At 43.8% G+C, this 57671-nt stretch carries 53 protein-coding genes (1 of these 53 running past the window's edge); 32 read left to right on the forward strand and 21 right to left on the reverse strand.

Going from position 1 to position 57671, the window contains the following annotated elements:
• Positions 1-207: 207 nt before the first annotated feature.
• The 3 genes from FD12_RS03490 to FD12_RS03500 all read right to left on the reverse strand — a co-directional run bounded on the left by FD12_RS03490 (position 208) and on the right by FD12_RS03500 (position 2116).
• Positions 208-642, reverse strand: coding sequence for an Hsp20/alpha crystallin family protein (locus FD12_RS03490; RefSeq protein WP_054747881.1), 435 nt, complete (start codon positions 640-642; stop codon positions 208-210).
• Between the two features lie 156 nt (positions 643-798).
• Complete coding sequence (locus FD12_RS03495) at positions 799-1233, reverse strand: Hsp20/alpha crystallin family protein (protein WP_054747879.1); 435 nt, start codon at positions 1231-1233, stop codon at positions 799-801.
• 184 nt (positions 1234-1417) lie between these two features.
• Positions 1418-2116 carry a hypothetical protein gene (locus FD12_RS03500; protein WP_054747877.1) on the reverse strand — a complete coding sequence of 233 codons (699 nt, stop codon included), beginning with the start codon at positions 2114-2116 and terminating at the stop codon, positions 1418-1420.
• Between the two features lie 183 nt (positions 2117-2299).
• On the opposite strand from FD12_RS03500, the gene FD12_RS03505 reads away from it, so the two are divergent.
• Positions 2300-2974, forward strand: a complete 675-nt coding sequence (locus FD12_RS03505; RefSeq protein ID WP_054747875.1) for a matrixin family metalloprotease — start codon at positions 2300-2302, stop codon at positions 2972-2974.
• Between the two features lie 3 nt (positions 2975-2977).
• Here FD12_RS03505 and FD12_RS03510 read toward each other — a convergent pair whose 3' ends face one another.
• Together FD12_RS03510 and FD12_RS03515 are read right to left on the reverse strand one after the other, a co-directional pair.
• Positions 2978-3682, reverse strand: a complete 705-nt coding sequence (locus tag FD12_RS03510) for a VIT1/CCC1 transporter family protein (RefSeq protein WP_056981690.1) — start codon at positions 3680-3682, stop codon at positions 2978-2980.
• Between the two features lie 141 nt (positions 3683-3823).
• Entirely contained in the window at positions 3824-4504 is a 681-nt protein-coding gene (locus FD12_RS03515; protein ID WP_056981692.1) for a VIT1/CCC1 transporter family protein, read from the reverse strand.
• A 99-nt stretch (positions 4505-4603) separates the two neighbouring features.
• Between FD12_RS03515 and FD12_RS03520 the strand changes: the two genes are divergently transcribed.
• From FD12_RS03520 to FD12_RS03590, 15 genes are all read left to right on the forward strand, one after another.
• Positions 4604-5362, forward strand: coding sequence for an NADPH-dependent oxidoreductase (locus FD12_RS03520; protein ID WP_056981694.1), 759 nt, complete (start codon positions 4604-4606; stop codon positions 5360-5362).
• A gap of 372 nt (positions 5363-5734) precedes the next feature.
• Positions 5735-6397, forward strand: a complete 663-nt coding sequence (locus FD12_RS03525; protein ID WP_054747873.1) for an amino acid ABC transporter permease — start codon at positions 5735-5737, stop codon at positions 6395-6397.
• Positions 6378-7067 (forward strand): amino acid ABC transporter permease, encoded by a 690-nt coding sequence (locus FD12_RS03530; protein WP_054747872.1) that lies wholly within the window; start codon positions 6378-6380, stop codon positions 7065-7067. The genes FD12_RS03525 and FD12_RS03530 overlap by 20 nt, the downstream gene beginning before the upstream one ends.
• Positions 7060-7800 (forward strand): amino acid ABC transporter ATP-binding protein, encoded by a 741-nt coding sequence (locus tag FD12_RS03535; RefSeq protein WP_054747870.1) that lies wholly within the window; start codon positions 7060-7062, stop codon positions 7798-7800. Before FD12_RS03530 ends, FD12_RS03535 begins: the two co-directional genes overlap by 8 nt.
• 24 nt (positions 7801-7824) lie before the next feature.
• Positions 7825-8685, forward strand: coding sequence for a transporter substrate-binding domain-containing protein (locus tag FD12_RS03540; protein WP_054747868.1), 861 nt, complete (start codon positions 7825-7827; stop codon positions 8683-8685).
• Positions 8686-9021: 336 nt separating this feature from the next.
• On the forward strand, positions 9022-10863 hold the full coding sequence (locus FD12_RS03545; protein WP_225427318.1) for a TerB N-terminal domain-containing protein: 1842 nt from the start codon (positions 9022-9024) through the stop codon (positions 10861-10863).
• Between the two features lie 15 nt (positions 10864-10878).
• A complete protein-coding gene (locus tag FD12_RS03550) occupies positions 10879-12213 on the forward strand; it encodes an ATP-binding protein (protein WP_054747865.1) in 1335 nt (444 codons plus the stop codon).
• A gap of 15 nt (positions 12214-12228) precedes the next feature.
• Positions 12229-14478: a DEAD/DEAH box helicase gene (locus FD12_RS03555; protein ID WP_056981696.1), complete on the forward strand. Its 2250-nt coding sequence runs from the start codon at positions 12229-12231 to the stop codon at positions 14476-14478.
• A 517-nt stretch (positions 14479-14995) separates the two neighbouring features.
• Positions 14996-16192, forward strand: coding sequence for a serine hydrolase domain-containing protein (locus FD12_RS03560; RefSeq protein ID WP_056981698.1), 1197 nt, complete (start codon positions 14996-14998; stop codon positions 16190-16192).
• 20 nt (positions 16193-16212) lie between these two features.
• Positions 16213-16356, forward strand: coding sequence for a teichoic acid D-Ala incorporation-associated protein DltX (locus FD12_RS03565; RefSeq protein ID WP_056981700.1), 144 nt, complete (start codon positions 16213-16215; stop codon positions 16354-16356).
• 14 nt (positions 16357-16370) lie between these two features.
• Positions 16371-17897, forward strand: coding sequence for a D-alanine--poly(phosphoribitol) ligase subunit DltA (gene dltA / locus FD12_RS03570; RefSeq protein WP_056981702.1), 1527 nt, complete (start codon positions 16371-16373; stop codon positions 17895-17897).
• Positions 17894-19111 carry a D-alanyl-lipoteichoic acid biosynthesis protein DltB gene (gene dltB, locus FD12_RS03575; protein WP_056981704.1) on the forward strand — a complete coding sequence of 406 codons (1218 nt, stop codon included), beginning with the start codon at positions 17894-17896 and terminating at the stop codon, positions 19109-19111. The genes dltA and dltB overlap by 4 nt, the downstream gene beginning before the upstream one ends.
• Positions 19112-19129: 18 nt before the next feature.
• Entirely contained in the window at positions 19130-19369 is a 240-nt protein-coding gene (dltC, locus tag FD12_RS03580; protein WP_056981706.1) for a D-alanine--poly(phosphoribitol) ligase subunit DltC, read from the forward strand.
• Positions 19366-20622 carry a D-alanyl-lipoteichoic acid biosynthesis protein DltD gene (gene dltD / locus FD12_RS03585; protein ID WP_056981708.1) on the forward strand — a complete coding sequence of 419 codons (1257 nt, stop codon included), beginning with the start codon at positions 19366-19368 and terminating at the stop codon, positions 20620-20622. The genes dltC and dltD overlap by 4 nt, the downstream gene beginning before the upstream one ends.
• A gap of 57 nt (positions 20623-20679) precedes the next feature.
• Entirely contained in the window at positions 20680-21987 is a 1308-nt protein-coding gene (locus tag FD12_RS03590) for a serine hydrolase domain-containing protein (protein WP_054747884.1), read from the forward strand.
• A 416-nt stretch (positions 21988-22403) separates the two neighbouring features.
• Here the strand turns inward: FD12_RS03590 and aroD are convergent, their stop codons facing one another.
• On the reverse strand, positions 22404-23168 hold the full coding sequence (aroD, locus tag FD12_RS03595; protein WP_056981710.1) for a type I 3-dehydroquinate dehydratase: 765 nt from the start codon (positions 23166-23168) through the stop codon (positions 22404-22406).
• Positions 23169-23269: 101 nt separating this feature from the next.
• A complete protein-coding gene (locus tag FD12_RS03600; RefSeq protein WP_082622156.1) occupies positions 23270-24295 on the reverse strand; it encodes a polysaccharide deacetylase family protein in 1026 nt (341 codons plus the stop codon).
• A 414-nt stretch (positions 24296-24709) separates the two neighbouring features.
• Here FD12_RS03600 and FD12_RS03605 point away from each other — a divergent pair, with 414 nt between their 5' ends.
• The 7 genes from FD12_RS03605 to FD12_RS03635 all read left to right on the forward strand — a co-directional run bounded on the left by FD12_RS03605 (position 24710) and on the right by FD12_RS03635 (position 31429).
• A complete protein-coding gene (locus FD12_RS03605) occupies positions 24710-25021 on the forward strand; it encodes a chorismate mutase (protein ID WP_054747859.1) in 312 nt (103 codons plus the stop codon).
• A gap of 26 nt (positions 25022-25047) precedes the next feature.
• Complete coding sequence (gene aroC, locus FD12_RS03610; protein WP_056981715.1) at positions 25048-26214, forward strand: chorismate synthase; 1167 nt, start codon at positions 25048-25050, stop codon at positions 26212-26214.
• Between the two features lie 10 nt (positions 26215-26224).
• A complete protein-coding gene (aroA, locus tag FD12_RS03615; RefSeq protein ID WP_056981717.1) occupies positions 26225-27511 on the forward strand; it encodes a 3-phosphoshikimate 1-carboxyvinyltransferase in 1287 nt (428 codons plus the stop codon).
• Positions 27512-27529: 18 nt separating this feature from the next.
• Positions 27530-28381 (forward strand): prephenate dehydrogenase, encoded by an 852-nt coding sequence (locus FD12_RS03620; RefSeq protein ID WP_054747857.1) that lies wholly within the window; start codon positions 27530-27532, stop codon positions 28379-28381.
• 11 nt (positions 28382-28392) lie between these two features.
• Complete coding sequence (locus FD12_RS03625) at positions 28393-28899, forward strand: shikimate kinase (protein ID WP_056981719.1); 507 nt, start codon at positions 28393-28395, stop codon at positions 28897-28899.
• A gap of 14 nt (positions 28900-28913) precedes the next feature.
• On the forward strand, positions 28914-29786 hold the full coding sequence (aroE, locus tag FD12_RS03630; RefSeq protein WP_054747856.1) for a shikimate dehydrogenase: 873 nt from the start codon (positions 28914-28916) through the stop codon (positions 29784-29786).
• Between the two features lie 155 nt (positions 29787-29941).
• Positions 29942-31429, forward strand: coding sequence for an MFS transporter (locus tag FD12_RS03635; RefSeq protein WP_186825960.1), 1488 nt, complete (start codon positions 29942-29944; stop codon positions 31427-31429).
• A 139-nt stretch (positions 31430-31568) separates the two neighbouring features.
• Here FD12_RS03635 and FD12_RS03640 read toward each other — a convergent pair whose 3' ends face one another.
• Both FD12_RS03640 and FD12_RS03645 read right to left on the reverse strand, forming a co-directional pair.
• Positions 31569-33413: a hypothetical protein gene (locus FD12_RS03640; RefSeq protein WP_056981721.1), complete on the reverse strand. Its 1845-nt coding sequence runs from the start codon at positions 33411-33413 to the stop codon at positions 31569-31571.
• Positions 33414-33490: 77 nt separating this feature from the next.
• Positions 33491-34363, reverse strand: coding sequence for a DegV family protein (locus FD12_RS03645; protein ID WP_056981723.1), 873 nt, complete (start codon positions 34361-34363; stop codon positions 33491-33493).
• Between the two features lie 265 nt (positions 34364-34628).
• Between FD12_RS03645 and FD12_RS03650 the strand changes: the two genes are divergently transcribed.
• A complete protein-coding gene (locus tag FD12_RS03650) occupies positions 34629-35717 on the forward strand; it encodes a PTS sugar transporter subunit IIC (RefSeq protein ID WP_056981725.1) in 1089 nt (362 codons plus the stop codon).
• Positions 35718-35852: 135 nt separating this feature from the next.
• On the opposite strand, the gene FD12_RS03655 is transcribed toward FD12_RS03650, so the two are convergent.
• Complete coding sequence (locus tag FD12_RS03655) at positions 35853-36206, reverse strand: hypothetical protein (RefSeq protein WP_054747855.1); 354 nt, start codon at positions 36204-36206, stop codon at positions 35853-35855.
• A gap of 359 nt (positions 36207-36565) precedes the next feature.
• On the opposite strand from FD12_RS03655, the gene FD12_RS03660 reads away from it, so the two are divergent.
• Together FD12_RS03660 and FD12_RS03665 are read left to right on the forward strand one after the other, a co-directional pair.
• Positions 36566-37339: a (S)-acetoin forming diacetyl reductase gene (locus FD12_RS03660; RefSeq protein ID WP_056981727.1), complete on the forward strand. Its 774-nt coding sequence runs from the start codon at positions 36566-36568 to the stop codon at positions 37337-37339.
• 216 nt (positions 37340-37555) lie between these two features.
• Positions 37556-38329 carry an acetoin reductase gene (locus FD12_RS03665; RefSeq protein WP_054747854.1) on the forward strand — a complete coding sequence of 258 codons (774 nt, stop codon included), beginning with the start codon at positions 37556-37558 and terminating at the stop codon, positions 38327-38329.
• A 382-nt stretch (positions 38330-38711) separates the two neighbouring features.
• Here FD12_RS03665 and carB read toward each other — a convergent pair whose 3' ends face one another.
• Positions 38712-41780, reverse strand: a complete 3069-nt coding sequence (gene carB / locus FD12_RS03670) for a carbamoyl-phosphate synthase large subunit (protein WP_056981728.1) — start codon at positions 41778-41780, stop codon at positions 38712-38714.
• Complete coding sequence (locus tag FD12_RS03675; RefSeq protein WP_054747853.1) at positions 41780-42841, reverse strand: carbamoyl phosphate synthase small subunit; 1062 nt, start codon at positions 42839-42841, stop codon at positions 41780-41782. Before FD12_RS03675 ends, carB begins: the two co-directional genes overlap by 1 nt.
• A gap of 689 nt (positions 42842-43530) precedes the next feature.
• Here FD12_RS03675 and FD12_RS03680 point away from each other — a divergent pair.
• The 3 genes from FD12_RS03680 to FD12_RS03690 all read left to right on the forward strand — a co-directional run bounded on the left by FD12_RS03680 (position 43531) and on the right by FD12_RS03690 (position 46617).
• Complete coding sequence (locus FD12_RS03680; RefSeq protein WP_056981731.1) at positions 43531-44478, forward strand: aspartate carbamoyltransferase catalytic subunit; 948 nt, start codon at positions 43531-43533, stop codon at positions 44476-44478.
• 24 nt (positions 44479-44502) lie between these two features.
• Positions 44503-45774, forward strand: coding sequence for a dihydroorotase (locus FD12_RS03685; protein WP_056981733.1), 1272 nt, complete (start codon positions 44503-44505; stop codon positions 45772-45774).
• Positions 45775-46038: 264 nt separating this feature from the next.
• Positions 46039-46617 carry a DNA-3-methyladenine glycosylase I gene (locus FD12_RS03690; protein ID WP_054747852.1) on the forward strand — a complete coding sequence of 193 codons (579 nt, stop codon included), beginning with the start codon at positions 46039-46041 and terminating at the stop codon, positions 46615-46617.
• A 104-nt stretch (positions 46618-46721) separates the two neighbouring features.
• On the opposite strand, the gene FD12_RS03695 is transcribed toward FD12_RS03690, so the two are convergent.
• The 8 genes from FD12_RS03695 to serC all read right to left on the reverse strand — a co-directional run bounded on the left by FD12_RS03695 (position 46722) and on the right by serC (position 53196).
• On the reverse strand, positions 46722-47273 hold the full coding sequence (locus FD12_RS03695; RefSeq protein ID WP_054747851.1) for an NUDIX hydrolase: 552 nt from the start codon (positions 47271-47273) through the stop codon (positions 46722-46724).
• A 642-nt stretch (positions 47274-47915) separates the two neighbouring features.
• Positions 47916-48020 (reverse strand): putative holin-like toxin, encoded by a 105-nt coding sequence (locus FD12_RS14140; RefSeq protein WP_056981735.1) that lies wholly within the window; start codon positions 48018-48020, stop codon positions 47916-47918.
• A 167-nt stretch (positions 48021-48187) separates the two neighbouring features.
• Entirely contained in the window at positions 48188-48502 is a 315-nt protein-coding gene (locus FD12_RS03705) for a DMT family transporter (RefSeq protein ID WP_056981737.1), read from the reverse strand.
• A gap of 306 nt (positions 48503-48808) precedes the next feature.
• Complete coding sequence (locus FD12_RS03710) at positions 48809-49264, reverse strand: DUF3021 domain-containing protein (RefSeq protein WP_225427369.1); 456 nt, start codon at positions 49262-49264, stop codon at positions 48809-48811.
• Positions 49261-49698 carry a LytTR family DNA-binding domain-containing protein gene (locus tag FD12_RS03715; protein ID WP_054748932.1) on the reverse strand — a complete coding sequence of 146 codons (438 nt, stop codon included), beginning with the start codon at positions 49696-49698 and terminating at the stop codon, positions 49261-49263. Before FD12_RS03715 ends, FD12_RS03710 begins: the two co-directional genes overlap by 4 nt.
• A gap of 324 nt (positions 49699-50022) precedes the next feature.
• A complete protein-coding gene (locus FD12_RS03720; protein ID WP_056981739.1) occupies positions 50023-50775 on the reverse strand; it encodes a CPBP family intramembrane glutamic endopeptidase in 753 nt (250 codons plus the stop codon).
• A 166-nt stretch (positions 50776-50941) separates the two neighbouring features.
• A complete protein-coding gene (locus FD12_RS03725; RefSeq protein ID WP_054748935.1) occupies positions 50942-52108 on the reverse strand; it encodes a phosphoglycerate dehydrogenase in 1167 nt (388 codons plus the stop codon).
• A gap of 11 nt (positions 52109-52119) precedes the next feature.
• The gene (gene serC, locus FD12_RS03730; protein ID WP_056981741.1) at positions 52120-53196 is read right to left on the reverse strand and encodes a 3-phosphoserine/phosphohydroxythreonine transaminase; all 1077 of its coding nucleotides are present in this window, start codon (positions 53194-53196) and stop codon (positions 52120-52122) included.
• A gap of 399 nt (positions 53197-53595) precedes the next feature.
• On the opposite strand from serC, the gene FD12_RS03735 reads away from it, so the two are divergent.
• The 3 genes from FD12_RS03735 (at position 53596) to FD12_RS03745 (ending at position 57442) form a co-directional block, all read left to right on the forward strand.
• Positions 53596-54231 carry a histidine phosphatase family protein gene (locus FD12_RS03735; RefSeq protein ID WP_054748936.1) on the forward strand — a complete coding sequence of 212 codons (636 nt, stop codon included), beginning with the start codon at positions 53596-53598 and terminating at the stop codon, positions 54229-54231.
• 335 nt (positions 54232-54566) lie between these two features.
• Positions 54567-56213, forward strand: coding sequence for a peptide ABC transporter substrate-binding protein (locus FD12_RS03740; RefSeq protein WP_056981743.1), 1647 nt, complete (start codon positions 54567-54569; stop codon positions 56211-56213).
• A gap of 302 nt (positions 56214-56515) precedes the next feature.
• On the forward strand, positions 56516-57442 hold the full coding sequence (locus tag FD12_RS03745; RefSeq protein WP_054748937.1) for an L-lactate dehydrogenase: 927 nt from the start codon (positions 56516-56518) through the stop codon (positions 57440-57442).
• A 145-nt stretch (positions 57443-57587) separates the two neighbouring features.
• On the opposite strand, the gene FD12_RS03750 is transcribed toward FD12_RS03745, so the two are convergent.
• Positions 57588-57671 carry the 3' portion of a hypothetical protein gene (locus FD12_RS03750; RefSeq protein WP_054748938.1) on the reverse strand. The gene runs 456 nt beyond the window's last position, so 84 of the gene's 540 nt are visible here — the last part of the coding sequence; its start codon lies off the right edge, out of view; the stop codon is at positions 57588-57590.

Below are 57671 nucleotides of genomic sequence, written 5' to 3' on the forward strand. Positions count from 1 at the left end.
GGAAAACCAACAGTTCTAACCTGCCGTTTTCCTACATTTTACGGGTGCCTTTTACACTTATATGCAAGCTTCTGCTTTGGGGAGTCATTCAACTATGAAGCCAAGTCGAGCCCCAAAAGCCACAATCCCATAACAAAAAAGCAAACCAATTCAGAAACGTCTCCGAATTGGTTTGCTTTTTTAGGCCTAATAGTTATGGTCAATTAATTATTGAATCTCAATTTGGTTATTGCTATCCTCGCTTTCAGCAGCCTTTGGCAATGTGACTGTCAAGACACCATCGTTAACTTGGGCTGAAATGTTATCACGATCAACACCAGGTAACTCATATGTTCTTGACATGACGCCATGACTACGTTCGCTGGCAATTACGCGGCCTTGTTCATCCTTCTTTTCGGATTCTTGGGCTTGGTCGATGCTCAATGCCAAATTGTCGTTTTGATATACCAAGTGGATATTCTTCTTATCAATGCCTGGTACATCAACCTTCAAAGTGTAATCCTTGTCATTTTCGGTGATATCGGTCTTCAGGTTACCTTGAACCATGTAATCATTGTCTACATCAGAAGGACTGAAGAAACGACGTGCCATTTGATCAAAGAACGGATCCACATTGAAACGATTCATTAATTCATTTGCCATAATACCAATCTCCTTTGTTGCATGAATTAACAAGCGTCAAAGGTGGTGAAGCGAGAATCGCTCTCGTTCCCCCAAAACACAAAGCTTTTTAAAAAGTTTCAAAAACGATGACCCAAATAAACAACCACCCACACCTAATTAACAGCTGTTTAGTAATTATTGAATCTCGATATTACCATTATCTTGATCACTATTGGTTAACTTTGGCAAAGTAACATTCAAGACACCATCGCTAACTTGGGCTGAAATGTTATCCTTGTCAACGCCAGGCAATTGATAGCTCCGTGACATAACGCCATGACTACGTTCACTTGCAATTACCCGGCCACTCTCATCTTTTTGTTCGGTTGAGTGCTCTTGATTAATGTTGAGTGATAAAACACCATCTTGATAAGCCAAACGAATGTTATTCTTATCAATTCCTGGGACATCAACCTTCAACGAATAATCCTTGTCGGTTTCTTTAATATCAGTCTTGAGGTTACCGAAATCACTGTAATCCTTGTCAAAATCACTTGGGCTGAAGAAACGATGTGCCATACGATCAAAGAACGGATCCAAATCAAAACGATTCATTAATTCATTTGCCATAATACCAATCTCCTTATTATCGGAATTAATATTCAAGGTACTGGGAAACGATCTTTTTGAATCACGCTTTTTCGTTCCTCTTTACCTTTCATCTTCTATAGTAATCACCTGACAAAAAAATGCCAGCATTTAGCACTCGAAAGTTAAGAGTGCTAAAACTGACATTTTTTGCTGGCAATTGTGACTATCTAAAGGCCTTTACCAACTGCTTGATATACTTATCAGTATTGGTTTGAATGGCTTCTTGTTCCTGTTTTTGAACTGCAGGATCTGTTGCAGGGTCCTTAACGTTTTTACCTTCAGCTTTTGCTTTTTGGTAAGCTTGTTGCAGATTTTGATCATATTGCTGCTTGAATTCTTTTTCCAGTGCTGGTCGAGAAAACTTGTTGGCAAGTGAATTGGCAGGGCTCTTTTTTGTTTGGTAGAAGGTATACTTCTTTCCTTTATTGCTTGGCAATTGCCCATTACCTGACTTAGAAATCTTAACCTGATATTTGTTGGTACTTAATTTGTAGAGATTAAAACTGTAAGTCGTCTTGGTTAGTTTACTTTTGCTGGTGATTTGACGATAGTTGGCAGTGAAGGTTCGTTTGTTTTTGCTGATCTTGTTGCCAACTGGGATCCCCGTTGTAAATTTGGGTGTCTTGAAGTCGCCAATAATCATCATTGTTTGCACCCCGTTGCTGGTTTTGATATTCTTCCAGTGGAAGGCAACCCCGATTTTTGAATTGTAGAAATAACCGCTGGGACCGCTAATTTCAGAACTGGCAAATGTATTGGCTGCGTGTGCGGTTGTGGCGGGGGTTGAACCGGCCAATGCCAATCCAAACGATACGGCTGCCGTGGCGACTGTTGCGGTAATCAATTTAAAAGCTTTATTCATGAACTATTCCTCTTTCCCTGAAGTGAGCTGATCCAAGCGATGATGTTGGATGAGCCAAAATGTTACTAAATTCGCTAATTCGATCTAACATAACTATACAATAGTTTAATCAATAGCCGCAAATAGATAATCTGAAAGTTTGGCTATTATCATGCAATGATAACTGAGGGGGGGAGAAAAACGTTGACCCATTTAAAAAGATTCTGGATTCAAATTGTTAAAGGACTGCTTGTCATTCTTTCCGTTATCGGCGTGATTTGGGCGTTTAATGTGAGTCTGGCGCCTGGAACCATCCACCAATCCACGACGCCGATCGAAAATCCGGATACCGATCCAAAGCCGTCGTACAGCCCCCAAAAGGATTATCACTGGCCCACTACTCAGATCCCTTATTATATTAAAACGACAACTTCCCGTCACTACGCTAAAGTGTGGCGAAAAGCTGTCGCTGCTTGGAACGATGTGAAAGTTGTTCAGCTAATTCCAACGCATCATGAAAGTGACGCCGAAATTATCCTTGGTACCAAAGTAAATTACAAGGGAGAAACGGACGGTTGGGCTGCTTCTGAGGGAGTGGTGATGGGCTACACCACTCAACGGTTTAGCGATTCTGGGGCGCCGTTATTTGCCGGTTATAATGAAAGTTACCTGATAACTGAGGCAATGACCCGGATGAATTATACGACCGTTAACCAGCAAGCCAGCGTTGCCATGCATGAACTTGGCCATGACTTGGGATTGGGTCATAGTCAAAATAACCATTCGATCATGCAGGAAGCTGCCCCAACATTGTATAATCAAATTCCGCAAGTTGATGCCAATCATTTGGCTCAGCTCTACGCGGGCGTTCCGAAATAGGCACTACGCTTGAAGTAACATTCCTAATGAATAGTGAATGATCATCGTGATAATGCCGACGATGACATTTCGAATAATGGCAGTTTTAACAAGACCGTTACCCAGTCGGGCACTTAGATAACCAGTTAAGGCGACTGAAAGGCAGACCGCTAGAATGGTTGCGGGCCATTGATAAGCGACCGGCGAAAGGGTCATGGCAACCAATGGGAAAATCCCACCAGCTGAGGCTGAAAAGAGTGATGAAAAAGCAGCGTTCCAGGGATTCATGTAGTGGCCGAGCTGCAGCCCATATTTAATATTCACGATGGTTTCAAGGGGCTTTTTGGCCATCAGGTCGTTGGCAATTTTGGTTGCGGTCTCTTTAGTGACGCCTTCATCGATGTAATAATCTGAAACAACGCGGAGTTCCTGTTCATAATTGGTCTTTAATAATTTCTTCTCAGTTTCGACAACCGACTCTTCAGTATCTTTTTGCGTACTAACGGAAGCATATTCTCCTGATGCCATTGAGAAGGCGCAGGCAAGCAAATCCGAAAGTCCGGCTATGAAGATAGTAAATTGATTGGTGGTTGCAACGGCAACACTAAACAGAACCCCGACAACCGTCAGAATTCCGTCATTTGATCCCAAAACACCGGCTCGCAATGTGTTGAGCTTTTCATCCATTGTTTGGGTGTCTTTTTTCTTTTTAGAGTGAATAATTGTCATGGAAAATGCCTCCACGGATTTATAGTGAATAAAGTAAAACGCTTAGAAACTAATGCATGAGTGTCGTCAATTGATTCCTGTTCTGGGGATTGAGGAGCTAACGTGTAGGTTCCTAGCATCCGGAGCTGTCTTCATACGAAGTTAGCTACCAATTAAGGTTCCGATGATGAACGTGACCAACATGGTTAGCGTTCCAGAAATCACGTTTCGCACCACGCCGTGAAATTTATTTGAATTTCCCAACTTAGCCGCTGTATACCCGGTGATCGCCAGGGCAATCAAAACGGCCACAAAGGTTGCTTCAATTCTAATTGAACTTGGAAACATCGTAATGGCGACAAGTGGTAAAATTGATCCGGTTGGAAATGAAATCATTGATGCGATGGCAGCTGAAAGTGGGTTGGTATACTCGCCAACGTTAAAGCCATACTTTTGGCGGACCGTTGTTTTGATTGGATCACGATCCATCATTTCTTTTGTTGCTTGATGGGCTAGCTCATCGGAGATCCCATCCGTGACCAATTTCTGCTTGACTGTGTTAAACTCAGTATCGTATGAATCAGCTAATGCCTGTTTTTGGATACTGATGGCATTTTTTTCGGAGTCCTTCTGAGTATTGACAGATACAAATTCCCCCATTGCCATCGAAACAGTTCCGGCAAGCATCCCAGAAATACCTGAAATAAAAATTGCAAAGTTATTACTTGTCGCTGCGGCAACCCCTAAAACGATTCCCGCGACGGATACGATACCATCGTTGGCGCCCATGACAGACGCTCGCATCACGTTAATTTTTTGAGCAAGCGATTGTTTCTTTTCCATATTCAATGCACCACTTCTATAGTTTGTAATCATTATTACTTGATACCAATTATTGTAAACCTAAACTCAGTAAATGTAAATTCAAAATGCGGATCGGAGATGGCTTTATTGACCAACGTTATTTTAGACCAGTTATTGAATCACACCAGCATTCGTCACTTTCAAGACAAGCCTTTAACCAAGGAACAAGTCCAAACACTGATTGAGGCCGCCCAGCATGCTTCAACCAGCACATTTTCCCAGCAATATTCGATTGTGAGCATCACGGATCCGGATGTTAAAGCCCAGTTGGCTGACATTACCGGCCACCACTGGCTGGTGAACAGCGGTCATTTTTTCGTGATGGTGGCCGATCAATATCGTAACTTGCAAATTGCGAAGGCTCATGACACGGATCCCTACATTTTACATACGACTGACAAATTCTTAGCGAGCGTATTTGACGCCGCAATTGCCACTCAAAATATAATGGTAGCAGCTGAAAGCATGGGGCTTGGTGGCACGATTATGGGCAGTATCCTAAACGATTCTAAGCGGGTGATCGATTTGCTTGATCTGCCGGAGTTGACCTTTCCGTTATTGGGCCTGGCAATTGGTTATCCAGCCGATCAACCAGAAACCAAGCCGCGGCTGCCCCAAGCTGAAATGCACTTTGATGACAGCTATAAGCTTCCAACAGACTTCGACGAGCAATTAGCTGAATATGACGCTGATGTTGCCAAATATTATGGCAGTCGCAGTTCTAATGGCCGGATCGAATCATTTAGCCATCACATTGTGGCGGAACTTGGCAGAAGTCATGAGGTTCGAAAAGAATTGCTGGCAACCATCAAGCGTCAGGGGTTCCTACTTGATTAGTGAGAAGAACTATCATTTAATTAGTAAAAATGGTTGACATTTTCCTTTAGAAACCTTACATTTATTAATAATCGATTGACAGTCTTTTGTTTAAATTTGACATTGATGAGAAGAGTAGATTATTGCTGAATTGATTAGCGACCATCGTGGGTGAAAGGGTGGATCAGCGTGATTGAAAGTGCGCTCGGAGTCAAATCAAGCTTGATGAAGCAATATAAACATCTAATGAGGTATTCGAATGCGTTTCGAATATGAACAAGGGTGGAACCACGGTAAAACGTCCCTGTAATTTGGCTACGGTCAGATTTACAGGGACGTTTTTATCGCTGTCAATTCGACAAAAACAAAATTTTACAAGGGAGATGATTGCAGATGACGAGCTGGGGTATTATCCAGCAAAGTTTGCCAATGTTTGAAAAAGGCTTTGTGTTGACGTTGTGGTTATCATTTATTGGAATAATTGGATCAATTTTGGTTGGCTTGATCTGTAGTCTGCTGCAATATTTCAAAGTTCCCATATTTCACCAGATTGCCACGGTGTACGTCGAAATCTCCCGGAACACGCCATTACTAATTCAGCTATTTTTCCTGTATTATGCATTTCCGGTCATCGGCATTAAATTCAGTGCCCAACTTTGTGGGATCATCGGCTTGATCTTTCTTGGTGGCAGTTACATGGCCGAAGGATTTACTGGTGGCTTTAATGGTGTTTCTAAGGGGCAGCTTGAATCCGGCAAAGCGATTGGACTGAGCCGCTGGCAGTTAGCCAGATACGTTGTTTTTCCCCAGGGCTTCTCATTAAGTGTGCCGGCCATGGCAGCTAATGTGATCTTCCTGATTAAGGAAACGTCGATTTTTACTGTGATTGCCATTCCGGAACTCACCAACACCGCGCTTGATTTGATCGGGATGTACTATCGTTCAAATGAGTATTTGTTTGTTCTGGTTGTCGCTTATGCCATCATCTTGATTCCGCTGTCTGCTATTTTGACGTTATTAGAAAAGAGGGTTCGCTATGGATCATTCGGGAATTAGTGTGTTATTTGAAGGAACCAATTTCACTCGATTGCTTGGCGGACTTTGGGTAACGGTTAAAATTGCAGGAGTTGCCCTCATCTTGGGACTCATATTGGGCATTGTCCTGGGTGTATTGAGAACCTTCAAAAATCGGCTGCTCAGGTTGATTTTGCGGCTTTATCTGGAGTTCTTCCGGATTGTGCCAACCGTTGTGTTACTCTTTCTTTTCTATTATATATTGCCAAAACAGTTGAACTTTAATCTTCCGGCCGATCAGATCGCCACGTTAGTGTTTGCCCTCTGGGTCGGCGCTGAAATGAGTGACATTGTCCGTGGGGCACTCATTTCGGTTCCAAAACATCAACGTGAGTCTGGCTTGGCGATTGGGTTGAATCGCTATCAGTTGTACCGTTACGTGCTGATTCCCCAAGCGATCACCCTTGAAATTCCCGCTACCATCAATTTGGCAACCCGAGTAATCAAGACAACCTCTCTTCTGATGTTGATTTCTGTGATGGACGTGATTAACATTGGCCAACAGATCATTGAAGCCAATAATCACACGCATCCGACGGGCGTCTTCTGGGTATACGGATTGATCTTTCTATTTTATTTCTTGATCGATTATCCATTGTCTTGGTGGGCTAAACGACTAGAAAAAAGGAGATTGGAGCGAACAAATGGCTGATCAGATTTTACAAGTTGAACATTTGGAGAAGTATTATCAGAAGCGACATGTTTTGTATGATATTAATTTTTCGGTTGCCAAGGGCGAAGTGGTCACGTTGCTTGGACCTTCAGGATCCGGGAAAAGCACGTTGATTCGCTGCTTGAACGGATTGGAGCCCTATCAAAAGGGGACGATCACGTTTGAGGACCAACAGGTTGATCCCACCGAAAAGAACTGGCAACAGATCCGTCAAAAGATTGGCATGGTGTTTCAAAGTTATGACCTATTCCCTAATTTGACGGTGATTGACAACATTATGCTGGGACCCACGAAGGTGCAAAAGCAAAGCGCGGATGCGGCCAGAGCAGAGGCCATTCAACTCTTACAACGAGTTGGGTTGGAGGATTACGCTGACGCATATCCACGGATGCTGTCCGGTGGTCAGAAACAACGAATTGCGATTGTGCGGGCATTGGCCTTGCACCCTGACTTTATGTTGTTTGATGAAGTCACCGCATCACTTGATCCAGAAATGGTTCGCGGGGTTTTGAACATTATTAAGGATTTGGCAGAAACGGATAACATGACAATGATTGTGGTGACTCATGAGATGAACTTTGCTCAAGAAATCGCCGATCGGGTCTTATTCTTGGAAAATGGTAAGATTCTAGAGCAAACGCCATCTAAACAGTTTTTCGCCAAACCGCAAACTGATCGCGCCCAAGAATTTTTAGACAGTATGGATTTTTAAGGAAAATTGAGGAGGATTAAATTTATGAAGAAGAAATCATTCGCAAGATTAATTGCTATCGTGAGTGTGTTTGCAGCCCTATTATTGGTGCTTACCGGGTGTGGCAACAGCTCAAAGAAGTCTAGCTCGAGCAGTAGTAACAATCCAAGTTCTGTTAAACAGATTAAAAAGAACGGGACAATTCGAATCGCCGTCTTTGGCGATCTGCCACCATACGGCTGGGTTAACCAAGATGGCAAGCGGGTTGGTTACGATGTGACCTTGGCTCACCAAGTTGCCAAAGACTTGGGTGTGAAGGTGAAGTTTGTTCAAGTGAACGCCAACAACCGGGTTGATGCATTGAACTCCAACAAGGTTGATTTGGTCCTTGCGAACTTTACGGTTACCCCAGAACGGAAACAAGTGATCGATTTTGCCAAACCATACATGAAGGTTTCCGTTGGGGTGGTTTCTCCTAAGAGTAAGCCAATCACCAGCGCCAGCCAGTTGAAAGGCAAGAACGTGATTGTGACTAAGGGAACCACAGCGGAAACTTACTTCACAACTAAGCAACCAAATACAAAGTTGTTGAAATTTGATTCCAAGACCCAACAATTTAATGCACTGAAGAATGGCCGGGGGGCTGCCTTAGCTGATGACAATTCATATCTGTACGCATGGTCGAAGGATAATCCTAAGTACACGGTTGGAATCAAGAGTATTGGACCTAAATCTTATATTTCACCAGCAGTCAAAAAGGGTAACAAATCTTTACTCAATTGGACCAACAAAGAAATTAACAAATTAACGAAACAAGGATTCTTTGTTAAAGATTACAACCAACAATTGAAGCCTTACTTCGGTAAAGAAGTTAAACCATCTGATATTGTCCTGCCAACTAAGTAGTTGAAAGTGGGCTGGCAATGGCGGTTGGAAACCATCATTTAAGTGAAACAAGCAGTGCATCTGGTTTTTGGATGCACTGCTTGTTTTGCTTAAATCTCCGTAATTAGGCGTTTGGCGCAAGTTTTATCAAAATAAAAATGGTTAAAATACAATTTGCTGACTCATCTTAGATTGCATCAGACACTATTTGCACTGTCAATCAATGTTTCCCGTGAGTACAACAAGTGAGTTGAGCTCACCATTTTTAATGGGAGCAGACTATTTCTTGACCATTGCGTCCCGTGATAGGATAGAATTTAGTTAGAATGACGTTTGGAAAAAAATGGGGTGTTATAGTTGAACTGGCAAGAAATGAATGATTTGGTTGCTAACTATTATGGCTTGAAATTTGTTTCAGCCGCCGAATCATCTCCAAATATTAAAGTCCTTATCCACCCAACTTCAAAGCGTCCCTTTGTGATTGCCAGTCAGGCTGACCCGGCAAATATAGACGTCTATTGCGGCAACCTCAGGGTTATCGTGCAACACTTACCTCACTTTTCGGCGCCTAAATTCACAAAGAACCAGAGATGGGTCGGGGTTTCTCTAAAGGCGATTAATGAACTAATGCTCCAAAAAGTGTTGAACTATTCGCTTAAACATTTCCCACCAAATCCAAACCTTCCATCCCAAGAACAGTCAATTTACCTGCCTCCTGATGACAAGGGCAACCCCCAGTATCGTGCCCAGCAAATCCAGTTACCAGTTGGTGCTGCTAAACAGACACGAGAGCAGAGAAACAGTCATGTACCGGATGCACCGGCTCCGATTCAAAAGATGATTCAATCATATGATTATAGCGTCCCATCATCTCAAATTGTTGCTTATAATTTTTACAAGCAAGGCCAGATGATGGCGGATTACGATGACCAGTACAATGCAACCTATGAATTGAAACGCTACTTTCCAGTCTACCATGACCTGACAATCCATCAACTACGAACGTATTTTACGTGGCGGACGCAACTTCGCCAAGGCAACTTCACTGTCAGCAGCACCTCATACGCTTATCTCTACATTTATGAGCTTTTAAACAATATTGGGGTGGCTTCACCCACGGAAAGCTACACGAAACTCATGGCTTTTCGTGATCAGTGTGCGCCAAGTTATCATAGCCGAATGCGTGATTTGCTCGATCAATGGCTATGCGACTATGTGCTATATTATGGGCTGGATCAGCAAAAGGCCCAGATTGTCTTTGCAAAAAGATTGGGGATTGATAGGGATTACCATATCCTACTGCATCCAGCCGACTTTTCGCCCGAGCAACTCCTAGAAGTTTTTAAGGCCCATTCGACGTATCTTAAGTCGTGTCTATTGCTGAAAAAATCACCGAAACAATTCGCTGAACTGTTAAAAATCGTTTGGCAGCAAATTCTCGCCCTCAAGCAGACCAACCAGTTTGATTACTTTGCCGAGACAATTGCGAGTCGAGTGCCAACATCTCATACGTATTTCACAAGTGCCGTGTTTTACTTTAGAAAAGCCCCACGGCTCAAAGTGTATCAGGTTGATGCCGAGCATATTTATCACTTGGGGTCCCAAACGTGTAGCTCCCTGCGTTACTATCCAGTCAAGCGTCAGGAAAAAGAGCTCAACACCCTGCTCCATGAAGTGGATCGCTTAGTCCGACAGGCATTTCACTTGGGCCACCCACTTAAGCCCCGGCAACTGAGTTCGCTTTTGCAACGAGCAATCATGGATGGCATTAGGTCCTATCAGCGAATTCAAGCAGAGAAACGCCGTCCGAAGGTGAACATCAATCTGGCCAATCTCGACCAAATTCGAAAGGATGCCTCACAAACTCGTGAAAGCTTGTTAACCGAAGATGAGAAGGAACCAGTGTCAGCACCATCTCCGAAAGAACCAGTTTCGCAAGATCCAACAGATAAGCCGGTTGATTCCGATCAGTCATTGTTAAACGCTGATGAAACAATGCTGGTCGTTGCGCTGTTAAAAGGGCAACCTTGGCAGCAGTACCTACACGATCATCATCTGATGACTTCTGTTTTGGTCGATCAAATTAATGAAAAGCTTTTAGATGAAATTGGCGATACAGTCATTGAATTTAATGCTGATAATCAGCCGGTTATCGTTGAAGATTATCGTCAGGATTTGGAACAATTATTTTTATCGTAAAGGAGTGGATGTATCGTGGCAGATATCAAGAAGAGACGGGTCCCAAAGCGGATTGCTCAAACAGTCTTAAATTCCCTCAAAGGTGGCGTGGTTCCAAGAATTGGCTTGCCATACGTGACTGTCGGCCGAAAAGCAGAAATTGAAGCCCTGCTCCACGATGTTGATGTCGTTTCTGAAGGTGGCGCTTCCTTTCATTTTATCGTCGGCCGCTACGGCTCAGGTAAAAGCTTTCTGCTGCAAACCATGCGCAACTACGTCATGGATAAGAACTTTGTCGTCGTTGATGGTGATTTATCACCAGAACGGCGCTTGCAGGGAACAAAGGGACAAGGGCTGGCATTGTATCGGGAATTGATTCAAAATTTGGCAACCAAGACCCGGCCAGAAGGCGGCGCCCTCACTCTGGTCTTAGACCGCTGGATTAGTTCAGTCCAAAGTAATGTTGCCAGTGAAAGCGGACTGGCAGTTGACGACCCAAAGTTTGCCGCTGCGGTTGACAAGAAAATTTATTCGATTATTTCGTCTTTGAGTGAACTGGTTCACGGCTTTGACTTTGCTAAACTATTAAACATGTACTATCACGCTTATCTTGAAGGCGATGACGAGACGAAGGCAAAGGTCATCAAGTGGTTCCGAGGCGAATATACCCACAAGACTGAAGCTAAACAGGAACTGGGTGTGAGCGTCATTATTTCCGATGATGACTGGTACGAATATTTAAAATTATTTGCATCGTTTTTCAGACAGGCTGGGTATGCCGGCTTGATCATCATGATTGACGAATTGGTTAATATTTATAAGATTCCCAACAGCATTAGCCGCCAATATAATTACGAAAAGATTTTGACGATGTACAATGACACGCTGCAAGGTAAGGCCAAGTATTTAGGAATCCTCATGGGCGGGACCCCGCAAGCAGTTGAGGATCGCCGTCGGGGTGTCTATAGTTATGAAGCGCTCCATTCCCGGTTAACCGAAGGCAAATTTGCAACGGCTGGTGCTCGTGATATGTACGCGCCGGTGATCAAGTTGGAACCGTTAACGGCTGAAGAAATGCTCGTGCTCGTTGAAAAACTGGCAAATATGCATGCGGGATTGTATGGCTATCAGCGCACCATTACCGAGGCGGATTTGGCTAAATTCATCAAGATTGAATATGCCAGAATTGGGGCCGACACGAATATCACCCCTCGGGAAGTCATCCGAGACTTTATCGAACTCTTAGATATTGTTTGGCAGAATCCCGATACCACGGTGGAAAAGTTGCTGTCATCAAGTGATTTTGACTATCACAAATCTGACGCGGTTTCTGATAAAAAGGATAAGGATTACACCGAATTCACTATTTAATTAAGGAGGACCGCTATGGACGTCTTTTCAAGATATGCGCCTTTCATTCAGGATTATATCTACAATCATGGCTGGCAGAATTTGCGGGCCATCCAGGTAGCCGCAGCAGAGGAATTGTTCAACACCGATCATAATGTTTTGCTGTCTTCTGCCACCGCTTCAGGGAAAACCGAGGCCGCCTTTTTTCCGATTCTAACTGACTTGCAGGAGCACCCCGCAAACTCAATTCAGTGTTTATACATTGCGCCGCTTAAAGCCCTCATTAATGATCAGTACGATCGCCTAACGGATCTTTGTCAGGATACTGGTATCAATGTTTGGCGCTGGCATGGGGACGTTTCCCAATCCAGTAAGCGGCGGTTGTTAAAGCATCCATCAGGAATCTTACAGATTACCCCAGAATCACTGGAATCTTTCATGATTAACAAACACATGGATATTCCCCACCTTTTTCACGGCTTACGATATATTGTGATTGACGAGCTCCATTCCTTTTTACGGAGTGATCGGGGTGGCCAGACGTTTTGCTTGATTGAACGGCTTTCAAAACTGGCCGATGTTCACCCCCGGCGAATTGGGCTGTCGGCCACGATCGGTAACATTTCTGCCGCCAGCAAATTCTTGGGTGCGGGCAGTGATTACCAGACGGTGGCGCCAAAGGTCAATAGCACCGGCCAAATCTGGCGGCTATCAATGGAACATTTTTATAAAACCGATCCCCAAGCCTCAGCTGACAATTTTGATCCGGCTGAGTTGGTTGGCCCTAAAACCGATCAGGCTCCTGAGTTGGCTGATCCAGGAATTGGGTATATTTTTGAACATACCCGGGGCAAAAAATGTTTGGTGTTCACTAATAGTCGTGAGGAATGTGAAGCGGTCTGCCAGGAATTGCGCTCATACGCAGAATATAACCATGAACCCGATCGATTCCTGATTCATCACGGCAACCTGTCACCAGCCCTTCGGCAAACGGCAGAAGATGCCATGAAAGATGAAGACGCGAACATGACAACTTGTGCTACGGCAACCCTTGAGTTAGGCATTGATATTGGCAAATTGGAAAGTGCTTTTCAGCTTGATGCGCCCTTCACCGTTTCGGGATTCTTGCAACGGATGGGCCGAACCGGCCGGCGGGGGAATCCGCCTGAAATGCATTTTGTGATGCGCGAGGAACACCCAGAGTCACGAGCCATGCTGCCGGACTTGATTCCCTGGCCATTACTTCAAGGAATCGCGCTGATCCAGTTATATCTCGAAGAAAAGTGGGTCGAACCACCACGTACCAACCGCCTACCATATAGTTTGCTGTATCATCAAACCATGAGTACCCTTGCCTCAAGCGGCGAAATGACCCCGGCAGAATTAGCCTCACGGGTGTTACAGTTGGCCTATTTTCATAATGTGAGTCAAGCTGATTACCGGATACTGCTGCAGCATCTTCTCAAGACAAATCAAATTGAGCGTACCCCAGCTGGTGGCCTGATTGTTGGGATGGCCGGCGAACGGGTCGTTAATAACTATAAGTTCTATGCCGTTTTCCAAGACAATGAAGAATATAGCGTGCACTCCAAATCGGAAGAATTGGGGACAATTGTGATGCCGCCTCCAGTTGGCGACAAAATTGCCATTGCTGGTCGGGTCTGGGTCGTTGAAGATGTGGACCGGCAAAGGCATCAGGTGTATTGTCATGAGGTTAAAGGGCGGATTCCCGCTTATTTCGGGGATGTTGCCGGCGACATTCATCCTAAGATTCTCCAGCGAATGAGAAAAGTCCTCAATGAGACCCAAATATACAGCTACCTGCAAGGAAACGCCCGGGCGCGCTTAACCCAAATGCGAGACACGGCTAATATTGCCGGACTACCTGACAACCAGCTAATTAATCTTGGCGGTAAGATGTGGGCATTTTTCCCGTGGACGGGCAGTTATCAATTCTTAGCCCTGGAACGACTCTTGCGAATCAAGTGTGCTGATCGGCTCAACCTCCGCGGATTTAATTCATCACGACCCTATTTTATGGAGTTTGCAATGGATTGTGATGAGGCTGAATTCTTCCAAATTATTCAGGAAGAAGCTGGTAAGGACTTTCCGTCACTTGACTTACTATTTCTGAATGAAGTGCCAACCTTTGACAAGTATGATGAATACCTGCCAGATGAACTGGTTCGGAAGGAATTTGCGGACAGCGTCTTAGATATTGCTGGAATGAAAAAGTTAGTGATGCAGATGGCTGCGGATTATCAGCGGGTGCATGGTCAAAAATAAAAATGAAATAAAAGCTTTAAACGATAATGATTTCACCTGGTTAATCAGGTGAAGTTGGGACGAAAAGTAATTTGATCCGACAATTTAAGTGAAAAAAGTAATGCATTCTGGTTTTGGAATGCGTTATTTTTTTTGCTTAAATGGCAGAGATCAGCCGTTTGCCGCAGTTTTAAGTCATGATCATTGATTGGATTTAGCGGAGGTCTCAACTAGTCATTTGCGATTTCTGAGACCTGATCCATGCAATTCTATGTTTGAAAATGCTGCCGATATCGAACCTGACAGAATTAATTTCCAGTATTACGATTCATTCCCAATTGATTAACAGGCTGATAGCCGAATTAGCAAGATGAAGTAAAGAAAATCAAAAGAAATTAAAGCTTTCCGTAAGCGAAGAATAAAAGCGTCAAATTTCTTGTGATTTACAACCTATCAGTCATAATAAAACCGATCAATTGTTACTGAAATGTGACAATGACATTCAAATGTAATGATTTAGTTATAAGGGGGTGATGAAATGAAAAAACGGGGGTATTTGTACATATTGTTAGCAGTTATCGTCGTTGGAATGGCGGGAGGCTTCACATACTGGCGTTACCAAAATCATGAGAATCAAGCGCAACGGAGTGAAAAGAAATTCAGGCCCAGGTCGACCAAGGTTCAAAAAAGCCCAAAGGTCACGAGCAGCACTGCGTCAGCTAAACAACCAAAAACGAAGAAGACGCGGCAGTCAACTCAATCCCAGCGATTAACAAATTACTTACGGCGGGATCACTTTGTAGGTTCGGCGTTACTGGTCCGAAATGGCCAAATCATTTACCGAAAAGGATTTGGCTATGCCGATTATGAAACGCGAAAACCTAATCGAGCCAATTCACAATTCCAAATCTTGTCAATTCAAAAATCGCTTACCGCAGTTTGTGTGATGAAGTTGATCGCGGCCAAGCAACTTTCCCTGAATACGAAGCTGGCAAAATTTTATCCCACAATTCCAAATGCCAACAGGATCACGATTAGAAGCATGCTCAACATGAATTCAGGGTTATCCATGATTAGCGATGGGTCAACGGCATTGCTCAGCGAAAAGAATGTTCTGAAGTACGCGATCCGCCACGTTTTGAGCAAAGCGCAGTCGTTAGGGCAGTGGAGTTATCAACCGATTAACTTTGTGTTATTAGCCGGGATCGTTTCCAAGCTGACCCATCAAACGTATCGGCATAACTTCTACCAGACGTTTGTCTATCCACTCAACTTGCGGGGAACCGGATTTGTTCAAAAATGGCCAGCCAGCCGATATAAGACCTTAGGCTACCGCTACCAGAAGGCTTCCCAGGTTGTCCAAACTTATGACGAGCGCTTTATCGAACCCCGGGCTGCGATGCAAAATGAGCTGGGAACCGGGCAAGTCTATATGAGTCCAATTGATTTGTTCAAAACTGAGCGCGATATCTTGAAAGGAAGACTGATCTCCAAGCAAGCCGTCAATGTCTTGCATGCGCCGGGAAGCGCTTCGACGTACGGCGGCGGTGTCTACAACCAATCAAATGGGATCCGTTCTCACGGGGTTGGCTATGGTTATGAAGCTTCCATCCTGATTACGAGAAATGGTCACACTGGGGTGGTCTTGATGACCAATAATTATCGGCCGGCTCGACCTGTTCAAGATCCGGCGGTTCATTTATTTAACGATTTAGTCGATGGCAAAATAGCCTAGTGATAAAGGGGGATGATTACGTGGCATTTAAAAAATGGCTGGAAAAGCCCGTGGTGAGATTCTTGTTAAATACCCTGATCTACTTTGCAATTATGCTGGTTTTGTTTTATTTATACGATTACAGCGGAATCAACCAGGCTAAATTTATTTACAACGATTTCTGAGAGGATGACAACTGATGACTGAAAGTTTAATTGACAAAATTGATTCATATGCCAAGAATGATGGGGATAAAGTTGCTTATCACTACATGGGTCAGGAAAATACCTACAAGCAGCTAAAAGATTACTCAGATGCACTCGCTGAACACATCGATGCAATGGGCTTACCGATCAATCAGCCAATCATTGTATTTGGTGGGAAGTCATTTGACATGATCGCGGCATTCATTGGGGTGATCAAATCGGGACATTCTTACATTCCGGTTGATGTTAATTCTCCAAAGCAACGTCTGATAATGATTAATTCGATTGCCAAGCCGGTTGCGGTGATTGCCGTTTCCGACTTACCAACTAAGATGACGGGAGTTCCCGTCATTTCCCAATCTGAGTTGGAACAGATCTTCTTAGAACGGGTCACTTATAAGATGACGCACAAAATTCATGATGATCAGATCTTCTATATCATCTTCACGTCGGGGACGACTGGGGTACCCAAGGGGGTGCAGATTAGTTACAACAATTTGCAAAGCTTTGTGGATTGGATGGTCGGGGATGAATTCAAGTTACCAGCCAATTTACAAATGCTTCAACAGCCGGCTTACTCATTTGATTTGTCGGTGATGAGCCTCTATCCCACCCTCTATCAAGGGGGCACACTCCACGTTCTTTCTAAAAAGACAACGGATAACTTTATTGTTTTGTTCACGGCACTACGAAGCCTGCCAATGAATGTCTGGGTTTCCACGCCGTCATTTGTGGACATTTGCTTATTAGAATCAACCTTTGATCAGCAGCACTATCCTCAATTGACTCACTTCCTATTCTGTGGCGAAGAATTGACCCACCAGACGGCTGCCTCACTCAAAAAACGGTTCCCAGCTGCCCATATCTTCAACACGTATGGGCCAACTGAATCAACGGTGGCGATTACCCAAATTGAAATTACGCAAGCAGTCCTGGACCACTATGATCGCCTGCCGATTGGGTATATGAAGCCGGAAATGCATGCCAAAGTTGTTGACGATGAGGGCAAAACAGTTATCGATGGGGCTAAGGGCGAGTTGGTCATATATGGGACCAGTGTTTCTCAGGGCTACATTAACAATCCTGAAAAAAACGCTCAGGCTTTCTATAAAATTAATGGTCAGAACGCTTATCGAACCGGAGACATTACCAGCATGGACGCCAATGGTCTGTTGAAATATTTTGGCCGAAAGGATTTCCAAATCAAGTTAAACGGTTTCCGAATCGAATTAGAGGATGTTTCTGGCATCATCAGTAAGGAAGAACATATCAAACAAGCCGTCGTCGTACCAAAGTACAATTCCCAGCATACCGTTTCGATGCTGATTGCTTATATTGTCCCTGAAGCCAATGACTTTAAGACAGATTTGGAATTGACGGCAGCGATCAAGAAGAATTTAAGCAAGATGATGATGAAGTACATGATTCCGCAGAAATTGGTTTATCGCAAAAATTTGCCGCTCAGTACAAATGGGAAGATTGACATTAAAGCGGTCATTAATGAGGTCAACTCCCAATGAGATGGTACATTCCGTATGGCAATCCAACCTACTTTATTTGGTTGGCGCTTGCTATTGTGCCACTCATGATTGGCTTACTTTATGGACGTCGATTTCGAGGGTATCAAACGATTATTTCCCTCTTCTTCCTAATACTGACGTTCGGTGGGCCAAATTGGCGGACGGGAATTGCACTCATTGGATATTTAGCTTATCAGGTCATTTTGGTAGCAGTTTATTCAAAGTACCGGCAAAGAAAAGCGTCGCCTAATAAGGGCTGGCCGTTTGTCCTGGCGGTCATCTTGGCCATTGTTCCACTAGTGATTGTCAAGGTAACGCCGGCAATTGAAAGCGGCCGCCAATCAATTATCGGGTTCCTGGGAATTTCCTACATTACCTTCAAAGTTGTTCAAACCATCATGGAGACGCGTGATGGGATCATTAAGGAGTTTCACCCGGTCTTATTTGGTCAGTTCTTGTTATTTTTTCCAACGATTTCCTCGGGCCCAATTGATCGCTATCGCCGTTTTCTTGCCGACTATGACAGTGTTCCTAAGCGAGCCGATTATTTGAATTTGATTCAAACTGGAGTTCGTTATGTTTTCACTGGGTTTGTCTATAAGTTCATTTTGGCCTACATTTTTGGCACCGTCTTAATGCCGGGAATTGAGCAGCGGGCAATCTTGGCTCACGGATTTTCATGGAACATTGTTGCTTATATGTATGTGTATAGCTTGGATCTCTTCTTTGATTTTGCCGGCTACAGTCTGTTTGCCGTTGGGATTAGCTACTTAATGGGCATTAAGACGCCGATGAACTTTAATCAGCCGTTCAAGTCAAAAAACATTAAAGATTTTTGGAACCGCTGGCATATGACCTTGTCATTCTGGTTCCGGGATTACATTTTCATGCGGTTGGTATTCTTCTTCATGAAGCACAAGGTGTTTAAGAGCCGGGTGACAACCGCTAACGTGTGTTACGTGATCAACATGTTAATCATGGGTTTCTGGCACGGTGAAACGTGGTTCTATATCACTTATGGCCTGTTCCATGGTTGCGCACTAGTCATCAATGATACCTGGCTGCGATACAAGAAAAAGCACCAAGATGTCATTCCACACAATCGATTCACGGAGTGGTTCGCGATCTTCTTAACGTTTAACGTTGTTTGCTTCAGCTTTTTGATTTTCTCCGGATTTTTGAATACGTTGTTTTTTGGACCAAGTAAATTTTAGACATAGGAGTGGATAATCATGGATGATGTTAAAGATAAGGTAATTGCAATTTTAAATGATTTAACAGGTGAAGACTTTTCTGACAACCTTGATGAAAATCTTTATGACAGTGCATTGCTTGACTCAATGGGGACGGTTCAATTATTGCTGGAGCTTCAAGACGAATTGGGGATTAGTGCCCCAGTTTCGGAATTTGACCGTAACGAATGGGACACCCCGGCAAAAATCATTGCGAAAGTTGAAGAAATGAAACAATGAGCCTTAAAAAACGGCTTTTGATGATCTTTGGGCCCATTTTTGCCGCGGCGGCATTGATGCTTGTCGTATTTCTGTCCCCACTTTGGAGCGGTCTAAACTATGTCAATCCAACAGTTCAAAGAAATGCGGCTTCGTCGTTGTCACCGCAGGTATTGAAGGGGCAATTAATTAAACAGCGCGCCCTAGAGAACCATTACGTCCCATTTTTTGGATCGTCAGAGTGGTCGCGGTTCGATCCGTTTCATCCATCTGTGTTGGCAGATAAGTATCAAAGATCCTACCGCCCATTTCTTATCGGTGCCCGGGGGAGTCAATCACTGACCAATTTCTTTGTGATGCAATCGATTAATCACCAGCTAAAGGGCAAAAAGGCGGTCTTCTTTATTTCTCCCCAGTGGTATACCCCAATGGGCGAAGACCCCAACGCCTTTTCGTTCTATTATTCCCCCCTTCAGACAACCACTTGGATTGAGGCTGAAACGGGGACCAAGATGGATCGGTATGCGGCTTATCGATTATTACAGATGCCTTCGGGTAATTCTGACAAAATTATTTCCGCAACTTTGGCTAGAATTGCGGCAGGTTTGAAGCCCACTTCTTTTCAGTATTTCTATGTCGGCGTTCGACATCGAATCCTTTTGAATGAAGATCAGATTTATTCCCGGTACCGGATTCCGTTTAACAATGCCCAAACGATCGACAAAAATATGAAGCAGCTGCCAAGCCATTATAATTACCAACAGCTTAATCAGTTGGCTGGGAAAATTGGCAAGCAGCAAACCACCTCAAATAATTTTGGCATTAGTAATCGTTTCTGGAATCGGCGCCTAAAGCGGCATGTTAACCAGCTGAAAGATTTTCAAGCAGGTCAAAGTTATGTCAAATCACCAGAGTACGGCGATTTTGAACTGGTTTTAAGTCAATTTGCCAAGGATCATACCAATGTCCTGTTTATTATTCCGCCGGTTAATAAAAAATGGCAGCAATATACTGGCTTGTCGCAAACCATGCTCAAACAATTCGATCAAAAAATTCGGTATCAATTACAATCACAAGGATTTAACCATATCGCTGATCTTTCAAAAGATGGCGATGTGCCTTACTTTATGACCGATACCATTCATCCTGGCTGGCGGGGCTGGTTAAAGATTGATCGGGCAGTTGACCCATTCTTAACCAAGCAAGTGAACCCACCGCATTATCACATTGATAATCGGTTTTACTCAAAAAATTGGGAACAGTATTATGATTAAATAATTAGAAATAGGAATAGACGGTGACAAAAGTTGAGAACCAAGATTAAGTATGTGATGCTTTTTTTAGCTGGACTGCTACTGGCTGGCAGCTTTATGACTGACAAAGCAAAGGCTAGTTATAATCCAATTCTAAGCAGCAGCAGCAAACGATACGACGCTCAAATTGTGAATCAGGCAACGAGGGCTAAGGGCTTTCCACTATACGATTATGGCCCATACTATACCAGCTCGAATACGCGAACGGCCGACGATAATGGGAGTAAGTATAACAACGACTATGTCCGGGTGATGCAGACCAAAACAACTAAGACCGGTTCATATGTCCAACTCCGTTATTTCAATAAGATGATTGGTTGGATGAATGTCCATGGCATCAAGCCGGCTAGTCTGACACAAATTGCGACTGATACGATGAAGCAATATGATGCCATCGGAACCGTGCTGCTTGCCCCTTCTGGCAGCAAGAATATGGTCACCGTCAGCAATGGGTTTGCCGATATGGCTCATAATACGGCCAATAGTGGGGATGGTTCAGTCATCTATCCGTTGGCCTCACTGCAAAAAGCCATGACGGGGGCAATCATCCAGCAATTGATTAGTTCCTCAAAGCTGTCACCGACAACGACCCTGGATAAATATTATCCTAAGGTCCCATACAGTAAGAACATTACGATCAAGCAGATGCTGTCAATGACTTCCGGACTGACGAATACAGATATTACGCCAGCCAATCAGATGACTGAAAATCAAGCATACAACAGCGTCGTTGGTCGATTGAAGTCAACTAACAATCACCAATTTAATTACAGCGATGCGAACTATATCTTGCTTGCAGGAATTATTGCCAAAGTAACAGGTAAAAGTTATGCCAGCAATCTGCAGACCCGGATTCTAAATAAGCTGGGGATGAAAAATACCGTCATCGTTGATGCGAATCAGCCGAACACCAAGGCGTTGATTTCCGTGGGCTACACCGATAATGGCAAGACAAATTATGCCAATATTCATGCGGTATCGTTACCACGGCTTTCGGCAATCCCTGGCGCGGGGAACTTACTGAGCACGCCAAATGACTTTTATAAGTTTGTTTTAGGCCTTCAAGATGGGGATGTATTAACCTCAAAACAGTATCAACAACTGGTTAGTTATGGCTCGGTATACTCTGGCGGGCTATATGTCACCCGAAGCGGCATTAAGTATAATAATGGCTCGTTTGGTGGCACGAGTTTCCATACCGGCTACTATGCTTCTACTGGCAACTATCATCTCGCCATTGCGTTTACGAACCAGGGACCACTTGCTAGCAACACAAGTTTCAAGGACTTCACTCAGAAGCTGTATGATGTTGCGACGTATTATTAAAATTAGGTTAGTGTTGATAAGCATCTTTTAAAGCTAACAGGAACGATTAAAAAACAATCTATGATTAGATCCAGTTAGAAACTGATTAATTTTCAGCTGCTAGCTGGACCTTTTTCGTTACACTGGAGGATAGGACATTCGTCAGCTAAGTGTTTATAAATGCAACTTGGTTTCCCATTCTTATATTGATAAAACTTGCGCCAAACGGCTGAGACTGGGACGATCGGCGCTTTGATCCCAGAATTTAACGAAAAAGAACCAATTATTCCTAATTTTGGAATAGTTGGTTCTTTTCGTTAAATGGCAAGGATCAGCCGTTTGGCGTAGCTTTTATCACTAGGGTGATCTAAGTGAATGATCATCGATTGAAAATTAATAGATGTCCCGGCGTCAAATCGCCTTTCCCAATCTCAAGATCAGTTTTTTGATTCAGTTGTGTTCATTTCCCGGCGCAAGGCTTCGATTGGAATCTGTCCGGGAGCTGACGCTTGACCAACTGTGGCAAATGATAGGACTGAACCAGTTTGGCGGCCAGATATTCGGGTAATCTTGCCTAGCTCACCCATTGACATGGTAATGATTGGAATCTTAAGACGTTCTGAAGCCGTTCGGGTTGCTTTTAATAACGTTGTAACATCTTCAGGCTTTTGCGGCATCACGGCAATTTTACCAATATCTGCGTGCTGATCCTGCATTTGGGTGAGCCGGTCAACCAGCTCAGCTTCCGCAGGGGTGGCCGTAAAATCATGATTGCTTAAAATCACAACGATATGGTGGTCATGGGCGGATTGAATAAGGGACGCCACCCGATTGGGATCGTGATTCAATTCAATGTCCACCATGTCGGTCAACTGATTTTGAATCAACCAATCATATAATTGAAAGTAGGCATCATCACTAACGGGCTGGTTGCCGCCTTCATGAGTTGTCCGAAAAGTTGTCAGTAAGACGATTTTGCCTAATAGTTTTCTGAGTTTAAGGGCAGTTGCTTGAGTGAGGGAATGATCAGTCAGTGCCGGCTTAAAAAAGTCGAGCCGCCATTCAACGACATCGGGCTTAGCAGCCTTAATGGTTTGGGCCGCGGTTAATACTGCCTGGGCCGTGGTTGCTGTAATTGGAACGGCCAATTGAGTTGTCCCAGTTTGAAAAATTGTTTGTTTAACGGTTACTTTTCCGCTCATGATCTCCGTGTTCCTTCCGTGCCAAATAATTGCGTTTATTTTACCAATTAGTCAGGCGTTGTTCAACGGGGCTGACAAAATTTGGCAAGTTTGCCTTTTAATTAAACACCCCGGTAATCTCCTCGACCAAAGTATTGAAGTCCAGAAAGAAGCGGTCGTTGAATCAAGTTTGGCAAAAGAACAAATGTGTACCCCCGCTTTTTAAGGGTTCTGATAATTTGGGGAACGGCAGCAACCGAAGTTGGGTGAATATCGTGCATTAAGATGATCGAACCGTTGTGGGTGGTTGCCAGAACGTGGTTGACGGTCTTTGGGGTATTCAGGTAAGCCCAGTCTCGTGAGTCGACGGACCACTGAATAATTGGCCGGTCAAATAAATTGCCGACTCGGGAGTTGATTGCACCATAAGGCGGGCGAACGTATTGGGGCAGCGTGCCAGTCGCTTTATAAATTGCTGCATCGGTTAAGGCAATCTGATGGAGAGCACTGGTACTGTTCAGATTAGTCAATTGGGGATGATTCCAAGAGTGGTTGCCAAGTTGGTCCCCATATTTGAGAACCAGCCGACTGGTGCTGGGGTACTTCATCACACTACTCCCGACTTCAAAGAAGGTTGCATGGACGTTATAGTGCTTCAAAATCTTCAGCAATTTTGGCGTCAACGTTGGATCCGGGCCGTCATCAAAGGTTAATGAAACGACCTTTTTAGGGGTTTTAGGTTTCACATAATCATATTGCTTGGGCATGTAACGGTTCAAAATAATCCCAGTAAGCTTATTCAACGGGATGGCTACGCGGCTGACGTTGTAAGCATTTTTGACCAAATGAATGGTTAAATGCGTCTGGCTTAACGTAAAGTTGTGAGCGGTGAGTCGCTTAGGCAGTGGGAGATAAACCAATTGTTGAACCTGTTTGCCAGTCAATTTGTGATCTTCCGCTAGTTGAGAACGCGTGAGCTGACGAATTGTGCCCATTCGATGAAGATTATTGTTGGTGATATCACCAAAAGTTAATGGTTTGCTGGAAACTGCAGAAACGGATTGAACTGATTGTAAATTAAATGCAAATACTGAAGCTGCAGCAATTCCAAGCGTGATGAGTAACGATTTTTTAAACAAAGTGATCACTCCCTCAAGTGTGTCGATAATGTATCAATCTCTTACAAAACCATTCTGGCATTGACGGAAATGTAAGTCAATTAAACAATTAATTAAAATGAGAAAACGATTAGGGTTGACGAATAATTTCTAATATGTTTTAATGACTATAACTTAAAAAGAGAGGAATTAATGTGATGACAAAGCTAACTCAGACTGTAAATGCCTATTATTTTGACTATGCCTACTTTAGATAGCGTCCGCTTAGATGCGGACGCAAAATGCGCGTTCGCGTCAAGTGGTGCAAAGTCAAAAGCTTTGTTGTGGCCCGCTAGACGCATCAGTCTAGCTGGGTAAGTTACCATTCTTCTACGAGTTTAGTAAACCAGCTGGATAATTATCTAGCTGGTTTTTCTTTTTCTCAAGAAAATATGAGGTGAGCATATGGAAAATCGTGTGAATGGATCAACAATGGATGCACCTAAAGAAATTAAATGTGCCAGAGAACAAATCAATCAGTTGGATGATTCGATTGTGAGGTTATTGACCCAACGGTTTCAGACTGCTGCGTTAATTGGTCAAATTAAGAAACAAGATGATCTCCAAGTTTTGGATCGCAATCGGGAAGCTGAAGTCCTCAACCGAGTCAGAACCGTTAGTCCAGATCCGCAGACCACCGATTATATTGCGGCTGTTTACGAAGCAATTTTAAAAAATTCCAGAGATTACCAGCATCACTTGATTGAAGGCAACTAAACCGAAATTGTAAAGGAGCACAACTTATGAACTATTTAACTGCAGGAGAATCTCATGGGCCGCAATTAACTGGAATCCTTGAAGGCATTCCATCGGGGCTCCACCTTAATATTGACGAAATTAATGCCCAACTTAAAAAACGCCAAGGTGGTTATGGCCGGGGCAACCGGCAGCAAATTGAACACGATCAGGTAACGGTGGTTGGCGGTGTTCGCCACGGCATCACCTTGGGATCCCCCATCGCGCTGGTTGTGAACAATCGCGACCATGCCCATTGGAATGAAATTATGGATCCAGTGAGCCCTGAAACCGCTGAAAACACTTTACGAAAAGTTGAACGGCCACGACCGGGACATGCCGATTTGGTGGGGGGGATGAAATATCGTCACCGTGACCTTAGAAATGTATTGGAACGTTCGTCGGCAAGAGAGACGGCGATTCGAGTAGCGATTGGGGCCATTTGCAAGCAGCTTTTAGAGCAATTGGGGATTAAGATTGCCGGCTATGTCGAACAAATTGGGCCAGTTGCGACGGCTGGCAACCCAGAACTCGATGTGGCCAAAATTGAAGCTGAGGTTGAGCAAAACGACCTGCGGATTATTGATCAATCAAAAGTGGACCAAATTCACGATCTGATTGACCAAACCAAAAAAGCCGGTGATACGCTTGGTGGCATCATCAGAGTTGTTGCCACCAATGTACCAGCTGGCTTAGGCAGTTATGTAAGTTGGGATACCAAATTAGATGCCAAACTTGCTGCAGCTGTGATGGGCGTAAATGCCATGAAGGGTGTTGAAATCGGTGATGGTTTCAAGGCTGCCACCCATATGGGAAGCCAAGTCATGGATGAAATTGACTGGGATAAGCAGGATGGCTTTTTCCGGAATTCCGATCACCTCGGCGGCTTTGAAGGCGGGATGACAAATGGCATGCCGATTATTGTTAAGGCCGCGATGAAGCCAATTCCAACGCTATATAAGCCCCTTCAAAGTGTTGACGTTGAAACTAAGGAAGTTAAGAAGGCCAGCGTCGAACGTTCTGACACGACGGCCATTGTGCCGGCATCCATTGTCATTGAAAGTGTCGTGGCAATTGAACTGGCCAAAGCAATTACCGATAAATTTGACGGTGACAATCTTCAGCGGCTGCAGGAGCAATTAGCCGCATACAAAGCAGAAATAGAAAACTTCTAGGAGGGCGACGATGAAACAATTACAAGCAAAACCAAGCAACGGCCTTCGAGGAGAGTTGACGGTTCCCGGGGACAAAAGTATTTCTCATCGGGGGATCATGTTCGGCGCTATCAGTGAAGGGCAAACAACTTTGCACCATTTCTTGACCGCGCAGGATTGCTTGTCGACCCTGAAAGCATTTCAACAACTGGGGGTGCCGATTAAGCGGGATGGCCAAACGGTTGTGATCGATGGGGTCGGCCTGCATGGCTTAAAACAACCCAGTCACCCGCTTGATATGGGGAATTCTGGGACAACCACCCGACTAATCATGGGCTTGTTGGCCGGTCAACAATTCGATACCACCTTAGTTGGGGATGCATCGCTCTCTAAACGGCCGATGAAGCGGGTAAGTGAACCCCTAGCAGAAATGGGTGCGGTGATTGAAACAACCGACGGCCATTTACCGGTCATGATCCATGGTGAACAACTCCATGCAGGGGATTATCATTTGAAAGTTGCCAGCGCTCAAGTGAAGAGCGCATTGATTCTGGCGGCGCTTCAAGCCGATAAAGCATCGATCTTTGTTGAGAAGCAGCCAACCAGAAATCACACTGAGATTATGCTGAAAGCATTTGGTGCCAAAATTGATTGTGAGCCGGACAACGTTACGTTAACCGTTCACCCAGACCCAAAATTGACTGGGATCACCCTGAATGTTCCCGGAGATATGTCGTCAGCCGCATTTTTCGTGGCGGCAGGGAGCTTGGTTCCCAATTCTGAAATCAAACTATTGAACGTGGGGACAAACGAAACGCGAACCGGGTTGATATCAATTTTGAAGCGGATGGGTGGCAAAATCCATTTCTCAAATGAACAATCTCAGGGTGAATCGACTGCAGATCTTACTGTCAACAGTGCCAGCTTAACGCCAATTGAAATTGGGGCCAAAGACATTCCTGCAGTAATCGACGAACTACCATTGGTGGCCTTGCTGGCAGCTAAGGCAGATGGGGTCAGTAAAATTACCGGGGCCGGTGAACTTCGGGTAAAAGAAACTGACCGAATTGCCGTCATTGTTGAGGAATTTAAGAAGCTTGGAATTGCGATTCAAGAGTTGCCGGATGGCTTTATCATTGATGGCACCAAGCCTTGGCATGTCAATAATCCCCACCTAAGTAGCCATGGTGACCATCGAATCGGTATGGTGATGGCGATTGCGGCCTTGTTGGTTGATGAGCCACTCACTTTGGATGGTGCTGATAGTATCAATATTTCCTATCCAGAATTTTTTGATGACTTAGCAACGCTACTTTGATTTGAGAGGTGAGTCCAGATGAAAACGATTGTCGTGAGTGGCTTGGGTCTAATCGGCAGTTCGATTGCCAGAATCATGCGACAAGCCGATCAAACCGTTGAAATTATTGGGTGTGATCCGGATGACGGGACGGCGCAGTTTTTGTTAACCAAACACATCATTGACCGCCGGTTGTCCTTTTCTAAGGCGGCCCCGATGGCAGATTTAATTGTATTAGCAGGGCCGGTTTCCGTTATTGTGAATCAAATCCGCGAGTTGTCGACGATGCCGCTAAAAGATCACGTCTTAATTACAGATGTCGGCAGCTCAAAAGTTGAAATTATGACAGCAGCCAAGCCATTAATCGCTAACCAGATTGCGTTTGTAGGTGGGCACCCGATGGCGGGCTCTCATCAGTCAGGTGGTCAGGCAGGCCGGCCAGACTTGTTTGCAGGCGCGATTTACTTTTTGGTTTCCGGTTCGCAAACCAATGCCCAACTCATCGAATTTAAACGGTTAATGGCCCCTGCCAAGGTTCGTTGGCTGGAGATTGGCGCTTCTGAACATGATAAATTAGTCAGTGAGGTCAGCCACGTTCCCCATGTTGTGGCGACAACGCTGGTCAATACGATTGCTGAGAGCTTGGCTCATAATCCTGTCGGACTGAAAGCCGCTGCTGGGGGATTCAAAGATACCACCAGAATTGCGGCATCCGATCCAACAATGTGGACGGCAATCATGTTGAGCAATCGGGATGCCATCACTGAAGAAATTGACGACTTTAAGGATCAGCTCACCCAACTGCAAACCGCAATCAGAAACGGCGATGAGCAAACCATTTTTCAGACATTTACAAAGGCTAAGAAGATTAGGGAATCCCTCGATAACTAAGGAGAACGCTTATGAAAGCAATACTGGTAGGCTTTATGGGAAGTGGCAAAACAACCGTTGGCAATTTGCTCGCCAAAAAATTAAAAACACCCTATCATGATTTGGATGATGTGATTGTCGAGATGGCAGGAAAGTCCATTCAACAAATTTTCGAAGAGAGTGGTGAAATGGCGTTTCGCCAGCTGGAACATGAAGCACTCATTCAATCACTAGATCAAGAAGGAGTTTTAGGGACAGGTGGCGGAACGCCCATTCAAGATATGAATTTTGAGTTGCTCCAAAACACCAAAGTACCGGTTATCCTGTTGGATGTGCTCCCTGAAACGATTATGGAACGGTTGCGGGATGATACCGGTCGCCCCCTTGCTCAGGAACTGGGATTAACTGGTTTGGTCACCCTTAAAAGTGAACGGGATGAGCGTTATGAACAAGTGAGTGACTTTCGAATTGCCACTGATGACCTGAAGCCAACTGAAGTGGTTGAAGCAATTAGTCGCAAATTATTTGTCAATCAATAAATGGAGGAATCTGCATGATTGATGGTCATACAAAATTATTTGGATTATTGGCCCACCCGGCCGCCCACAGTTTATCGCCGCTGATTCATAATACCAGCTTCAAAGTGACTGGCATTAATGGCGCTTATTTGGCATTTGATGTGCCCGGAGAAGGCTTGAAGGCAAGTTTGGCTGCAATGCGGGCAATGAAGATTGGCGGCTTTAATTTGTCGATGCCGTTAAAAACGGATGTGATTCCACTACTTGATGAGATTACCCCACGGGCTGAACGGCTTCAAGCGGTCAATACGGTCGTAAACCGGAGTGGCAAATTGATCGGGGATAGTACCGACGGCCAGGGATTTGTTGATGCTTTAAAGCAACAGGAGGTTAACCTCGACGGCAAAACGGTTACGATCTTTGGTGCTGGGGGTGCCGGCCGGGCGATTATTGCTGCCGTCATTGATGCCGGAGCAGCTAAGATTAATGTCTTTAAACGACGGAACGCCACCTTCATGAGCGTTAAGCAGCAATTAGAAAATTGGTCGGACGTTGTTGAAGTGATTGACTATGATGATGAAACGGCAATGATCCAAGCTGTTGACAGTAGTCAGGTAATTGCCAATTCTACCAATGTTGGGATGGCCAAAAATGATGAGCTGCCCGTCAGCCAATCAGTCATTGACCACTTTGGTCCGCAGCATGTGGTAGTTGACGTGATTTATTTCCCATTAACGACACCGTTTGTGCAAGCTGCTAAAGAACAGGGCAGCCGTACATATAATGGGATCGGGATGTTGGTTCATCAAGCCGCTGGGTCTTTCTTGGAATGGACGGGGCAAAAAATGCCTGTTGAGGCTGTCATCTCGGCGGTAAATCAAGAAATTGCAGCGCGCCAACGTCCTTGATCTTAATGAAATACTTTGATTTTAGTCTAATAGATTCAAATTGGCCCAATTGATTAATTCCAGATCAAATTATCCATTGTCCCAGTTTATGATTTTCTCACTCCCTCAAAAGTTGTAGTATAGATAAGGTGAACTTAAAAGAGGGGGGAACGGCATTGTCGAAACGAGATATCATGATCGTTACCTGTGCATTATTACTGTCCAACGCAATGGGTGGATTGGATAACACGATCATTAATACCGCATTACCAGCAATTATTTCCGATCTTCATGGAATTGAATTAATTGGTTGGATTGTGGCTGTTTTTCTGCTTGGAACGGCAGTTAGCACGCCACTTTGGAGTAAGTTGGGTGAGCACGTTGGTAACAAGCGGAGTTATCAATTAGCTGCTTCACTTTTTGTTTTGGGATCCTTTTTACAAGGAATGTCGCCCAATATTATTTTCCTCATTGTTGCCCGAACCGTTATGGGAATCGGGAACGGTGGGATGATTTCTCTGCCATATATTATTTATGCCCGGATGTACAAGAATCCTCGTAAACGGATGCAGGTACTGGGATTTGTTTCTGCCAGTTACAGCATGGCGACCATTATTGGCCCGCTAGTCGGTGGGTACATTGTTGATACCTTTAGTTGGCATTGGGTCTTTTATTTAAACGTCCCAATTGGGCTCATTTCAATTGTGCTGGTTCAAGTTTATTATCGTTTGAGCAAATTACCCAAACCAAACGGCCGGGTGGACTATGTTGGGGCAACCCTCATGACTATCGGCTTGGTCGGTTTACTGGCTGGGATTGAAATGATTGGAGCCGCTGATGGGATGATTGTGTCAGCCATTATCTTGGTGTCATTTGTGATTCTTGGAGTCATGTTCCGAGTTGAATTGCGAGTAGAAGATCCAATTATTCCGAGTCGATTGTTCAAAAACTTACCGTTGATGATTGATTTTGTTCTCTTTACGTTGATCTGGGGGGCCTTTATTGGATTCTTGATATACAGTCCAATGTGGGCCCAGGGATTGCTGGGAACTTCCGCCCTAATTGGTGGGGCCACCCAGATTCCGGGATCTGTGACGGATTTTCTGGGTTCTGGCTCCGTGGCTCCAATGAGAAAATATTTGTCTCCCCAAAAAGTCATCGCAGTTGGGATTATCATGTTGGTGATCACGTTTGCGATGATGGTCTTTGCGGGGGTTAAGGCGCCTTACTGGGTCTTATTAGTTGCCGGAGCCTTCGAAGGATTTGGTAACGGCGCTTGCTTCAACGAGTTGCAGATCAAAGTCCAGCAAGACGCTGATCGGGTCGATGTGCCGATTGCGACTTCGTTTAGTTTCTTGATTCGGATGTTGGCCCAGGCTTTCATGGCTTCAATCTTTGGCCTGGTTCTTAATAATGCCCTGCGAGCCGGTGTTTTGCACTCTGGTGGCACAGTTACAATGAAAATGCTCAACGAATTAAGTGATGCATCAAGTATTGGCTCACTGCCTCACCATTTAATTCCCCAGATGCGGATAATCCTATACAATGGATTACATAACATCATGATCCTGTCATTGGTTTTGATGCTGATTTCATGGGGGATTAGCATTTGGGCCCAGCGATTGGAGAAGCAGCGAATGCTCAGAACGGGAATGAGTCATTAAATGACACCAATCTTATATTGACAAAACTTGCGATAAACGGCTGATCTCCGCCATTTAAGCCAAAAAAGTAATGCATTCCAAAATCTGGATGCATTACTTTTTTGACTTTAATTTTTGGGATCAAATTGCCTTTCCCAATCTATTTTTGAGTTAATGATTGATCCTTAAAAGTATCTAATGAAACATTAGCGGTTGCCAACTCGTTCTTACTGTTGGTTGATTCGGCTTTGAAACTGACCTTATCGCCTTCAGAAATGAATTGGTAGATTGGCTTGAAGTTCTTAGCAGAGGTATCCAACTTGTAAACCTGGTTGCTATTCTTCATGATAAACAGCAAGCTGTCGTCAGTATGGACGATTCGATTGATCGTGCCACTGATTGTCTTGCCAGTTGGCGCACTGACAGCCACACCTGTTTTAGCTTCAAGTCGCTGATTGAACAACGCCAACGTGCTTTGAGCATCGTCACCAATTGCATAGGTGCCGCTCTGGTTATTGCCGTCTGCAAGCAGATAAACAAATTTCATGAATGAGTTATTATCCCGGTCCAACATTGATACGACCCAGGTAGGCTTGCCATTAATCCGATAAAGCAGCGGCAAAGTCCCACGATAGTTCTGAGGATTAATATCCTGTTGCGCATAGGAAATAGCTCGCTCAGGCGTCATGACGTTTCCGTGTTCCCGGTAATAATGAAGGGTGTTGGTACGCGCATCAACGAAGGTATAACCCAGAATTGAACTCTGGTGTTCATTGACACTGGTCATCCCAGTGAAGTAATAAACTCGGCCCTTGTAGGCATAAGGTGTCAACTTGTCGCCGCCTTCAGTACCAGCTTGGGTTGGCTTCATAACGCCACTATGACCACCAAAACTCGTTGCGTTCCAGAAACCATGCCGGTACTTACCAAACATTGAAACTTCGTGAGTCACAAATTCTGGCGCAACGGCGATATCAATAAACTTCGGCACTTTGTTTGGCGAGTAAACGTTCACCTTACCGGTAATGGTGTTCAAAACGGCCACTTTGTAATGTTTATAGTCATAGTTTCGGTTAAGGTAGGAAAGTGGTTTGGCCAGTGTCCGGACGTAATATGGCGTTCCATGGTTATCAATTTCCAATTGCGACGTTGAGCCAACCATTGAGTAACCCAAACTGTGGGCGTTGATCCGCCGATCGGCATCCCGGTTAAAGTAGGCACTTGGGGTGTATCGCATTGGTTTGGCAACAAATTTTGGATCAGCGTTCTTATCTGTAGCGTCGGTTCTAAAGTAGCCAGGAACTTTCAAATAGTGAATATAACGCCAGAAGCCACCTGAAAATTCAACTGGGGCAACATAAACCATTTTGCCACGGTACATTTGAACCCGCATGTGGTTCAGATCATATACGTTAGAATTCTTGAAACTATTCAATGAGTTGTTCATATCAGTCGAAACAGTTTGGGGGGCGTTCACAACCGGAGTTTCGCTGCTATTTTTAATGACCGGCATAGGAGCACTCTTGGTGTCGTCGTTCATGTCGACTTTGATCGAATTAACGGCTGGTTGTGGATTCATCGTGGTTATCAATGAAGAAACACTACCTAGAATAATGAAGACAATCACAGCCAAAATGACGGCCAGAGCAGCTTTGCCAACCCAACCAAAAGCCCCAGTGAAACGCTGGATCAGTTGGCCGACAAAACCATTACCAGCTGCCTCGCTTCGTTTGGCAACCGCATCTGGGGAATAAACAAATCGCTTGAGGACGGCGACAACAATGAAGCCGCCAATGAGCCACATCAACCAATTGTCGATCATTGCCGGATAAGCGAGGTCCGGTAAGCTGAAGTAGGTGTTAATATAACTAACGATAAACAGGGCAATCACGACTAAAATCCCGTAAAGTCGGCCCCGGCGGTTCGCAATAACCAAGAACCAGATAAATGGCAATAATAAACCTGATAGCTTGACTAAAGTGATCAACGCAAAATAACTAAGCATTCAATCTTTCTCCTCTCAACATCTTACTTAATGGGTTAAGCCCATTATACATGAGTTAAAGCCCAATACCTAAACTATTACAAAATGCCATCAACCTGTCGGCACCATAATATGACAAATGCGTTTGAGCCGAGATGGGTGCCGACAACCGGCCCGATTTGGCCAATTTGGAAACTATCGTTTGGATATTTGGACTTCATCTCTGCTGCCCAAGCTTGAATTGCAGCCAAATTGTGAGTTCCAGTAAGCATGACATGAAGCGGGTAATCAGCTGCTTGCGCCTTTTTGGCAAAGGCAGCTTCAATCGTTCGTCGGGCTTTTTTAAGGGTTCTAATTTTTCCGATTGCTTCTATCTGATAGTTCTCATTAAGTGTCAGGATTGGTTTGATTCGCAACAAACCGCCAGCAAATGCCGCGGCGTTGGTAAGCCGACCACCCGTCACAAGATTTTTCAGGTCATCGACAACGAAGTACTCGTCAATTGTTTGGCGAATGGCGTTCAAGCGGTGGATGATCTCAATGACGTCGGCCCCTTTATTTGCAAGTGCTGAAGCGTAACGGACTAAATAACCAAGTGGTTCAACAGTAATGTGAGAATCGTATACATAAACCTTAGCTTTCGTATATCCGCGAACCGCCATCGTTAAATTATTGACGAATCCAGTAATGCCACTGGTCAGGTGAATACTTAAAATCTGATCGTAACCCTGGTCTACCAAGGCGTCATAGACGTTTAGCATCTCTTGAAGAGTAGGTGGAGCCGTGGTTGGCAACTGTTTAACCAACGCGAGTTCTTGATAGAATTGATCATTGGTGATGTCCACACCTTCGTGATAAAGATGTCCATTGAGCGTCACAGTGATTGGGACAACCGTGACATTGCCCATTTTGTGGACGATTTCGTGGGACAGGCTGGCAGTACTATCGGTCACAATCGCAATTTTGCTCATAAATTCGCCTTCATTTCAACAGTAAATAACAGATGAATTATAACATATATTGCGGCAGGGCATTGATGTTATTCACTCATCCAGCCGAGATTGGCCAAACAATAAATGAATAAGAGTTATCATTCTGTTAAAATAATTTATTACATTAGAATTTTCTTCATAATGGCTATTGACATGGTGCTGTTATGATGTTTTAATTATAACAATTTCATTTTTATCATTATTATCTCATTATTTTATCATATTAGAAATCGAGGTTTTGTGTATGGAAGCATCAGCAGAGAAGCCAGCCGAAAAGTTGACCGTTAAAGATTATGTTTATTTGGTTTCAGCGGGCGTTTTAAACGCCGTTTTGGTTATGTTAGGGATTGGATTGTTAACCCAAACTATTGCCAACTTTGTTAATTGGCCACAATTACATCAAGTTGGTGCAATCGCACAGTGGTTGCTGGCTCCGGCATTTGGCGCAGCGGTCGCCTCACAGTTAAAGACAAATACTTTGGTATTATTTAGTTCAATGATTTCCGCAACTGTGGGTGCTAACGCTGTTTACTTCATTTCTTCGGGCGTTCACGCCGCTACGGCTACTGGCAATCAGATGGCGCAAGTTGCAGGTGCCGGCGTATTTACAACCGGTCAGCCAATTAGTGCTGTGGCAGCCGGATTAATCGCTGCTTTGGTTGGCAAATATTTAAGCGGGAAAACCCCACTTGATATGATGCTTGTTCCGTTAAGCGCTACGCTGGTTGGTTCAATCGCCGGCCTTGGTCTGGCAAGTGTGACGACCCCTGCACTCAACTGGTTAAGTGCCTTTATTGCACAGTCAATGCAAATCAATCCATTGGTTGGTTCAATGTGTGTTGCCTTGGCATGGTCAATCTTCTTGATGACACCGGCATCTTCGGCAGCCTTGGCCGTCGCAGTTATGCTTGATCCATTATCATCTGGGGCTGCCTTAATCGGGACGACTGCTCAGTTCGTTGGTTTCACCGTCATTTCATGGCGCCAAAACAACTTGGGAGCTAACATCGCTCAAGGGGTTATCACTCCCAAGGTTCAATTCCCTAACCTATTGGCAAATCCGCGATTGGCAATTCCATCAATGCTATCAGCCATCGTTGCCGCTCCAATTGCCACATTATTCTTTGGCTTTAAAGTACCATACACATTGGGTGGCTTAGGCCTTAATTCATTCATTGCACCACTTAATTTGGCATCAACCAGCATGAACATGTTTGTTGCTTACCTAATTATGGGAATTGTTGTGCCAGCAGCTATCTCAGTCGTTTCATATCGTTTGCTGCTCGGCCTTCACTGGGTCAAGGATCAACAACTTCATCTTGAAATTGTTTAATGATTGATTGAATCTATTTGAGAGGTTGGGACCAAAAGCGATTTGATCCCCGAATTTAAGTGAAAAAAGGAATGCATTCTGAATTGTGGAATGCATTCCTTTTTTGCCATTCTATTGATCTTCAATAATGAAGGATTAATCTTTGCCGTTGAGCTCTCTGACTTGGTCAATTAATTTGAGGAAATCATTGGCCGCTGCCCGATAATCTTCGATCTTATCGCCGTATTTTTCATTAAAGCCTTCAAGCCCCCCAGCTACGAAGGCGTATTCGTAATCGTAAACTTTTTCATAGGCTGCTGCGAATGCAGCCAACAAGTCGTGGTGGCTACCATCCAATTGGAGTGCCATCTCAACCACCCGAAAATCGGTGTATGCTAACTCAAATTGAATTGCCCAAGCTCGCATAAAATCGTGTTGGGCCTCAATGTGGGCAAAGTGGTGCTGCGTGTTCCAAGTGAGTCGATCCAATGATTTCTTAACATCTAACATGTAAATTCCTCCCCTTAACAATGCACTCATTGATTATTATTCAGATGAGTTGCTTAAGACCTAGGTCAAAACAAAATAAATAATTCTCAAAGCTCACTTATATTCAACAGCTTTTGAGAATGAAGCGCAAATAAAACGACTTTATTTTCATTAGGAATAAGTATAAAGTCATGATTTTCCTGGTTAATGGCTCATATTTATTATAGTGATTGCATTTGTAGCCAAATCAACTAGTATATTAGGGCAGGAAAATGAAAATTATTACCAAAAATCATTGTATTGTGTTTCACAAGCAATGAGCTTATAATTCACGCATAAGTTGTAATTCAGTTCACAAGATGACACGGAGGTTATTTAGAGTGAGTAAAAAAGTTGCGTTGATTACTGGTGCCGGTCAAGGAATTGGTGAGGCAATTGCCCACCGTTTATCCGATGACGGCTTCGCGGTTGCCCTTGCTGGCCGCCATTTAGACAAGGTCCAAAAGGTTGCTGACGACATCAACAATAATGGTGGTGAAGCTTTAGCAATTAAAGCTGATGTATCAAATCGGGATCAAGTTTTTGCGGCTGTTGAAGAAGCCAGTGACAAATTTGGCGACTTCAACGTGATCGTTAATAACGCTGGCCTTGGTCCAACAACACCAATTGATACCATTACACCAGATGATTTTGAATGGGTTTATAAAGTTAACGTTGGTGGTGTCCTCTGGGGAACTCAGGCTGCTCATCAGGCATTCAAGAAGTTCGGCCATGGCGGCAAAATTATCAATGCCACTTCACAAGCCGGCGTTGTTGGCAATCCTAACTTAGCTTTATACGTTGGGACTAAGTTTGCGATTCGTGGCATTACGCAAACGACAGCCCGTGACTTGGCTGAAGAAGGAATTACGGCTAACGCCTTTGCACCTGGAATTGTTAAGACACCCATGATGTTTGATATTGCCCACAAGGTTGGTCAAAACGCCGGTAAGAGTGATGAATGGGGCATGCAAACCTTCGCCAAGGATATTGCGATGAAACGCTTGTCAGAACCATCAGACGTCGCTGCAGCCGTCTCATTCTTAGCTGGAAAAGACTCAAATTACGTCACTGGCCAAACGTTAATTGTAGATGGCGGGATGCAATTTCAGTAGAAAAGAGTGCGGAACCAAGCGGTTAAGGACTGGAGCATAAGCCACCTTGGCCAGAAATCCTGGTTTTTGATTTTGGCTGAGGTGACTTATGTGCAAGTCCTTGCTTGGTGGAGCACATTTCGGCAATGAAACAGAAAAAAATTTCCAAATTTCCAATTACACCCTCTCAAAATAAATCAATTCAACTAACAACAACCCAAAATGGAGGATACACACATGACTAACAAAGTTGCTTTAATTACAGGTGCCGGTCAAGGAATTGGTGAAGGAATTGCACGTCAGCTCGCTAAGGATGGCTTTGATGTTGCTTTATCCGGTCGTCATTTGGACAAGGTTCAACGTGTAGCAGACGACATCAATCAAGATGGTGGCAATGCCATCGCGATTCAATCAGATGTTCAATATAAGGATCAAGTTTTTGACTCAGTAAAGCAAACGGTTGCCAAGTTTGGCCAAATGGATGTATTCGTGAACAATGCTGGAATTGCCCACGTTGCTCAAATCTGCAACACCACTGAAGAAGATTTAGACAAGTTGCTTGATATCAATGTTAAGGGAACTTTCTTCGGCATCCAAGCTGCTGCAGCTCAATTTAAGAAGCAGGGCACTCCAGGTAAGATTATCAATGCTTCATCAATCGCTGGTCATGAAGGCTTCGAATTACTTGGTGACTACTCAGCAACCAAGTTTGCTATCCGTGGTTTGACCCAAGCGGCAGCTAAGGAATTGGCCCGCGACCAAATCACAGTTAACGCCTACTGCCCAGGAATCGTTTTGACACCAATGTGGGATCAAATCGACGAAGAAATGGGTCAAGTAAACCACGTTGCCAAGGGTGAATCACTCAAGGAATATCTTAAGGGAATCGCATTAGGCCGTGGGGAGGAACCACAAGATGTGGCCAACTTAGTATCATTCTTGGCAAGCGAAAAGGCCAATTATATTACGGGTCAAGCTATCATGGTTGATGGCGGAATTAAGTACGTTTAAAGAAGTGAGCGGAGCAAAGCGGTTAGAAGCTGGAGCCTAAGCACCTTCTCCAGAAATCCCCGATTTTGGGATTTTTGGAGAAGGTGCTTAGGTGCAAGCTTCTGCTTTGAGCAGCTGTCCTAAAGAAAAAGTGAGCGGATCCAGGTGGTTAGCAACCGGAGCGTAAGTCTCCTTCTCCAGAAATCCCCGGTTTTGGGATTTTTGGAGAAGGTGCTTAGGTGGAAGTTTCTGCTTTGAGCAGCTGTCCTACGCAATATCGACGACAACGTCAGCTCATTAAAAATCGTTTAAATCAAAGTCAAAAAGCTTCCCAAGCAGACCAAACGTCTGGTTGGGAAGCTTTTTGTGGCTCTAGGCTAAAGCCTGCTTTGAATTGTGTTGATTACTTTATGAGTTGTGGTTGAAAGATTCCTAAAACCGTATCCTGAGCTGTAAAGACAGGTACTTGATGACTCAGTGCTTTTGCGACTAACTGCTTTTCATCGGCGGTTTCATCCTCTGATGATAGGACAAAGGCAATATCGTCCGGCCACTCCATGTTTTGCTTGTAAGCTTGAACTTCAAAGCCAGCACTCTTTAACTTGCTGGCGACATGGTCGTCGTTAGCATCAAATCCGGAAATCAAGACAATTCCGTGAAGGTCATTGGTATCAATGTGATAGCTATCAAACAAGGCATTGTGCATGGCGGCTTGTAGTGTGTCACCACTGCCGATATCTTCACCGGTTGATTTCATTTCTGGACTCAATGCTGTCGGCGCACCAGGTAATTTAGCAAATGAGAACACTGGCGCTTTAACGTAGACTTTTGTTGGTTCTGGGTACAGACCTGGAGTTAAACCAAGATCTGTGAGCGACTTGCCAAGAATCAATTGCGTTGCTAATTGAGCCAAGTGCATCTTGGTAATCTTGCTCATGAATGGAACAGTTCGAGATGCCCGTGGGTTCACTTCGATGACATAAACCGTGTCATTGGCAGCGATAAATTGGATGTTCATCATGCCGACCGCGTGAACCTGCTTACCAATCTTAGTGGCAATTGAGACAATCTTATCTTTGGTTTCGTCGGATAAATGCTGTGGTGGGTACATGGCAATTGAATCCCCTGAGTGAATGCCGGAACCTTCCAAGTGTTCCATAATTCCAGGGACAAAGACATCCTGACCATCACTCAAAATATCAACTTCGCATTCAGTCCCGTGAATGTATTGATCAATTAGAAGTGGTTCACCATGGCTGGCCTTTAAAGCAGGAATGAGGTATTCGTTTAGCTCATCTTCATCATGAACGACTGCCATGCCCTTGCCACCCAAAACGAAACTTGGACGGACAAGTACTGGGAAGCCGAGGTTATTGGCAATCTCTTGCGCCTCTGGGGCAGTGGTAGCTGTATCGCCCTTAGGATGTTCAATGTTTTGATTGATCAGCAGATCTTCAAATTCATGACGATCTTCAGTCTGTTCGATGCCGTGAAGTGAGGTTCCTAAGATTGAAACGCCGTGTTGAGTGAGAGCCTCAGTCAAGTTAATGGCAGTTTGACCACCAAATTCAACGATGACGCCGATTGGATTCTCCAAGTTGATTACGTTCATCACACTGTCGATATCCAATGGTTCAAAGTAGAGCTTGTCTGAAATGGAGAAATCAGTTGAAACAGTTTCTGGATTGTTATTGATAATAATTGCATTGTAGCCAGCTGCTTGAATTGCCTTGACACAGTGAACAGTTGCATAGTCGAACTCAACGCCTTGGCCAATTCGGATGGGACCGGCGCCGATCACAACGATGCTGTTGCCGAGGGCTTTGCTCTCATTCTCGTTACCAACTGTACTGTAGTAGTAAGGAGTTGTACTCTCGAACTCGGCGGCACAAGTATCGACCATTTTGTAAACCAAGTGTTGATCTTCCATTTTATCAAGCTTCGTTAATTCTTGATCGGTCACTGGTCGAACTGCGTTGATCATGGTGTTATTGAAACCAAGCTTGCGAGCATCAAGGACTAAGTCGGCACTGAGCAGGCCGTCAGAAAGCTTTTGCTGCATTTTGATGATGTTTTCTAGTTTGGATAAGAAGTACATATCAATTTGAGTTGAACGGTTGATTTGCTGGATCGTCGCACCTTTACCAATCGCTGCAAACAGTTCAAACAATCTGTAATCAGTGGGTGTCTTAATTTTTTCAAGCAAGTCACCCATGGATAATTTCTTGGTGTAATCAGGAATCAAGTCAACTTGGGCCTGTTTATCTAATTCAAGGGATTGGACAGCTTTAAGAAGTGATTCTTCGATGTTGCTGCCAATTGCCATAACCTCACCGGTTGCTTTCATTTGAGTTCCCAGTTTGCGATCCGCGTTTGTGAATTTATCAAAGGCAAAGCGGGGAATCTTAGCAACCACGTAGTCTAAAGCAGGTTCAAACATTGCAAATGTGGTTTGCGTTATTGGGTTGACAATTTCATCCAAATTGAGACCAACCGCAATCTTAGCTGCGATCTTGGCGATTGGGTAGCCGGTTGCCTTGGAAGCTAAAGCTGATGAACGACTTACTCGAGGGTTAACTTCAATGACGTAGTAATTCTCACTGTAAGGATCTTGGGCAAGCTGAACGTTACAGCCGCCTTCAATCTTTAAGGCGTTAACAATTGTCAGCGAAGCATCCCGTAATCGTTGATATTCTTTGTCGGATAAAGTTTGCGTTGGGGCAAACACAATTGAATCACCGGTGTGCACACCAACTGGATCGAAGTTTTCCATTCCAGTGACAATAATGGAGCTGCCATGATGATCGCGCATGACTTCGAATTCAATTTCTTTATAACCAGCAATACTCTTTTCTACCAGGCACTCTGTCGATGGTGACATGGTTAAACCACGATTTAAAATAGTGGTCATTTCATCGTCATTATGCGCAATTCCGCCACCAGTTCCGCCCAAAGTATACGCAGGTCGAATGATAACCGGGTATTCGATTTGGTGTGCGAACTTGATTCCGGTTTCCAAATCGTAAACTGTCTTTGATGCGGGAATTGGTTGGTGAAGTTCTTCCATCAGATCTTTGAATTGTTCTCGATCCTCAGCTTGGTTAATGGTCTTCAAGCTGGTTCCCAACAATTCAATGTTGAGCTTATCCAAGATACCGTCTTTGCTCAATTCAACGGCTAAATTCAATCCGGTTTGACCACCTAGGGTTGGGAGGATGGCATCAGGATGCTCTTTGTTGAGAATTTTCTTTAAGCTTGGAACAGTCAGTGGCTCCAAGTATACTTTGTCGGCAATTTCATCATCGGTCATGATCGTGGCAGGGTTGGAGTTCACTAAAATGACTTCATAGCCTTCTTCACGTAAGCTTAAGCAAGCTTGACTGCCGGCATAATCGAATTCTGCGGCTTGTCCAATTACAATTGGGCCCGAGCCGATGATGACAATTTTGTTGATATCTGTTCGTTTTGGCATTAGTGAACCTCCTCGTTAGTATGCATTAATTCAATAAAGTGATCAAAAAGCTTCGTGGCATCGTGTGGCCCAGGAGCTGCTTCTGGATGGTACTGAACCGAGAAGATTGGCCGGCCAGGATAGCGCAAGCCTTCAACCGTTTTATCGTTAACTTCCAAGGCAGTCACTTTAAGCGGGGTTGATTTGACGGAGTCAGCATCAACTGCATAACCATGGTTTTGGGAAGTAATGAAGATGTCACCTGTTTCGAGATTCTTGACTGGATGATTAATGCCACGATGGCCAAACGTCATTTTGTAAGTTTTGGCGCCGTTTGCCAACGCTAATAATTGATGACCCAGACAAATGCCGAAGATTGGGAAATTAGCTTGGAGTTTTTCAATGACTGGCAGAAAGTTCGAATAGTCTTGGGGATCACCAGGGCCATTTGATAAGAGGATGCCGGTTGGGTGAAGTTCTGAAATATCTTCATAGGTGGAGTCTGGTGTCACAACTGTCACATCAATTCCTGGACGTTGCATTGACCTGACGATGTTATCTTTAACACCGAAGTCAACAACCACAACGTGATCGTTTTCTTTGTCGCCTGAAGTGGAGAGTGAAGCCATTTTGATGACTGATGCCTGATGATCATTTGCGGTCTTTTGAGCGTCAATTGGGAAATTCGTTAAGCTGGCTTTCATCGTTCCATATTGGCGAATGATTTTTGTTAGCTGCCGTGTATCAATACCGCTGATTGCGGGGATCTTTGATTGTTTTAAGTAGGCGTCTAGTGAAATGACGCTTTGGTAATGGAATACTTGGTCAGTCATCTCTTTCATGACAACCGCTGCTGCTTCAACTTTGTCCGATTGATTAGTCCCCAGTGAAATGCCATAGTTACCGATCAACGGATAAGTGAACGTGATGATTTGATTTTTGTACGATGGGTCGGTTAATGTTTCTTGGTAGCCGGTCATGCTGGTGGTAAAGACCAGTTCGCCGTCAATCTCACCTGCTAAATCGCCACAGGCCGTTCCGACAAAGACATCCCCATTTTCAAGTGTTAAATATTTTTTCATGTCCGAACCTCCTCAATTCTGCTAACATCTATGTGATACAAGCGGCTAACGCTTTTGATGTATAAAGATAGGAGCTTTTTTAGTAAATGTCAAGTCAATTTATGCATTATTTGCCGATATTTGGATTTTTATGTACATTTTAAAAACGATATGTATATTTATTACTAATTGAAAGATCCCCTCAAACGAAGCCAGTATAGATAAGATGAACGTCATTATTTGAATCTTGTTTCATTTTGGATAAATAATCATTTTCAAAAATATTTTTTCAAAATGCCTTGTTTTTTTTCTGAAAATAGCATATGATTCAGATAACAAAAAAAGAACCTTTAATTTTAACCCCGTGAGGTTAATAAGGAATCGGTGAACCTAAGACTATCTTGGGAATTGCTAAACCTCTTTACCCTGCGGCGGTAGAGGGGATTTTTTTATGCAGATAATATGATGACGATTTAATTGTTCCCGTGAGAGCAAAACGTCCTAAAAATGTGATTCCACTACACAAAAGGAGCGCTTTGCGAACATGGCAAGGCGCTTTTATTTGTTTTAGGACAGCTCCTCCAAGCAGGGATCTGCATGTAAGCACCTTGAAGAAAAATTCCAAAATCAGGAATTTCCCTTCAAGGAGACTTACACTCCGATCCCTAACCGCTTGGATCCGCTCACTTATTTTTAGGAGGAATCTAACAATGATGCAAATTACGAAGCCAGTTAGTTTTGAGAACGTTGTAAGCATGGAAGATCTTTCAGCCCAAGATGTTTTATCATTCATCCACGAAGCCTCAGATTTTAAGGCAGGTAAGCAAATTGAATTAAAGCGACCAACCTATGCCGCAAACCTATTTTTTGAAAGCAGCACCAGAACACATACCAGCTTTGAAATGGCTGAACGCAAATTAGGATTACAAGTGGTTAACTTCGACCCCTCAAACAGTTCACTTAACAAAGGTGAATCAATGGGTGATACGATCAAGACATTCCAAGCAATTGGCGTTGACGTGATGGCCATTCGGGATCGTAAGAACGAATACTACAAGGATTTGATTGCGGATCCTAACATCCACGTTGGAATTGCCAATGGCGGTGACGGTTCTGGTCAACATCCTTCACAATCCTTACTTGACATGATGACCATTTATGAAGAGTTTGGCCACTTTGAAGGCTTAAAAGTTGCCATCGTTGGTGATTTGACCCACTCACGAGTTGCCCGTTCCAACATGGAAGTTTTGACAATGCTTGGTGCTCACGTCTACTTTGGCGGACCCAAGAAATGGTACACCGAAGAATTTGCTAAATATGGTGACTGGATGCCAATTGATGACTTAGTTTCCCAAATGGACGTTATGATGTTCCTCCGGGTTCAACACGAACGGATTACTGACGATGAAAATGGTACCTTCTCTGCAGAAAAGTATCACGCAATGTATGGTTTGACTGAAGAACGTGAACAAATGATGCCAGAACATTCAATTATCATGCATCCAGCTCCAGTTAACCGTGGCGTAGAAATTGCCGATTCATTGGTTGAATGTGACAAATCCCGGATCTTCCCTCAAATGGCTAACGGTGTTTTTGTCCGCATGGCGATCATGACCAGCATGCTTCGTTACCGAGGACTTGTAAAAGAAGAATATTAATTTCAGCGAGGAGAGTTCAAACTGATGAAACGCGTGATTGCGAACGGTCGGATTTTAGAAAATGGTCAACTGATTAATCGAGACATTCTGATTGAGGATGGGGTCGTTAAAAAAATTGCTTCTACAATAGGAAGTGATAGTGTTGATGATGTCATTGATGCCCAGAACAACTTTGTCAGTTCGGGCTTAGTCGATGTTCATGTCCACTATCGCCAGCCGGGCCAGAAGCAAAAAGAAACGATTAAGACTGGTAGCATGGCTGCTGCTCATGGTGGCTTTACAACCGTTGGCGCAATGCCAAACTTAACCCCAGCCCCTGACAGTCCTGAAAATCTCAACAATGTGATCAAGTTGAATCAAAAAGATGGCGTGGTTCACATCAAGCAATATGCGACGATCACTACCAATCGCGGCGGTGATGAATTAGTTGATTTTCCTGCGTTGAAAAAAGCCGGGGCCTTTGCCTTTAGTAACGACGGTAACGGCATTCAAAAGAGCAGTACGATGTACGAATCCATGCAACAGGCAGCTAAATTGGACATGGCGATTGTTGAACATGTTCAAGATGATGCCCTTACATATGGCGGTGTCTTAAACGGTGGGGCTGCCAAACGGCTTGGCTTAAAAGAGATGCCCTGGGTAAGTGAAACTGCTCAAGCAGCGCGAGATATCATTTTAGCAGAAGCAACTGGCGTTCATTACCACATTTGCCACGCTTCTTCAAAGCACACGGTTAATATTATTCGGGCTGCCAAGAAAGCTGGTATTCATGTAACGGCTGAGGTCACTCCTCATCACCTATTGTTATCTGATGAAGATATTAAGACGGATGATCCTTATTACAAAATGAATCCGCCATTGCGTGGTGAAGATGATCGACAGGCTTTGATTCAAGGCTTGTTAGATGGCACCATTGATATGATTGCCACCGATCATGCGCCGCACACAAAGGAAGATAAAGCTGGCTCAATTGCCACTGCTTCCTTTGGGATTACTGGGAGTGAAACTGCCTTTAACATGCTGTATACGAAATTTGTTAAGACGGGGATCTTCACCCTGGCTCAACTCATTAATTGGATGGCAGAAAAGCCTGCCTCAGTCTTTAAGCTGACTGATGCTGGAAGGTTGGAAGTTGGTCAACCGGCTGATATTGCAATTTTTGACTTGGATGATCCCCACAAACTTGAAGCAAGTGAGTACCTTTCAAAAGGAATTAATACGCCATTTACCGGCGAAACCGTTTATGGCCAGACAGTTATGACCTTGGTTGATGGCAAGGTTGTTTATAAGAAGTAATTTAATCCTAAACAGATTGGGACAATCGGCGTTTTGATCCCAAAATTTAACGAAAATGATCAATTATTCTTGATTTTGGAATAGTTGGTCATTTTTTTATGGCCGGGATCAGCCGTTTGGCGCAAGTTTTATCAATATCAGAAGGGAAAGCCAAGTTGCATTTATAAACAATTTACCGACTAATCTTAGACTATTTGTAGTTAACGGCCACCACCTAGCTATTGAGCTGTTGCTGAATTATAATGCTAACTATGGAGGTAGCTAATGACAAGGAATCTAAAGCGTTGTGCCTGGGCCAATACTGACAACCAGTTAATGCAGCAATATCACGACCAAGAGTGGGGCCGCCCCAACCACGACAGCCGTCATTTATTTGAATTGCTATCCTTGGAGATTATGCAGGCCGGATTAAGTTGGCAGACGGTTTTGAATAAGCGGCAGGCGTTTAAGCAAGCCTTCCACGACTTTGACTATCGACAGGTTCAAGGGATGGAAAGTGAACTGCCGAGCTTAATGAAAAATGCCGCTATCATTCGCAACCGGCGCAAATTGATCGCCACTATTAATAACGCCAAAGTCATTAATGAGCTGGCCAATTCAGGGACCACCTTTGATCGCTACATGTGGCAATTTGTTGCTGATAAGCCAATTCAGCATCATTATCAATCACATGAACAAATTCCGGCAACGACTGATTTAGCCAAACAAATCAGCAAGCAAATGAAGAAAGACGGCTTTTCGTTTACTGGTCCGGTCATTATCTATTCATTTATGCAAGCAGTTGGGATGGTCAATGATCATGAAGTGGACTGTTTTGCTTACCAAGAAATTGCAGAAGATTAACCAAACAAAAACAGCGTTCTTAATCATGGTTGAAATGGTTAAAGAACGTTGTTTTTTTATAAATGTTAGAAATCAATTGTTCAAAAACGTTTAAAGTATGGGGCTTATTTCAGAAATAGTTGATAATATCCAACTGCCGATACCGCCTGGGCCGTATTCACTTTACCAGTCCTGATCCACTCCACGACTTGGGTTAAGGGGACTAGTTCGCTATTGACAAATTCGTCTTTGTCGAAATGCTTTTGAACCCGATCAGCCGGGTCAAAATCAATGAGCATGAGGTCGGCGAATTGGTCCATGAAACCTTCAGATGAGGTGATGCGAGTCATCTTCGTAACGGATTGAGCTACGTACCCAGTCTCCTCATGCAATTCCCGTTTGGCAGCCTGCTCAGCGGTTTCACCAGGATTGACGATCCCAGCTGGTAGAGAAACGGAATCACTGTTGACGCCAGCTCGGTACTCGCTGGTCATGACAACTTCTTGATCGGCGGTCATTGCTAAGATTGTGATTGTCGGGGATGTTTTAATGAGATCTCGTTCCACCTTCAAGCCGTCTGGGGTTTGAATATGGAGTTGATCAACGGCAAAAACACGACCGGAATAGACATTCTTGCGGTCCAGAATTTTTCCGGGCTGATGCCAAGTTTTAAACATGGATGGGCCTCCTATAAAAAAGTGAGTGGATCCAGGCGGTTAGCAACCGGAGCGTAAGTCTCCTTTGGCGGGAATTCCCGATTCTGGGATTTTTGCCAAAGGTGCTTACGTGCAGGTTGCTGCCTGGAGTAGCTGTCCTAAGAAAAAGTGAGCGGATCAAAGCAGGTTAGAATCTGGAGCCTAAGTTTCCTGCTACAGAAATCCCGGGTTTGGGGATTTTTGTAGCAGGTGCTTAGGTGGAAGTTTCTGCTTTGAGTAGCTGTCCTAAAAAAGTGAGCGGATTAAAGCGGTAGAGATCGGAGTGTAAGTCTCCCCGAACAGAAATTCCGGGTTTGGAATTTTTGTTCGAGGTGCTTACATGGAGATCTCTGCTTTGAGTAGCTGTCCTAAAAATATGCTGAGCGTAATTACAACTTTGCTCGTATGAATTAGGGAACGGAACCTAATAATTCTAGTTTAGCACATTGTGAAACATCGTTATCTATGTTTTACAAATGCTGGATTACCAACAAAAGATTCAGTTGTGATATAATACAAAGTAGAAAAAGGGAAATCCTAGTCGTATAGGGCTTCCCTTATAGAGCCGTTTAAGACGGTGGCATTTAGGGTTAAATAACCGCTAGCTCTGCCAAGCTAAGGCGGTTATTTTTTTCGCCGATTTTTAGTCAACTCACCAACTAATGCCAATAAGGCTACGATAAAAGTACCGAAAGCCAGCATTAATTGTAGGGCATCCGAAACGGACACTCAGGCTACTCCTTTCATAGGATCTGAGCTTATCGTTGTAACACCATAAGCACCACCTCCAATTGGAAATAGCCACCACCTTAACTTCCCTACAAAATAAAAGTATACAGGAATTTTAACGGATTACCCAGAAAAAGGTCGATTGAAATTTGACCACCTAAAAGGACCTAACTGGTCATCTTAATCCCAACAATACTAATAAGTAACATCACGACAAACACCCAGGTGATGGCTGAAATTTTGTCACCAAATAAGACGATTCCGGCGATCACGGTTCCAACTGCGCCAATGCCGGTCCAAACGGGATAGGCGATGGCTAACGGCAATGTTTTGGTGGCGTGGGCGAGTAAAAAGAAGCTAATTAGCATGCCGACAAAGGTGACAATGGTTGGCGTGAGGTTAGTGAACCCGTGACTAAACTTCATGGCGATTGCCCAAACAACTTCGAAAATACCAGCGATGATTAAAAATATCCAATTCATAGAATCTCCTCCAAAAATAAGTGAGCGGAGCAAAGCGGTTAGCAACCGGAACGTAAGTCTCCATAAGCGAAAATTTTGGCTTCAAAATTTTCGCTTATGGTGCTTACGTGCAGGTTGCTGCTTGGCGTAGCCGTCCTAAACGACAAGCAAAGCTGCCCTAAAAAAATAGCACTCCCCACAATTCCTTCTAAGACCTAACGGAATTGCAAAAAGTACTGACAATTACTGCCCGGTGGCAGTCGTTATTAATTTAAAATCATGATAGCACATTTTTAGGTCAAAGGGAATTAATCTCTTTTTGGCGCTTTATTGACTTTGCTTCAATTTACGGTTAATCGACTCAGCTTGTTTTCGAGCACCAATCAGACATATCAAGTAAATCAAAACATAAACGATGAGGAAAATGATTGTAAAGAAAGCCAATTCAACAAAATTGAGTGGGAACCAACCGGCCAAGATGGCTAAGGGCAGGAAACCAAAGTAGGTAATCAGTAAGTGGACAACAGTCATTTTGACGATACTCCAATCAGTTTCGGTAAAGACAAGTGACCCCAGCGTAAATACAACTCCCATAAGCGCCCATAAGATTGCTGAAACGATGGTCGCATTAAGTGAGCCGTTAAACTTATCGACAAACGCTGGTGCTGAGGGGGAATAAGAAGTTGCCCCGTTTAAAGAAGCGAAAACAACTGAGAGGATAAAGCCGATAAATACCCCTGACACAATCCCGATTACAGCTTGGATGCACATTCGTTTGATCATGATAATCGCTCCTTTACTTTCTTTAGATAACGCCTGGAAGAACTGGTTTGGGTGCCATTTTTGAAATGAATGATAATGATACCGGTCGAAGACACTTCAAATTCCTTAACGTATTCCAAATTAATGATTTCCGTATTTGAAATTCTGATGAAATTTTTGGGAAGAGAAGCTGCCAGCTCGTATAATCGTTTGTTAACTTGTAGTTCAGTGCTTCCAAGCGTTTTGACGTAGACATTTTTCTGGCTGGTGTAAAAGGACAAACACCGTGATAGCGGGATCAGGTGATTGCGATTAAAATCTTTACCAACGATGGTTTCTTGACCAGCTCCTTCAGCAAGGGCGATCATCTGATTAACCAGCTTATTTTGCTGCCTGATTCCCAATATAACAATATCAGGATCTAGGTTATCGATTATTTTAACGTGAACCTTCAAGATCCTCACCTCCTGAATTTATCATAGGCTAACGATTAGATTAATGATACTGTTTTAAGATAACTGGTTGATATGTAGGATAAGTGGTAAAAAAGGACTTGGGACGTTAATCGGCAAATCGTTTGTGAATGCAACTTAGTTTTCGATTTCTGCATTGACTAAACTTGCGATAAACGGCTAATCGTCGCCATTTAAGCTAAAAAGGCAATGCATCCAAACGAGAATGCATTGCCTTTTTAGCTTAAATTCTGGGATCAAATTGCCTTTCATCCCATTTTCTTGAAATTCCAAATATAATTGAGAGAATATCACTAACTAAAATCGTTAGTGCATCGCATTCATGGCGATAAGAAACGAAAGCGCATCGAATATATTATGGACGATGTATGACACCCAGATTGACTTGCTGCGAACAAAGATGGAATTGAGGAAGAATCGAGCAACCCCAATGACAAGTAGCATCTGAACGAGATTCCAATTGTAGGTCTCAAAGTGAATCAAACCAAACAGAATCATCGATGCCAGCATGGCAATTCCAAGGCCCGAACGGCGACTAAAGTGGTAGTACTGAATGAGCAAGGCAGCTACCACCAAAAAGATGGTCAGACTCACCACTTCTTCACTCATTAAATCGAATAGATCCGAAATAACTTCATGAAAAAGCATTAATCCTTTGTTGGCAGCTGAGCCGACTTGAGCTGCTTCACCATTTTCGTTAGTGGAAAAACCAGCTGAATTTAAACTATAAATTGCAAAAAGCGAGTAGGCAACTTGAACAATCAGCATGACCACTGCAAACCACCAGTCGGACCAGCGTGGTCGTCTAAACAATTTCTTGAGTTCGCCGTTACTGAAATACCAAGCAATTGCGATAAAAATAAAGGTCGGCAAAATATCATCCATCAACGCCATCACCCAGTATGGATGGAAAGTAAAGGACGCGGCAAACCCGATCCAAGCAATAGTGCCACCCAACATTAAGATGAGCAACGTCCAGAGACGCCACTGCTCAAGTTGAACGTCGAGTAACGGAAATTCCCGCTGATCCTTTTTTCGTTCAAATAAAAAGTGCTTCATGTTATCAACCCCTTATCCCCTAATTAAGTATTATTAACAGGTAATATTTTAACGCAAAGAATGGAATGGGGCGACGATTTACACCTGATGGTGGCGCACTTTACAAATAAAACCGTTCAGCGGCAATCAACTCCAAATTCATTGGTGCCGATTACGATTCCGCAGGTTATTTCTTTAATACCCGAACCCTAAACACGGCGTCAATTTTACTGAGTCGTTGAATCAATTTATTATCTTCTTCGTTTTTCAAGTTATCCAAATCAATGATGGTATAAGCAACGCCGTCTTTGGCCGCGTTACTCATGCTTTCGATGTTGATACCGGCATCAGCCAAGGCTGTCGCAATTTGGCCGACCATGTTGGGAATGTTTTTATGGATCAGGGTAATGCGATAGGGGGCATTAAACGGAACTTGGAGATTTGGTAAGTTGACCGAATTTAAAATATTCCCGGTTTCAAGATACGTCATGATCGTGTTGGCTCCCTGAGTTGCCCCATTTGCCTCGGCTTCAATCGTTGAACCACCAATATGTGGGGTTACCACGACGTCGTCACGATTGAGCAAGATATTTTCACCAAAATCGGTGTAATAAGTTCTGATCTTGCGGGCGTCCAATGCGTCGACCGCAGCTGCATTGTCAACAATGCCACCTCTGGAATAGTTAAAAAGTTTAACGCCGTCTTTCATGATCTCCATTTGCTCGCTACCAATTAGGCCGGTGGTTTCTTCATTCTTTGGAACGTGAACGGTGACGTAATCGGCGTGGGCCAACGCTTCACCCAGCGTTCTCGCCCGGGTGATGTTGGTTGAAATGTGCCATGCCGCATCAGCCGATAAGTAAGGGTCATAGCCAATGACTTTCATTCCAAGGGCGCTGGCCGCATTCGCAACCAATGAGCCAACGTGGCCGACACCAATGACGGCAAGGGTTCGACCGGTTAATTCAGTCCCCTTAAATTTAGTTTTGTCTTTCTCAGTTCTTAATGAAATGTCAGCGCCACTGTTATGAGCAGCATAATCTGCGGCGGCAAATAAATTTCGTGATGAGGCAATCAACAAGGCGATAATCAGCTCCTTAACCGCATTGGCATTACTCCCAGGAGTATTGAAAACGGCCGTTCCATTATTGGTCGCCTTGTCTAAAGGTATGTTATTATAGCCGGCTCCTGCCCGGGCAATTACCTTAAGGCTCTTTGGAAATTCCTGATCATGTAAATTGACGGAACGGATTAAATAGGCATCCGCGTCATCTGTTTTATTAATTTGATAATCGTCGGTAAATTGATCCAAACCTGCTTGCGCAATTGCGTTATATGTTTTTACTTGATACATGTCTGTTCCTCCTAATGATTCTTTTCAAAGTTGTTTAAGAAATCAACGAGGGCTTGAACGCCTTCAGTTGGCATTGCATTGTATAGGCTGGCCCGCAAGCCACCCACACTTCGATGACCTTTCAGGTTCATTAAGCCGGCATCCGATGCGGCTTGGATGACTTGCTTATCAAGATCGGCGTCATCAGTTGTAAATGGCACGTTTGTTAATGAACGATCAGATTGCTTGATATAGTTGGTGAATAGTTTGGATTCGTCCAAGAAATCATAAAGCAGGCTCGATTTCTCGCGGTTGATCTTTTCAATTTCTGCAAGGCCGCCTTGTTGCTTGAGCCATTTAAGAACGAGGCCAGTCGCATAAATTGCAAAAACCGGTGGCGTATTAAACATCGAATTTTTCTTAACAAATAACGAATAGTTGAGGATACTTGGGATGTGTTCGACTGGTTTAACCAGATCATCTCGAACAATGACGATGGTCACGCCGGCAGGGCCGAGGTTCTTTTGCACACCGCCAAAGATTAAGCCAAAGTCGTTCACGTTGTATTCTTCCGCCATGAAATTGGATGACAGGTCACCAACCAAAGTGACGTCGCCATGTTCAGGCAAAGTATGGTAAGCAGTTCCTTCAATCGTGTTGTTAGTCGTGACGTGAAGATAGTCATACTCAGCTGCGGAAAGTGGTTTATTTGAGTGAGGGAGTTGTCGGTAGTGATCGGCTTTGGTTGTGGCCAGGACGTTAACAGCCACACCCAAATTGGCTGCTTCGTCACCTGCACGAGTTGCCCAGTGACCACTGTCTAGTAAGGCAATTCGTTTGTGATTAGTGGCGAGATTGAGTGGCACTGCGGCAAATTGGCCGGTGCCGCCACCTTGGAAAAATAATACATGATAGTTGTCGGGGACATGCATCAAATCACGAATATCTTGTTTAGCCGTATTGATGATGTCGTCAAACATGGCAGAACGATGAGAAATTTCCAAAATGCTCATACCAGTTCCCTGAAGTGATGGCAACTCTGCTTGAATTTGCTTAATCACCGGATCCGGTAGCGTTGCTGGTCCTGCCGCGAAATTATAAACCGTCATAGCTCAAAACTCCCTTTATCGTAAATTAAAAGCTCCCACAGATTGACCCTGTGAGAGCTCGTTAGCATAGCAGTTTTAACGGCCTCACAGTGTGATGTAACATCATCCGTGTAAGGCCTTTTGTCGAAAATATCGCACTAAAAGATGGCCTACCCGCATGACACCGTAGACCAGGAGGATGATTTAATTGTAAAAGTCATTAATTTCACGTTCATGTGAATACCTCCATTTCTTATAATTAAAATCTAACAGAACCCACAGACAAATGCAACAGTATTTTGAATAATTTTACAGGACAGGGGTTTACTTGAACATAACCATCATGGTAAGTTTTAAGCAGCCAATTGAATGATGAGATCTACCTAAACATACTTAAGAAACATTTTGGAGGAAACCAACATGACTGACTTTTACTTCATTCGCCACGGCCAGACTGCGGCAAATGCCATTGGCCTAAAGCAGGGAATCATTAATACGGAAGTGACATACCTTTCGGAAACTGGAAAGAAACAAGCGGAAAGTTTGCATCAGGGTTTCGATATCTCGTTTGCGGATCAAATCATCGCAAGCCCATTACAACGGACTAAAGATACCGCAAACATTTTAAATCAGAGTGCGAACTTACCGATAACCTATGACAAACGGCTACTGGAAATTTCCTATGGCGATTGGGATGGTCAGAAGAACGCTGAGTTGGAAGAGAAGTATCCAGAAGTATTTGATCACGTTTTAAATGACGTGCTGCCAACTTACGTCACGGTGGCGGGTGGCAATACCGAATCGTTTGAAGACGTTATCGCCAGAGCCCAGGACTTTATGGGCAGCGTGAGTCAGAAATTCCCTGATGGTCAGATCATTGTCGTCACCCATGGCTTCACAATCAAGGCTGCGGTGCTGGCTGCGATGGGTTCCCCAAAAGAAATGATGGTTATCGAAGAACCCGATAATACAAGTGTGACCAAGATTACGTATGCCCCTGAAAACCACTCATATTATCTGCGCTACTATAACCGAGTTGTTCATTCAGGCTTTTAGGCTTTTGGTTGACAAAATGTGGTGATTCCGTTATATTTGGTGCAGATATCAAACGAGGAGGGAATCACCCATGCAATTTGTAGCCGTACAATCAACTTGTTGTCAGATGTGTCCAGCTCAAGTTAACGCTGAGGGTGGTCTCTTTAAACAATCCATTTGTTAGAGTAAGTGTGATTTGATTCGCTTATCAATGGATTCTGGAGTGTCACAGTTTCGGTGTTAACTGGAGCTGTGGCACTTTTTTGTTTGGAATAAATAACACGTTCAATTTTGACGTATTTAATCTATAGATACACCAAATCAGGGAGATCCATCATTATTTTGGAGGAGAAAACATGAGAAAGTTAAGAATGTTATTGCTGGTCGCAGTCATTGGAATAATCACAGTTGGTTTAGCGGCTTGTGGGCAGTCCAGTAAGCAAAAAACAAATTCCAGCAAGAGCCAAACTTTGAACCTCAGTACGACCACGCCACTAGATACAATTGATATTTCTAAATCAACTGGTTATGGCCAGACAGGGAATGCGTTTGAAAGCTTTTATCGCCTTGGCAAGAATGGGAAGCCAACCGCTGGCCTCGCTCAAAGCACCAAGAAGTCTAAAGATGGCAAAACGTGGACATTTAAATTACGCAATGCCAAATGGAGCAATGGTGATCAAATCACTGCGCAAGATTTCGTTTATTCATGGCGGCGAACTTTGAATCCCAAGACTAAATCAACTTACGCTTATTTATTTAGTGGGATTAAGAATGCCGACAAGGTAAACGCTGGTAAGCTTTCACCAAATGCCGTTGGGATTAAGGCGACTAATAGCAAGACCGTTGTCGTTCAACTCGAAAAACCAATTGCCTACTTCAAGGTTCTCATGTCCTATCCACTCTTTGGCCCTCAGAACCAAAAAGTTGTTGATAAATATGGAAAGAAGTATGGTACTCGTTCACAATATATGGTTTATTCAGGACCATTTACAATTAAGAACTGGAACGGAACTGGCAACAAGTGGCAATTTGTGAAGAACAATCAATATTGGGATAAGGGCGTTGTTAAGCTTAAGAAGATCAACTATACGGTGGTTGCCAGCCCAACAACTGGTTTGGAACTCTACCAACAGGGCAAGCTTGACTTGACGCCGCTATCCAATCAGCAAATCAAGAATTACAAGAACAACTCAGAGTTCAAGCAGTACCCTTACTCACTGGTGAGCTTCTTGGAATATAACTTTAAAGATGCTAATAGCACGAAACGCAAGGTGATGAGTAACCGAAACATTCGGACAGCGATTTCACTTTCCATTAATCGCAAGCAGTTGACCAAGAAAGTGTTAGGGGATGGATCAGCAACTCCAACCGGCTTTGTCGCCTCTCAACTTGCCAGCGACCCAAGAACGGGGACTGATTTTGCCAAGCAGCAGGCGGTTGCTAATACAGTTGACCATAACGAAAAGCTGGCTAAGCAATATTGGGAGAAGGGGCTGAAACAAGTTGGAGTCAAAAAAGTCAATTTGTCGATTTTGGCCTCAAGCGATGATCAAACCAGTAGTCCAGTGACCCAGTACTTGAAGGCACAGTTTGAGAAGGTTCTGCCAGGGATGACGTTAAACATTCGCAACGTGCCTGGCCAAGTTGCAACCCAGGACGCCTTGAAAGGTGAGTTTGACATTTATCTTTCTGGCTGGGGTGCCGACTTCAATGATCCAATTTCATTCTTGCAAATTCCTGAGTCCGGGACGGCTTATAATTATGGTAAATATCGTAATGAAACTTATGATAAGCTGATCAATCGAGCCCAGAACCGTGATGCCAATAACGCCGGCCAACGTTGGGATGATTTGGTTCAGGCTGCCAAAGTATTTAACAAGGATCAAGGAATGACACCACTTTATCAACAAGTCACTTCCTACTTGCAGAAGCCTTCACTGAAAGGTGTGATTCACAATACTGCCGGTACTCAGTGGAGTTATAAGTACGCTTATATGAAGTAAATAGCATGTTAGAAGAGACTGGGATTAGGCGATTTGATCCCAGAATTTAACGAAAATGACCAATTATTCCTGATTTTGGAATAGTTGGTCATTTTTGTTAAATGGCAGGGATCAGCCGTTTGGCGCAGCTTTTATCTAGGTGACTATGGGGATCTATGTGAATGATCATCGATTGAAAATTAATATATGTACCAGCCTCTTTTTATTGTAATTGAAGGTAATTTTAATTTTCTAATTTTTCTGCCATTTTTGTTGTTTCCGTGCTAAACTAAAGGGAATCAAACATCATATGAGGTGATTAAATGACAAGAAAAATTGCTGTTATTGGGATGGGAAATGTTGGCTCAACGGCCGCACATTACATAGTTGCTTGTGGATTTGCGGATGATTTAGTGTTGATCGATACCCGGGAGAAAAAGGTTGAAGCAGACGCTACGGATTTTGAAGACGCGATGTCAAATTTGCCTTTCCATACAAACATTACGGTTAATGATTATTCGGCGTTGAAGGACGCGGATGTGATCATTTCGGCATTAGGAAACATTAAACTGCAAGACAATAAGAATGATGACCGCTTTGCTGAATTACCATTTACCAGTAAGGCCGTCAAATCGGTTGCCCAAAAGATTAAGGATTCAGGATTTAACGGGATTATTGTTGATATCTCCAACCCTGTGGATGTGATTACGTCCATGTATCAACAGATTACCGGTCTACCAAAGAAACACGTCATTGGGACTGGAACGTTGCTTGATTCATCCAGAATGAAGCGGGCGGTGGCTAAAGAATTAAACATCGATCCACGTTCGGTTTCAGGCTATAACTTAGGTGAACACGGGAACTCACAATTTACTGCTTGGTCAACGGTTCGCGTTTTGGGTCATCCAATCACGGAAATTGCCAAACAACGAGGCTTGGATTTAAACAAGTTGGATAAGGCTGCCCGTGAAGGCGGTTTCAATGTGTTCCATGGCAAAAAGTACACCAATTATGGCGTAGCAACCGCTGCGGTTCGTTTGGCAAATACGGTTATTAGTGATTCAAGAACGCAATTAGCCGTATCAAACTACCGAGAAGAGTTGGACACTTACTTATCATACCCAGCAATTGTGGGCCGGGACGGCATCCTTGAAAAAGTGCAACTGGACTTAACAGATGAAGAAAAAGAAAAATTACAGACCTCTGCTAACTTTATTAAGACGAAGTTTAAGGAGTCGATGAATAGCTAGTGTGCGGAGAGAAGCGCTTAGGTGCGGTTATATAAGGGTCTTACCCGAAAATCCTGGTTTTGGGATTTTTGGGTAGGACCCTTATATTTTGAGCGCCTGCTTCTCGGAGCACCATTAGTCAATGTAACAAGTCCAAATCACACCCTCAACGATCCGAAACCACTAGATTCTTACTCATTCGCCAAACTTTCTGAGCAGCACGATCCAGATTGATTTGCTTAACAATGTG

The organism is Lentilactobacillus rapi DSM 19907 = JCM 15042, from assembly GCF_001436255.1.
In the GTDB taxonomy this organism is placed as follows: domain Bacteria; phylum Bacillota; class Bacilli; order Lactobacillales; family Lactobacillaceae; genus Lentilactobacillus; species Lentilactobacillus rapi.

Bases quoted from the DNA above. Each gene is read 5' to 3' on its own strand.
- FD12_RS03490 (WP_054747881.1), bottom strand. From the start codon at position 642: ATGGCAAATGAATTAATGAATCGTTTCAATGTGGATCCGTTCTTTGAT.
- FD12_RS03495 (WP_054747879.1), bottom strand. From the start codon at position 1,233: ATGGCAAATGAATTAATGAATCGTTTTGATTTGGATCCGTTCTTTGAT.
- FD12_RS03500 (WP_054747877.1), bottom strand. From the start codon at position 2,116: ATGAATAAAGCTTTTAAATTGATTACCGCAACAGTCGCCACGGCAGCC.
- FD12_RS03510 (WP_056981690.1), bottom strand. From the start codon at position 3,682: ATGACAATTATTCACTCTAAAAAGAAAAAAGACACCCAAACAATGGAT.
- FD12_RS03515 (WP_056981692.1), bottom strand. From the start codon at position 4,504: ATGGAAAAGAAACAATCGCTTGCTCAAAAAATTAACGTGATGCGAGCG.
- FD12_RS03520 (WP_056981694.1), top strand. From the start codon at position 4,604: ATGGCTTTATTGACCAACGTTATTTTAGACCAGTTATTGAATCACACC.
- FD12_RS03525 (WP_054747873.1), top strand. From the start codon at position 5,735: ATGACGAGCTGGGGTATTATCCAGCAAAGTTTGCCAATGTTTGAAAAA.
- FD12_RS03530 (WP_054747872.1), top strand. From the start codon at position 6,378: ATGGATCATTCGGGAATTAGTGTGTTATTTGAAGGAACCAATTTCACT.
- FD12_RS03535 (WP_054747870.1), top strand. From the start codon at position 7,060: ATGGCTGATCAGATTTTACAAGTTGAACATTTGGAGAAGTATTATCAG.
- FD12_RS03540 (WP_054747868.1), top strand. From the start codon at position 7,825: ATGAAGAAGAAATCATTCGCAAGATTAATTGCTATCGTGAGTGTGTTT.
- FD12_RS03555 (WP_056981696.1), top strand. From the start codon at position 12,229: ATGGACGTCTTTTCAAGATATGCGCCTTTCATTCAGGATTATATCTAC.
- FD12_RS03560 (WP_056981698.1), top strand. From the start codon at position 14,996: ATGAAAAAACGGGGGTATTTGTACATATTGTTAGCAGTTATCGTCGTT.
- dltA (WP_056981702.1), top strand. From the start codon at position 16,371: ATGACTGAAAGTTTAATTGACAAAATTGATTCATATGCCAAGAATGAT.
- dltB (WP_056981704.1), top strand. From the start codon at position 17,894: ATGAGATGGTACATTCCGTATGGCAATCCAACCTACTTTATTTGGTTG.
- dltC (WP_056981706.1), top strand. From the start codon at position 19,130: ATGGATGATGTTAAAGATAAGGTAATTGCAATTTTAAATGATTTAACA.
- dltD (WP_056981708.1), top strand. From the start codon at position 19,366: ATGAGCCTTAAAAAACGGCTTTTGATGATCTTTGGGCCCATTTTTGCC.
- FD12_RS03590 (WP_054747884.1), top strand. From the start codon at position 20,680: ATGCTTTTTTTAGCTGGACTGCTACTGGCTGGCAGCTTTATGACTGAC.
- aroD (WP_056981710.1), bottom strand. From the start codon at position 23,168: ATGAGCGGAAAAGTAACCGTTAAACAAACAATTTTTCAAACTGGGACA.
- FD12_RS03605 (WP_054747859.1), top strand. From the start codon at position 24,710: ATGGAAAATCGTGTGAATGGATCAACAATGGATGCACCTAAAGAAATT.
- aroC (WP_056981715.1), top strand. From the start codon at position 25,048: ATGAACTATTTAACTGCAGGAGAATCTCATGGGCCGCAATTAACTGGA.
- aroA (WP_056981717.1), top strand. From the start codon at position 26,225: ATGAAACAATTACAAGCAAAACCAAGCAACGGCCTTCGAGGAGAGTTG.
- FD12_RS03620 (WP_054747857.1), top strand. From the start codon at position 27,530: ATGAAAACGATTGTCGTGAGTGGCTTGGGTCTAATCGGCAGTTCGATT.
- FD12_RS03625 (WP_056981719.1), top strand. From the start codon at position 28,393: ATGAAAGCAATACTGGTAGGCTTTATGGGAAGTGGCAAAACAACCGTT.
- aroE (WP_054747856.1), top strand. From the start codon at position 28,914: ATGATTGATGGTCATACAAAATTATTTGGATTATTGGCCCACCCGGCC.
- FD12_RS03640 (WP_056981721.1), bottom strand. From the start codon at position 33,413: ATGCTTAGTTATTTTGCGTTGATCACTTTAGTCAAGCTATCAGGTTTA.
- FD12_RS03645 (WP_056981723.1), bottom strand. From the start codon at position 34,363: ATGAGCAAAATTGCGATTGTGACCGATAGTACTGCCAGCCTGTCCCAC.
- FD12_RS03650 (WP_056981725.1), top strand. From the start codon at position 34,629: ATGGAAGCATCAGCAGAGAAGCCAGCCGAAAAGTTGACCGTTAAAGAT.
- FD12_RS03655 (WP_054747855.1), bottom strand. From the start codon at position 36,206: ATGTTAGATGTTAAGAAATCATTGGATCGACTCACTTGGAACACGCAG.
- FD12_RS03665 (WP_054747854.1), top strand. From the start codon at position 37,556: ATGACTAACAAAGTTGCTTTAATTACAGGTGCCGGTCAAGGAATTGGT.
- carB (WP_056981728.1), bottom strand. From the start codon at position 41,780: ATGCCAAAACGAACAGATATCAACAAAATTGTCATCATCGGCTCGGGC.
- FD12_RS03675 (WP_054747853.1), bottom strand. From the start codon at position 42,841: ATGAAAAAATATTTAACACTTGAAAATGGGGATGTCTTTGTCGGAACG.
- FD12_RS03680 (WP_056981731.1), top strand. From the start codon at position 43,531: ATGATGCAAATTACGAAGCCAGTTAGTTTTGAGAACGTTGTAAGCATG.
- FD12_RS03685 (WP_056981733.1), top strand. From the start codon at position 44,503: ATGAAACGCGTGATTGCGAACGGTCGGATTTTAGAAAATGGTCAACTG.
- FD12_RS03690 (WP_054747852.1), top strand. From the start codon at position 46,039: ATGACAAGGAATCTAAAGCGTTGTGCCTGGGCCAATACTGACAACCAG.
- FD12_RS03695 (WP_054747851.1), bottom strand. From the start codon at position 47,273: ATGTTTAAAACTTGGCATCAGCCCGGAAAAATTCTGGACCGCAAGAAT.
- FD12_RS03705 (WP_056981737.1), bottom strand. From the start codon at position 48,502: ATGAATTGGATATTTTTAATCATCGCTGGTATTTTCGAAGTTGTTTGG.
- FD12_RS03710 (WP_225427369.1), bottom strand. From the start codon at position 49,264: ATGATCAAACGAATGTGCATCCAAGCTGTAATCGGGATTGTGTCAGGG.
- FD12_RS03720 (WP_056981739.1), bottom strand. From the start codon at position 50,775: ATGAAGCACTTTTTATTTGAACGAAAAAAGGATCAGCGGGAATTTCCG.
- FD12_RS03725 (WP_054748935.1), bottom strand. From the start codon at position 52,108: ATGTATCAAGTAAAAACATATAACGCAATTGCGCAAGCAGGTTTGGAT.
- serC (WP_056981741.1), bottom strand. From the start codon at position 53,196: ATGACGGTTTATAATTTCGCGGCAGGACCAGCAACGCTACCGGATCCG.
- FD12_RS03735 (WP_054748936.1), top strand. From the start codon at position 53,596: ATGACTGACTTTTACTTCATTCGCCACGGCCAGACTGCGGCAAATGCC.
- FD12_RS03740 (WP_056981743.1), top strand. From the start codon at position 54,567: ATGAGAAAGTTAAGAATGTTATTGCTGGTCGCAGTCATTGGAATAATC.
- FD12_RS03745 (WP_054748937.1), top strand. From the start codon at position 56,516: ATGACAAGAAAAATTGCTGTTATTGGGATGGGAAATGTTGGCTCAACG.